Below are 57,671 nucleotides of genomic sequence, written 5' to 3'. Positions count from 1 at the left end.
CCCTTTTGGACGAGAAAAATAATAACTTCAAATCGATGCGGCAAAATCTGATTAGGGCCTTAGAGTTAGAGCCTGGTTTGACTTCCGCAAAAATAAAGCTAGGTAAGCTCGATATTATTTTCGGAGATTTGGACAAAGCTTTGGAGCAAGCTGAATTAGTCTTGGCGAGCGATTCAAGCAACATTGATGCAAAATTGATCAAGGCATCCGTTTATATTAAACAGTCAAAAAAAGATCAAGCAGCAGAAGTAGTTAATTTGGTTTTAAAAGATAGCCCAGATAATATAGAGGCTTTGTCATTACAGGCGGCTTTATTTGCTGAAAAAAGTGAAATAGATCAAGCATTGGTATTAGTGAACAGGGCGTTGGAAAAAGAGCCTAAAAACCTTCCCTTGCGTTTATTTAAAATCAAGCTCGATGCTGGATTAAACAATATAGATAACGTGGTAAAGGGATATGAGGAGCTTATTCAACTATATCCAGATGCCAACAACTTTAAATTAAGCTTGGCCTCTATTTATTCGATGACTGGTAAGCTTGAGGAAGCGGAGGGATTGTTAAGAGAAATGGTCCAAAAATCAAACGATAAAGTCGAGCCTGAAATCGTTTTGATTGAATTTCTAAATGCTCGTGCTAAAGATCGAGTCATCGCAGAATACGAGTCCATGCTTAATCGTCATCAGAAGCAGCCTAAGATGTTGTTGGAGTTATCAAAATGGATGGTTGCATCAGGTTATGCTGAGAGTGCTAAAAAGGGTTTGGAGCAAGTCGTTGAGCTAGAGAAAAATAACGAAACAGGCTTATCAGCTCAGGTTATTCTCGCGGAAATTGCGCTGATGGAAAAGCAATATAGTACTGTAGAGAGCTCTTTGAGAGATATTCTTAGTGTTAATTCAGAATTGATTCAGGCAAACTTGCTTAAAGGTCGCTTTTTGCTGGCTCAAAATAAAACAGATGAAGCTATTGAGTTTCTTAACAAGCTTGTATGGAGCAAAGTTAATGTAGATGATGTTTATTCCTTGTTAGGTGAGGCCTATTTAATAAAACAAGATCGGAAACAGGCTGAAAAAAGTTTTAAGCAGGCGTTAGAAGTTAATCCAGCCAATTTAGCGGCCTTTTCTCGTATATATGGTAATTACTTACAGTCCGGTCAAAAGGAGAATGCTAGGCAATATCTTGAAAAGGCGTTATCGATAAAACAAAACGACGTTTTACTTCTTACTAGTAAAGCTGAGTTGGATATTTTGGAGAAAAAATGGGATGGTGCCCAAGAGGCCATTCAGCGGCTGGCGCTTTTTTCTAAAGATAAAGCTATGCCTACATATCTTCAAGCCAACATTTTGCAGGGTAAAGGTAAGTTTGCTGAGGCAATTAGCTTGTATGACAAGTTGATACAACAGCATCCTAATCATCTCAATTCATTGATTAATTTGGTCAGATCTTACGAGGCTCTTGGGCAAAGAGATAAGGCTGTTGCTTATTTAGAGAAGCATCATGCCGAGTATCCGGATGAATTAAATGCTGTCGGTGCTTTGAGTGATCTTTACGCGGCAAATAATGATTTTGCCAAAACTAAAAAGCTATTAACGGATCAGATTAAATATACTCCAAAAGCAACATCTATTTACCTTGCTCTAGCGAGGGTTGAAGCGGTGATGAATAAAAACATCGAATCAGCTAAAAAGGTTTATTTGCAAGGATTAGAAATTAATCAGGATGATCCTCAGTTATCTATGGCATTGGCTGGTTTGTACGAGCAATTGAACGAAAAGCAAAGTGCGATAAAAGTATATAAAAATTTGCTCGATAAGAATCCTGGTACTAGTTTGGCTATTAACAATTTGGCGTCATTGTTGATAGAGTCTAACAATCCTGACGAGATTAATCAGGGGGTAGAATTAGCAAAAGTATTTAAAGATTCTGAAAATCCATATTTTCAAGACACGTATGCCTGGGCCTTGATTAAAACGGGTAGAAATTCGGAGGGGCTCAAACTATTACAGGCTTTAATTTTAAAAGAGCCTAAATTACCTGAGTTTAGATATCACTTAGGTGTCGCTCATCTTAACGCTGGCAATAAAGCCACTGCAATAAGCGAGCTTAAACAGTCGATTAGTCTGTCTGATAAACAAAAGCGCAATTTTGCAGGTAAAGATGATGCAAAAAAGATCTTAGAAGAGACAGAGAATTCAGCCGGTAATTGAGTAACTACGTAGATTATGATTATGCCGATATTTAGCAAAAAATTGTTGTGTTATATGAACGCATTTGTCCTTATGTTAAGCGTGACGGGCTGTTCGCAACCACTACTTGAGGATGTGCAGCAGGCGGCTGATTACACTTATCAGATTGGGCCGGGGGATAGTGTGAATATATTCGTTTGGGGTAATCCGGAGCTATCCACTTCAGCCCCAGTCCGGCCGGATGGCAAGATAACCGTTCCTTTGGTTGAGGAGTTATTGGCCAGCGGTAAAACACCGTTTGAATTAGCCCGTGACATTGAGAAGGTGCTTTCAACTTACATTAAGAGTCCGCAGGTAGTTGTTATGGTGAGCGGCTTTAAAGGGATTAGTACTCAGCAAATTAGGGTTATTGGCAGGATTGGTGGTGGCAGTGGTGGCAGTGGTGGCAGTGGTGGCAGTGGTGGCAGTGGTGGCAGTGGTGGGGTCGGACGTTACCAAGGCAAGTCCATTCCATACGAAAGGGGAATGACTTTATTGGATGTTATTTACAGATCGGTTTGAATCAATATGCTGATGGCAATAGAGCCAGCGTAATCAGGGATGTGAATGGAGAGTTGAAGCCGTTTGGTGTTAGGATTGACGACTTGATTGATGATACAGATTTGTCAGCGAATGTGTTGATGATGCCTGGAGACATTTTAATTATTCCTGATGCATATTTTTAGGGTTTTGTAAAAAGGGTGACTTATTCTGTGGGTAGTATATTCATTAATTTTAGATTAAAAACAATGGCTAGTTAATATGCAACAAGATCTTTCTGAAGTTTATTTTTATTTGAAAGGGACTTTAAAGTATAAGCGCCTGGCGATTGTTTTTGCTTTGGTTGTTTGTTCAGGCGCTTGGGCGTATATTTTCATGATGCCTGACAAATTTGAGTCAAAAGCTAAAGTTCATATTGATTCAGCTACAGTTATCAGGCCACTTATGAGGGGGATGGTGATAGAGCCTGATATATCTGCACTAATTAGAATAATTCAGCAACTCATGTTTACAAGGCCTAATCTAGAAAAAATTATTTCGCTATCCCAGCTAAGCAGATCTCAGGATAATTCTGGATCTACAACCGAGTTGATAGAAAAACTTAAAAAAGACATAACAATTGCTGGTGGCAGAGGAGATATTTTTGATATTGCCTATACGTCCCAAGACCCTGAAGTTGCCAAAAGCGTGGTTCAGGCTGTTCTAACTGTGTTTTCAGAGCAGACCGAGGGAAAAGCATTGGCTGATGCAAGTGATGCGCAGCGCTTCATTGAGCAGCAGATACGAGAGTATGAGATTAGATTGCAAGATGCTGAAAAAGCAAAGGAAGAATTCAAACGGGCAAATATAGATTTACTTAATGGTTCAGATCAATTTCAGAGTTTGCAGAAAATGAAGGAGCAGTATTTAGATGCCAATACTGCTCTAGATCAAGCTATTTCTCGAAGAAATGTTTTAGCGGAGCAGGTTGCTGAAATACAAGAGTCCGATGAGGACTGGGGACTACCTACATCTACTCAGGAAGTGTCTGCGGATAACGCAAGGATAGAATCGCTGAAAGATAAGCGGACCGAGTTGTTGCTGAAATACACCGAACGACATCCAGAAATAATTGAAATTGATAAGTTAATTGAAACGCTGAAAACTCAAGAAAACCAATCAAAGCCTAATCAGTCAGAATCAAATGAAGATTTGGGTGCAGGTGTTTCGGAGAGTATTGGAGCTGAGAAAATGGCTAACCCCTATGTTCAAGCGTTAAAGATGGGGTTTGATAATGCTCAGGCAGAAGTTGCATCGAGCCAAACTTTAGTTGAGTCAATTCGAAACAGGATAGCAAAGCTCGAAGAAGGATTGAATGAAAGATTGACCATTGAAACGGAAATGAAGAATCTTAACCGGGACTATGAAACGATAAGTGGAAAGTACTCAGAGTTGCTGGACCGGCGTGAACAGGCTCATATTACCGAGCGTGTGGACGACCAGACATCTCGCTTGAAATTCAAAATTGCTGATCCTCCTAGCAAGCCCAATAAGCCTAGTTCTCCTAATAGAAAGTTATTTTACTCGTTCGCGCTTTTAGTCGGGGTGGTTTTAGGGTTCGGTGTTGCGTTTTTAGTTTATTTTATACGGCCAGTATTTATGTCAACAAGACAAGTAAGAATTGTGACCGGGCTGCCATCCCTAGGTAGTGTGTCTCTTACTTCACAAGGTATAAGTCAGACCAATAATATCGACTGGTTACTTATTTCGACTTTTGCAATACTGCTAAGTGGCTATATTGGTATCATGATATTTGAGATACTCAAGTAAAGTCGTATTAAACAGGTAAACATATGAGCATTATAGAGAATGCGCTGAAAAAGGCAGGGAGCCAAGGGTTAGTTGTGGAAAATAATAGCCAAGACTCGGCTATCACAAGTAAACCTGATAGAGGTGCCAGCGAAAGCAATTTAGAGTCGGTTGAGTTACGAGAGTCTTTTCACGCGTTTTCGCCAGAGCAGCAGGTTGTTGTTGATTGGGTTGGCTTAGCGGAAAATGGTTTTATAGACAATAACAATGCAAAATCTCAGTTGGCTGAAGAGTTTAGGGTTATTAAGAGACCTTTAGTCAACAATATACAGGGTGCGGAAAATAATGGTATTAATCGTTCTAATTTAATTCTTATCTGCAGCAGTTTGCCTGGAGAAGGGAAGACGTTCGTTTCAATTAACTTGGCTTTGAGCATTGCTAACGAAAGAGATAAAAAGGTTTTACTTATAGATGCCGATGTTGAAAAGCCGAGTATATCAAAGCAATTAGGGATTAATAGTCCTCGCGGCTTAATAGAGTATTTAGAAGATGATAAAGTAACTTTTTCAGATATTTTGTTAAAAACAGATCTTCCAAATCTTAGCTTGATTACAGCAGGTAAAAGACATAAATACTCGACAGAGTTGTTATCGAGTCAAAGGATGTATTTATTTGCGGAAGAAGTGAGCCGGCGATATAAAGACCGTATTGTGATTTTTGATTCCCCCCCGTTACTTGTTGCTACTCAGGCCCAAATACTTGCAGAACTTGTAGGTCAGGTAGTGCTGGTAATTGCGGCGGAAGTTACTCCGCAGAGCGTGGTTAATGAGTCGGTTGCGAAGCTTAGTAATTGCGATGTTGTTATGACCCTTTTGAACAAAACAAGAAAAGAGATAGATATATACGGTCACAATTATAGTTATGGGAAATATGGACATTTGTGACAGTAATCGTCTTTCCGGTTTATCTTTAGCCACCTTGCTTTCTGGTTTAAGTATAGGTATGGTTTTACATTCTAGCTCTGCAAAAGCGCTTGATTGGCGATTAAGTCCAAGTTTGTCCGCAAGCGAGATATTTTCAGATAATTTGACTCTTTCTGAAAATAATAAGAAAAGCGGTTTTGTAACTGAGGTTAGTCCTGGAATTTCATTGTATGGAAACTCCCCGTGGAGCAGTTTCAATTTAAATTATCGTATGCAAGGTCTCTATAATGCGGGTGGTAGGGATGCTATAGATATAAATCATCAGCTTAATATGAATTCTTTGTATCAAGCCGTTCGTAACACTCTTTTTTTGGAAACTGCAAGTTCAATAAGTCAGCAAAATATTAGTAATTCGTTTGTTACGACTGATAATATTTCTGGGAATGGTGGGCGGACTGAAGTTCAGACTTTTAGTATTTCGCCTTATTGGACGCCTCGTTTTGGTCAGTTTGCAACGGGTTTAGCTAAAGTCGGTTATAGTAAATCCTCGTTCGAGAATTTAAATGGGTCATTAGTGACGCCGCAGTTGTCAAATTTGGTGTCCGATTCGGATACTATTACGCGCCAGGCTAGATTGTCCAGCGGCAGTTATTTTAATAGGGTCAACTGGGGATTAAACTATTCGTCCCAAGAGCAAAGCAGGGCTGTCGGACAAGATGTTCGATTTGAACAATACCAAGGTAATGCTCGATATTATATCAATAATAAATTCAATCTTTTCGGACAAGCAGGGTTTGAAAATAACGATTTTCAAACTTCGACGAATAGCATAAGTAATGGTTTTTTTTATACGGTTGGGGGGCAATGGACACCAAGCAAGTGGTATTCACTTGAGGTTGGTATCGGTAATAACAAGCATGCTACGTTGCAATTTAATCCTTCGGAAAATCTTAGTTCGACCATTACGTATCGTAATAAAGATGTAGGGTTAAACACTGGCGATTCTTGGGATGCAAACTTTAACTATCGCGCTAAGCAGGCGACCATTGCATTTAATTATTCCCAAGAGACAACGACGTTGCAACAATTGTTCGCTGAGCAGGGATTTTTTCTTCGGGATGCCTCGGGCAGCTTAACTCAGGTGGTAAACACTCAAGATTTAGTAGCGCAGGGGTTTCTCACCCCTGGCCCAACTGATCCTCTTACCGGAAGGTCGTCGCTGATTCCAGGCCCCAATTTTAACAATACCCAGTTAGTTTTGAATCCGTTTGATTTGGTCAATGACGTAATTATTAGAAAGCGTGGAAATCTTTCTTTTTCCTACCAAACCGGTAAGAGCACTTACAACGCTTCTGTGTTTAACGAACGTAGAACATATGAAACCCGTTCTGGAGAAGACATGTCATATGGTGTAACGGGTAGCTGGCAATGGCAATTTGCCTCGAGGATGGATCTCTATCTACGACCTTCTTGGCAACATACGGATGGAGAGTTATCCAGCAATTCTCGATATGATGTAGCTTTGGGTGTAAGCAGGGGGGTTCCTATTAATTTGGGGCGCCCTTTATTAATGGATACAAGACTCGAGTTTAGGCATATCAATCAAATATCCGATTCCACCCAATTTGGTGGTTATGTTGAGAACAGGGCTACAGCTAATTTTAACGTACGATTCTAAATAGAAAAAACATGTACGACGGATTTTATAATCTCACCCAAAAGCCTTTTCAACTAAGCGCGGATCCGGATTTCTTTTTTCAGAGCTCAGTGCATAAACGTGCTCTAGCTTATATGCATTACGGCTTGACGCAAGGTGAGGGCTTTGTTCTGGTTATCGGCTCGCCTGGTACGGGTAAAACTATGCTGGTAAAGAGTTTGATAAAAAATTTGAATAAAGAGAAATTGTTAATCGGTGTGATGATGACTTCTCAAGTGGGGCCTGAAGACACTTTGCGGATGGCTGCATCGACATTTGGTTTTTCATTTTCTCTGACCGATAAGGCCAGTTTATTATCGGGGTTCGAAAAGTTTATCGCTGAAAAAGCCAGAGAAGGTAGGCGATTACTGTTGATCGTCGATGAAGCGCAGAATTTGCCAAAACAATCCTTAGAAGAATTGCGTATGCTTACCAATTTGGATGTTAATGGTAATCCTGTTTTTCAGGTGTTTTTGATTGGGCAACCCGAATTGAAACGCACCATTTACTCTGCGGATATGGAGCAGCTAAAGCAGCGCATTGTATCTACATTTCAGCTTGATCCGTTGGATTTGGAAGAGACCAAAGAATATATACTTTTTAGGTTGCAAACTGCAGGTTGGTCTGGGACTCCTGAGTTTACGCCAAGTGTTTTTGAGGCTATTCACGAGTTTAGTGGAGGTATCCCTAGACGCATTAATTCCTTGTGCGATCGTCTACTATTATTCGGTTATCTGGAAGAGTTGAAGTTGTTGGACGAACAGGCAGTGACTAAAGTTATCGTCGAGGTTAAGGAAGAAATGTTGCTCGAGGTTGCTGACGAGGAGTATGAGAGTTCCATGCCGCCGTTACATCGTTTCAGTGGTGCTGATTCAGAATCTCTCGAACATAGGATTGCCAGACTCGAAGATGTTGTCACCAATCTTCGAAACAGTCTGAATAAAGAAAAAGCTCTGCTTAGAAAAGCTATTCTGCTGCAATTGGATATGGATGCCGTTTACAGCGAAACAACCTCCCTGGATTAACAAAAATGTCCCCTAAAGTCTTGGTTTGCGTGGTCGGCGCGCGACCTAATTTCATGAAAATGGCGCCAATTATCAGACAGTTACAAGCTGTTAGACATTTGGTCACACCTTATTTGGTGCATACCGGTCAGCATTACGACCAAGCCATGAAAGATACTTTTTTCCAACAGCTCGGTATTCCGGAGCCGGATAAGGATTTGGGTGTCGGATCGGGCAGTCATGCGGTGCAGACTGCAAATGTCATGTTGCGCTTTGAGCCGGTTTTGGATGAGGTTAAACCTTTTGCCGTGTTGGTAGTGGGGGATGTCAATTCAACAATCGCCTGCGGGTTGGTCGCAGTAAAAAAAAATATTCCATTGATCCATGTTGAAGCCGGTTTGAGAAGTTATGATCGGCAAATGCCGGAAGAGATTAACCGCATTTTGACTGACCAAATCTCAGACCTGTTATTCACCACGGAGCGTGCGGCGGCGGACAATTTGATTAAGGAAGGTATTTCCGAACAGCGGATATGCTTTACCGGGAATGTGATGATCGACACGCTTTTGGCTAACTGCCAACAAGCCTCTTCTTTGGCGGAAACATTGCAGCGATACGGTTCCAAACAGCTTGTTTCGGAAAAAGCTTATGCCTTGTTAACACTGCACAGACCTTCCAATGTTGACGAGCCCGAAACACTGGCGCGCTTGATTCGGGTGGTGGGGGATATCAGCGAAAAACTCCCTGTGATATTTCCGGTTCACCCGCGCACACAGCAAAAAATTGCAGAGGCGGGATTACTGAGCATGTTGCCGGAGAAAAGGGTGATTATGTTACCGCCGGTGGCATATTTGGAAATGCTCGGTTTGATGCAGTCCGCACAATTGGTTTTGACTGATTCCGGTGGCTTACAGGAAGAGACGACTGCATTGGGCGTACCTTGCGTGACCTTGCGGGAAAATACCGAAAGGCCTATCACCATCACCGAGGGTACCAATTCCATTGTGGGAACCGATCCCGCTAAAATTATGCAATGTGTAAATGATGTGTTGAGCACGGGCGGTAAGAGTGGTCGGGTTCCAGAGTATTGGGATGGTAACGCCGCTGGTCGTATCGTCGATGAAATCGTGCGTCGTTATCAGTTGGCGGGTTGAGACTGTATGAATGCCCCTGTATGCATTAATGCTATGACAGTTGATGTTGAGGATTATTTTCAGGTCTCGGCGTTTGAGGCTAATATCCAGCGTAGTCAGTGGGATGGTTTACCGCACCGGGTAGAACAGAACACCCAGCGGATTTTGGATTTGTTTGCTCAACATCAGGTAAAAGCCACTTTTTTTACCTTGGGCTGGGTGGCCGAACGTTATCCGCAGTTGGTTCGGCGGATTGTCGATGAAGGGCACGAACTCGCTTCGCATGGTTATCAACACACCCGGGTAACCGAACAAACACCGGAGCAATTCCGGGAAGATCTTAGAATTAGCCGGCAGATTCTCGAAGACATCGGCGGTCAGCCAATTGTGGGTTATCGCGCCGCTAGTTATTCGATAGGTGCGAAGAACCTCTGGGCGCTTGAGGTATTGGAGGACGAGGGCTTTCAGTACAGTTCTAGTATATATCCTGTAAAACACGATTTATACGGTATGCCGAGCGCTCCCCGCTTCGCCTACAGGCCGGATAACGCGCCTAAACTGTTGGAAATACCGATTACTACGTTGAAAATACTGGATCGTAATATCCCCTGCGGTGGCGGCGGGTTTTTTCGATTGTATCCGTATCAGTTTTCGAAATGGGCTTACCGCCACCTCAATAAATACGAAAATCAGTCTGGAATTTTTTATTTTCACCCTTGGGAAATAGATCCCGAACAGCCGCGGCAGCATGATTTGTCGTTTAAGACCCGTTTCAGACATTATTTGAATCTGGATAGAATGCAAAATCGCCTTAACAGCTTACTGGCCGATTTTGCTTGGGATACCATGCAGAACGTGTTTCTAACCAAGCAAACAGACAAATCACCATAGTTAGTCATGATCAAATTACTTGAGCCAGCCCAAACAGAGCGTTGGGATCACTATGTCATGGCTGCGGCCGATGGCAGCTTCTTTCATTTATCAGCTTGGCAGCAGGTAATCAAACAAGCCTTCGGCCACGATACTTACTATTTCTACGCAGAACAAAATGGCGAAATCACCGGTATTTTGCCCTTGACCCATGTCAATAGCTTGTTATTCGGCAATTCTCTGGTTTCAAACGCGTTTTGTGTATACGGCGGAATTGTCGCCACTAACGATGAGGCTTTTGCAGCGTTACAAACCAAAGCGCAACAACTGGCCAGAGAATTGGGCGTCGATAGTTTGGAGATGAGGAATCGGCAACAGCATCATCCCGATTGGCCGCACAAAGAACTCTATGTCACGTTTAGAAAAGAACTCGATCCAGATGTCGAAAAAAATCTAAATGCGATTCCTCGTAAGCAGCGGGCAATGGTGCGGGCTGGCATCAAAGCCGGTCTTACCAGTGTTATCGACGATAATGTCGAACGTTTATATGGCGCCTATTCTGAAAGTGTCAGGAACTTGGGCACCCCAGTATTTCCAAAAAAATATTTTCAACTTTTGCAGGATGTATTCGGCGATAGTTGCGAGGTGCTAACGATAGAGCACGAAGGTCAGCTAGTCGCCAGCGTGATGAGTTTTTATTTCAAGGATGAGGTTTTACCTTACTACGGTGGCGGTACCGATGCGGCCCGCGATTTGAAAGGTAACGATTTCATGTATTGGGAAGTGATGCGGCGTGCAGTCGAAAAGGGTTGCAAGATTTTCGATTACGGTCGGAGTAAAGTTGGCACAGGCTCGTATCGCTTTAAAAAGCACTGGGGTTTCGAACCGGAGCCGCTTTATTACGAGGTCGATCTGGTCAAAGCCAAACAAATACCCGAAATCAATCCACTCAATCCTAAATACCGTTTGTTTATTGCAGCTTGGAAGCGCTTGCCTCTGCCGGTTAGTCAGTTGGTCGGCCCTTGGCTTGCCAAGGACTTAGGCTAATGGCCAAGCCCAAATTACTGTATTTAGTTCATCGTATTCCTTATCCGCCTAACAAGGGCGACAAGATTCGTTCCTTTCATTTTTTGCAGGCTTTAGCTGCTGAATACCAGATATTTCTCGGTACCTTTATTGATGACCCGGATGATAAGCAGCATATCGATGTCTTAAAGTCTTTCTGTGCAGATACTTGCTGTATCGAATTAAATCCCAAGATCGGTAAAATTAAAAGTTTGACAGGCTTTCTGAGCGGAGAAGCCTTGAGTTTGCCGTATTACCGTAACCGCGAATTGCAGGAATGGGTGGATAAAACGATCAGCGAACAGGGTATTGAGAGGGTGATGATCTTTTCATCGCCGATGGCACAATATGTTGATAAATATACCAACTTGCATTGCGTGGCCGATTTTGTAGATGTCGATTCCGACAAGTGGCGGCAATATGCGCAAAGTAAAGACTGGCCCGCCAGTTGGATTTACCAGCGTGAAGCGGAAAAACTGCTGGCCTATGAGCAATGTATCGCTGCGCGGGCCGATGCCACAATATTTGTATCCGAACAAGAAGCAGGCTTGTTCAAAACTTTAGCACCGGTATCCGCGGTCAAGATTAGTTTTGTGAACAACGGAGTGGATACGGACAGGTTCTATCCAGACTTGTCGTATGAGACGCCATTCCCGGCCAAGCAAAGGACTGTTGTGTTCACCGGCGCGATGGATTATTGGGCCAATGTCGATGCAGTCAAGTGGTTTGCCGAGCAGGTATTTCCTGTTATCAAAAGCCGATTGCCGGGCGTACATTTTTATATAGTAGGTTCCAAACCCGCCAAAGAGGTGTTGCAATTGGCGGAAAACGAGCCTGCCGTAATTGTGACTGGGCGAGTTGACGATGTCAGGCCCTATGTTGCTCACGCGGACGTTGTTGTTGCGCCCTTGCGGATCGCCAGGGGCATTCAAAACAAAGTGTTGGAAGCCATGGCAATGGCCAAGCCGATAGTGGCCACCTCGGCGGCTATGGAGGGCATACCGGGAGGAACGGATTTGCAGGTGGCGATAGCCGACGCTCCGGAAGATTTTGCCAGCCAAGTTTTACAGTTTTTGGAGCAGCCGGTCGAATCGGCTAACGTCAATCGCCGCTATGTAGAAAGCGATTTCAGTTGGGAGCAAAACGGCCAACGCTTGTGCCGATTGTTAGCAGGCGAGACTGCATAAATGTCCAGACCGTTGCCGCCCTTAATCGTGCATATCATTTATAGGCTGGGCATTGGTGGGCTGGAGAACGGCCTGGTCAATATCATTAATAATTTACCGGAAGACAGCTATCGGCACGCCATTATCTGTTTGGCAGATAGCACTGAGTTCAGCCAGCGCATTAAACGGCAAGATGTGGTTATCCATCAGTTACATAAGCGGCCAGGACAGGATTGGGCGTCGTTTTATACAGTCTATCGCTTGTTGAAACAATGGCAGCCCGCTATCGTGCATACCCGTAATTTGGCGGCTATCGAATATCAGGTTTGCGCGTTGTTAGCCGGCGTGTCTTATCGGGTGCATGGCGAACATGGTTGGGATGTTTTCGATCCTGACGGCAGCAATGTCAAGTATCAATGGCTGCGACGGATTTTGGGTTCAATCATTCATCGCTTCATTCCGTTATCGCAGCATTTACAGGATTATTTGCTGAATCGAGTTGGCATTCCAGCTGCGAAAATCACGCGCATCTGTAACGGTGTCGATACCAAAACGTTTTATCCTCGTTCCGGAATTAGACAAATACCGGACGGTTGCTCGCTGAATTTGGATCAAAAGTTGGTGATTGGTACAGTTGGACGCATGCACGGCGTTAAAGATCAGTTGACGCTGGTTGGGGCTTTTATCAATGCTTGCGAAAACTCCCCCGAGTTTGCCCAAATTGCCCGTTTGTTTTTGATTGGTGATGGGCCTTTGCGAGCCGAAGCGATTGACTTGTTGAATGCCGCCAGCCTTACCGATAAAGCCTGGTTACCCGGCGAGCGTGACGACATACCCGAAATTTTGCGTAGCTTCGATATTTTCGTACTGCCGTCAAAGGCGGAAGGTATTTCCAATACTATATTAGAAGCGATGGCTAGCGGTTTGCCGGTTATCGCTACGCGAGTTGGCGGCAACCCCGAGCTGGTGCTGGACGGTACGACCGGGTGTCTGGTAGAGAAAGAGGATGTTACAGGTATGTCAGCGGCGATGCAGGAGTTGGTAATGGATGACGATAAACGGCGGCAATTGGGTAAAGCTGCGTTGCAGCGGATTCAGGCGGAATTTTCAATCGATAGCATGGTGAATCGCTATCGGCAGGTTTATGACAAACAGTAAATGATCCAGAGAGAACTCATATGTGCGGCATAGTCGGTATTTTCGATATTACGGGTGCTAGTGAAATAGACCGCAATTTGTTGTCGCGGATGAACGAGTCCCAATTTCACCGGGGGCCTGACGAAGGCGGTTTGCATACTGAGCCTGGTTTGGGCTTTGGACACCGCCGGTTGTCCATTATCGACTTGTCCAGCGGTCAGCAACCGATGCATAGTCAAGATGGCAATGTGGTACTGACCTACAATGGCGAGGTCTATAATTTTCCGGAATTGCGCGCAGAGCTGGAGGCATTGGGCTATAGCTTCAGGACTCATTGTGATACAGAAGTGATTCTTTATGCTTGGCAAGCTTGGGGTGAATCTTGCGTGGAGCGCTTACGTGGCATGTTTGCGTTTGGGATTTGGGATAGGCCACGGCAGACCTTATTTTTGGCCAGAGATCGTCTTGGTGTAAAGCCGCTGTTTTATGCCGAGTTAAGCAACGGCCAATTCATTTTCGGTTCTGAACTGAAAGCATTAAAACAGCATCCTCTACTACCTAAAAACGTTGATCCCACTGCGATAGAAGACTATTTCGGTTTTGGGTATATTCCCGACCCAAAGACTATTTATAAAGGTGTTTATAAGCTTGAACCCGGATATTCGCTAACGATTAAACGCGGGCAGAATGGTTTTCGACCTAAACAATATTGGGATGTTAAATTTCAGCCAGCTTCCGCGGGCAACGTAGCCGAAGCCGGCGAAGAGTTAATCGAGCGCTTGCGCGAGGCTGTGAAAATTCGAATGGTCGCTGATGTGCCGTTGGGGGCCTTTCTGTCTGGCGGTGTTGACTCCAGCGGTGTAGTGGCATTGATGGCGGGACTATCCAAAGAGCCGGTTAATACTTGTTCGATTTCGTTCGGCGATCCTAAATTCAACGAAGCGCAATTTGCCTCTCAGGTTGCCGAACGTTACCACACCGCACACCGCGTCGAACAAGTCGATCCTGACGACTTTAGCCTGATTGATCACTTGTCCGGTTTGTATGACGAGCCATATGCGGACAGTTCTGCGTTACCGACTTACCGGGTTTGCGAATTGGCCAAGAAGCAAGTAACCGTTGTGTTATCTGGCGATGGCGGTGATGAAAATCTGGCTGGCTACCGGCGCTATCGCTGGCATACCTATGAAGAACGGATGAGGGCTTTATTGCCTGATGCATTGCGGATGCCCTTGTTTTCGACCTTAGGTAGGGTATATCCGAAGTTGGATTGGGCACCCAAGGTATTGAGGGCGAAAACCACGCTGGAGTCTATAGGCCGGGATTCGATGGCGGGTTATTTTCACAGCGTATCGGTGCTTTCCAACGGTATGCGCAGCCAGTTATTTAGCGATAGTTTAAAAAGTGAGTTACAGGGCTATCAGGCTATTGAAGTATTCCGTCGGTATAGTCAGCAAGTCCCGGATAATCCATTATCGATGGTGCAATATCTGGATTTAAAAACTTATTTAGCGGGCGACATTCTGACTAAAGTCGATCGGGCCAGCATGGCCCATGCCTTGGAAGTGCGGGTGCCATTATTGGATCATAAGTTAGTGGAATGGATGGCAACCTTGCCGCCCGATTTGAAATTACACGGACGGGAAGGCAAATATTTGTTTAAGAAAGCGTTGGAGCCTTATCTGCCCAATGATATTCTTTACCGGCCCAAAATGGGGTTTGCAGTGCCATTGAGCAGTTGGTTTAGAGGGCCGCTAAAGCAGCGTGTGCAGCAGGCCTTGCTGGGAGAAACCCTGAAAAGTACCGGTTGGTTTGATGAGGCTTATTTGCATCATTTGGTTACTCAACATCAGTCCGGTCTGCGCGATTACAGCGCGTCGATTTGGTCGCTATTGATGTTTGAAGCGTTTCTTCGAAATAACTCTAAATGATCGCCTTTGAGACTCTGAATCTGTACGTGTGTGCAATAGACATATATAAAGCATTTTGCTAGAGTGCGAACCAATTCAAAGTTTAATTGCGAGGTTTCAGATGAATAGAATAGAAGAACAAAAAGGCACTAGGGGAGAAACTCAGCATGTTGGTGCCCCACTTGATAAATCCAGGAGGACTTTCGCGAAAACTGGCGTGATTGCTCCGGTTTTAATGACTCTAACCAGTAAGACGGCTTTAGGTAGTGTTTATCAGTGTACGATATCTGGTGTACAGTCTGGCAATGTGTCAAATCACTCAGAGGATATGTCGGTTTGTAAGACGGGAAAGTCCCCCACTGATTGGTTAGCCAATGTAGACACTACTACCGCCCCCAATTATGTCCAGTGGATTGCTGCGGGTGTATGTCCAGTTAGGGTGGAAAAAAAAACCAGCGGAACGCTTTATTATAAAAAAGGTGCTTCGGGTTCTTGTATAACGGCCTCAACAACCACTGCTACTGCAATGTGCAATGCCATTCTAGGTGTTAGTACTTTTACAGGAGGGTCTGGAAGCAACGGTCAATGTGCGGGCGGTAGCTATATTTACAAAAATGCATCCACTTTCGCGTCGATATTTGATCCCACCAACTTAGCGGATACTTCTACTTTTTGGGACGCCCTGTCTGGAAGTGGACTCAAACGGGACGCATGTGTAGCTTATCTAAATGCTAGTGCGGGGTTTATTCAGGATGTAAGTCCTGCGGAAGTTGTAAAACTTTATCGGTTATGTGCGTTTCATGAAGCTTTCTATGACGGAAGCATAGCTGTGACCAATGAGGCTGGTGCGGCTGAGTTATTGGCCAATCTTCATCAATAATTTTAATGATGTGAAATGGAATATTTGTCAACACTTCCGTGTTCAGCTTTTGGTTTTTGATGACCAAGTTGTTCTTTTTCATCATGGAAGTGGAGAAACCCATCTTTTAGATAGGAAGGCCAGTTTTATTCTATCTATAATTTTGGACTCCAAAGTCCCGATCACTGAGTCGGTGTTGAGCATCAGGGCTATTGATGAAGGTCTAGAAAATTTTGATCAGCAATCGCTAATGGGTATATTAGATGCGTTGCAGAATCTGCAGATTATTGAAAAAATATAGAGACTTTGAGCGGATCTTTTCCCACATCAGACCTAATAGCGTCTGGGCAATTTGTTATCAGGATTGGCCCTTTTTCAATTAGAATTCATTCTGCTATACCGTCAGTTCAGCAGGGTATCCTTGAGCTTTACTCTGCCTATTCGATATTACCCCCCGATACTTTTTGTGACTTTTATGTCCGCTTGATTCAGCCATCGGGCGTAAGACGTTTCTTTCGCAAACAGGTGCTGTTTGCCTATGATCAATTTATTCCTTTCAAGCCTTTGCCTTACGCGCAGGCGTTCCCATTTTTTGAATGGGGGTTGAACTGGTGCATTTCCGGCTATTCTCACCGGTTTCTAATTGTTCACGCCGCCGTGGTGGAACGAAACGGTAAAGCATTAATTTTACCTGGTGCGCCAGGGTCTGGTAAGAGTACCTTGTGCGCAGCTTTAATCAATAACGGTTGGCGCTTATTATCCGATGAACTAACATTGGTGGATCGCGCAACCGGGCATGTTGTTCCGGTCCCTCGCCCGGTTAGTTTGAAAAATGAATCAATAACGGTCATCGCTGATACTTTTCCATCTTGCCAATTCAGCCCTATCGTTCATGACACTTTGAAAGGGTCGGTTTGCTTGATGAAGCCTCCAGCCGATTCTGTAGTAAAAGCTGACCAAACCGCAATACCGTGCATGGTTGTGTTTCCGAAATATCAGGCAGAATCATCCTTGAGTCTAACCGCTGTGCCCAGGGCTGAGGCGTTTATGCGGCTGGCGGACCTTTCATTTAATTACAGTGTACTAGGCGCTCAGGGCTTTGAAACCATGGCGGGTCTGATAAAAAGCTGTGAGGCGTATGATTTTATTTACGATGGCGATTTTAACCAAGCATCTGATTTATTTGTGCAATTTTTGGATGATGTACAGTCGTGAGTCGCATGATGCCTGATTTGTTAAATGAATACTTGACGATCAAGATCAAGGAGAGTGTTCACTCAAATTCGGATTGGGAACTGTTGTTAAGACAAGCAAGGGGTGTTGGCGTACTGGCTAGGCTGACATTCTTTTGGAAAGAATTCCGATTATTCAACCCGCCACAGCATTTCGCATATCATCTCGATTCAGCCGAGACCTATTGGTTGTCTCAAAAACGTATTGTCAACTGGGAGCTATATAACCTGTCACAAGTGTTCAAGCATCTGAATATTCGGTTGATTTTGTTGAAAGGCACCGCTTATTCGGCATCTGGATTGAACGCCGGATTGGGACGTGTCTTCAGCGACATAGATATACTGGTACCGAAGCACCAGTTGAAAGAAGTCAAAGATGCGTTGAAATGGCATGGATGGTTTCCTGAACCCATGGATGATTACGATCAGCGTTATTATGAGCGTTGGATGCATGAATTGCCGCCGTTAAGGCATATTAAGCGCGGGACTTCGCTGGATGTTCACCACAATATACTTCCGCAAACCTGCAAGTTATACCCTGATGCCGAGTTGTTGCTAAAAGCCGCTGTTAGCGTAGCCAATACAGATTTTTGGGTGTTGTCTCCTGAAGATATGGTTCTGCACAGCGCTAGTCATTTGTTTTTGGGGGGGGAATTTGAAAATGGTTTGCGCGATTTGAGCGACATAGATCTGCTTCTACGCGAGTTTAGTTGTAATGATCGAAGTTTTTGGCAAAACCTGCATAATCGCGCAGAAATATTGGGATTGGGTAAGCCCTTGTTTTACGCCTTGCGCTACGCCACTAAAATACTGGGAACGCCGGTTCCTGATAGTGCCATTAAGGCTTCTACAGTCTCTGCGGGATGCGGTAAAAACAGAGTTATGGACTATCTTTTCTTACAGGCCCTAAAACCATACCATTCTAGCTGTACAGACACGCTGACCGGCTTTGCTCGATGGCTGTTGTTTCTTCGTTCGCATTGGTTAAAAATGCCCTTGAATATACTAGTGCCGCATTTGGTTAGAAAGGCTTGGCTGAGATTGGCTGACAATACTAAAAAAACATAAATTATGGCAATCATGTCGAACCCGGCAAGTTGTCAATAGGAACATTCCTTAATCCGTTGTCGACATGAAGATATTACACATATTGGATCACTCCATTCCTTTGCATAGCGGTTACACCTTCCGTACTCGTGCGATTCTCGAGCAACAACGCAAACTAGGCTGGGAGACGTTTCACGTCACGTCGGCTAAGCATCAAGTCGCGGAAGCTCCCGTCGAAACCATCGACGGGCTAACCTTTTATCGATCTACCATCCCTAGTGGTTTGGCGGCAAAATTACCTGTTTTAAATCAGTGGGCCATCGTGCAGTCTTTGGCGGAACGGTTGGATGAAATCATTCCGCAGATCAAACCGGACATTCTACATGCCCATTCGCCGGCGTTGAATGGATTTGCGGCATTAAAAATGGCCAAAAAATATGGGTTGCCCTTGGTCTACGAATGCCGGGCATTTTGGGAGGATGCGGCCGTCGATCACGGCACCACTCAAGAAGGCAGTTTACGTTACCGATTGACCAAGGCTTTGGAAACACATGTTTTTAAGCATGCCGATGCGGTTACGACTATTTGCGAAGGTTTGCGCCGAGATATTATCGGGCGGGGAGTCGCCGCAGAAAAAATTACCGAGATACCCAATGCCGTCGATATCGATAAGTTTACCTATGGCGAGGCCGCAGAGCCTGGTTTGCAAGCAGAATTAGGTTTGAGTGGCAAAATCGTGCTCGGCTTTATCGGGTCTTTTTATGCGTACGAGGGTTTATTGCTATTGCTGGATGCGTTGCCGGCGATTATCGAACAACAGCCAAATGTCCGCTTGTTGTTAGTGGGCGGTGGGCCGCAACAGCAGCAAATCTTGCAGAAAATTGAGGCGCTGGGCTTGCAGGATTGGGTCATCCTTCCCGGACGCGTCGCTCACGATCAAGTGCAGCGCTATTACAATCTAGTCGATATCTTTATTTATCCGCGCTTGGCGATGCGCTTAACTGATTTGGTGACGCCTTTAAAACCGCTGGAAGCGATGGCCCAAGGCCGCTTATTGGTGGCGTCGGATGTCGGCGGACATCACGAATTGATTCGCGACCGGGAAACCGGCTATCTGTTCAAGGCCGGAGATAAAGCAGCTTTGGCGCAAACTGTGTTGGCGGCCCTCAATCAGCAAGATGAATGGGAGCAAGTTCGGCGAGCCGGCAGGCGCTATGTCGAGGAAGAGCGCAATTGGCGACGAAGCGTTAGTCATTATCAAGCTGTTTACGGCCGGATAATGGCGGGTAAAGATGGCAGATAACTCGCCGAGACTGATTGTATTCAGTTCTTTGTATCCTAGTCGGCTCAGGCCTAACGCCGGCGTTTTTATTCGCGAGCGTATGTCCAAAGTGGCTAGGCATTGCCCTTTGGTGGTCATTTCACCGATTCCATGGTTTCCTCTGCAAAGCCTGATTCAATGGTTTAAACCTAATTACCGGCCGCAACCTGATAAGTACGAAGATCAAGACGGTATCTCGGTCTATTTCCCACGCTTTTTATCCATGCCTGGAATAGGACGTTCATTGGACGGTCTTTTTATGGCACTGGGTAGCTTGGTCATTTTTTTTCGATTGAAAAAGCGCTTTGCATTTAATTTGATCGATGCCCACTTTGCTTACCCGGACGGCTATGCGGCCACCTTACTCGGCAAATGGTTTAAGGTGCCGGTCACCATCACTTTGCGCGGTACGGAAGTGCCGTTGTCTAAAATACCCAGTCGTCGCCAACGACTATTGAAAGCCCTCAACGATGCTGCCCGAGTATTTTCGGTATCGGATTCCATAAAACGGCATGTGGTTAATTTGGGGGCCGACGCCGAGAAAATTCGGGTGGTGGGCAATGGCATCGATATCGCAAAATTTTTTCCTGTCGATAAGAAACAAGCCCGGCAGCATTGGCAAATTCCAGAAGAAGCTCAAGTCTTGATTTCGGTCGGCGGATTGGTCGATAGAAAAGGCTTTCATCGGGTGATCGAGATTCTGCCGGCATTAATCGAAAAATATCCGCGATTGCTATACTTGATCGTCGGCGGCGCTAGTCCGGAAGGCAATATTCGTAGTCGCCTGGAGCAGCAGGTTGAAACGCTTAATCTCGGCCAGCATGTTCGTTTTCTTGGGGCGATGCCAGCCGAACAATTGCATGGTCCCTTATCGGCGGCCGACATATTCGTACTCGCAACCGCCAACGAAGGTTGGGCTAACGTGTTTCTGGAGGCCATGGCTTGCGGTTTGCCGGTGATTAGCACCGACGTTGGTGGCAATCGTGAGGTGGTTGCTGATGAAACATTGGGCACTATCGTGCCGTTTGGGGATGCTGACGCATTATTGCTAGCGCTTGAGAATGCTCTGCAACGGCAGTGGGATCGGCAGGCTATTATCAATTATGCGGCTGATAACTCTTGGGATAAGCGGGTGGATATTTTGTTGGCTGAATTCAAAAAACTGGTGGAGTCATGAGCTTTTATACGTCTTTTTGTTCAACGGTGATTTTTCCGCTTCACGAGGCGTTAAAAAAACACACAACCGTCGAGGTGCGTCGGGGCATGGAGCGCAGTCAATGGCTAAAACCCGACGAAATCAGACAATTGCAATTGCAAAATTTACGCGCGTTTCTACAAGATGTACAAGTTCATGTGCCTTACTACAGGCAGCTGTTCGCTAAATTGGGGTTTGAGCCGGCGAACATTGATAGTGTGCAAAAATTAGCTGAGCTACCGTTGTTGAGTAAGCCGGAAATCAGGCAGCATCTTGATGAAATGAAAGCGGATGACGCCGCGAGGCTAGCGCGTTTCAATACAGGCGGTTCAAGCGGTGAGCCACTGATTTTTTACATTGGTAGCCGCCGGGTTAGTCACGATGTCGCGGCAAAATGGCGGGCCACCCGTTGGTGGGGTGTCGATATAGGCGATCCGGAAGCAGTAATCTGGGGGTCTCCAATTGAACTGGGCGCGCAGGATAAAATTCGCTTATTACGCGATAAATTGTTGCGTACGCATCTGATTCCGGCGTTCGAAATGTCGTCAGAAAAGTTGGACGGCTTTATCCGGCAAATTCAGCAGATTCGCCCGAAAATGTTATTTGGTTATCCTTCCGCGTTGGCTCACATTGCCAGTCATGCCGAGAAGAGGGGCGTGGCATTGAATAATTTGGGGATTAAAGTCGCTTTCGTGACCTCGGAACGGCTTTATGAATACCAGCGGGCTAAAATAGAAAGCGCGTTTGCTTGTCCGGTTGCGAATGGCTATGGTGGGCGTGATGCGGGGTTTATCGCGCATCAGTGTCCGGAAGGTAGTATGCATATTACTGCTGAAGATATTATCGTCGAGATTGTCGATAAACAAGGCCAGCCTTTACCTAACGGAGAACTCGGCGAAATTGTGGTTACGCATATGGCGACCAGAGATTTTCCATTTATTCGCTATCGTACCGGCGACATGGGAATATTGTCGGATAAAGTCTGTGTTTGCGGACGCGGATTGCCATTGCTGGAGGAGATTCAAGGTCGGACCACCGATTTTGTAGTTGCTCAGGATGGAACGGTATTGCATGGGTTGGCATTGATTTATGTGCTACGCGATTTAGAAGGTGTTGATTCATTTAAAATCACCCAGGATAGTTTGGATAAAACCACCGTGCAAATTGTTAAAACCCTTAAATATCAAGTTGCTTACGAACAAAAAATTATCGACGAATTTAAAAAACGTTTGGGGCAAGCAGTTACTATCAAGATCGAATACACTGATTTCATTCCCAAGGAACGCTCAGGAAAGTTCCGTTATGTGATCAGTCACGTCAAGGCTTAATTACACCTACCACTATGACAAAATTTGCGGGATGGATGGGGAGCAGTCTCCAAAAAGATGAATCTATTGCCTTGCTGAGGCAAATGACGGCGGCAGATTCGACATTTAGTGTTCGGCATGGTCAGAGCTATGCCTTTTCAACCACCGCGACCGATATCACGGACCGAAATGGGGCTGTGTTGCTTACCCCGCACTCCAGGTCGAGAACGGGGCGCTCGCAGAGTTTGTTGGAGGCCTATTTAAGTCGCGGCGTCGGTTTTTTAGTCGGTTTGCCGGAAGCTGACACCTTGCTCCTCATAGATACCGATCAGCAACGGCTGATGTTGGCTACTGATCCGATCGGTCTTACTAACATCTATTATGCAGAAATTGCCGGCGGCCTAATATTTGGCTCAAGTGCTGATTTTGTAGTACGTCATCCCCAGGTCAGTAACGCCATTGCGCCGCAAGCAGTGTTCGATTACATCTATCTCAACCATTGTCCCAGTCCCAGTACGATTTATCGGCAAGTTAAAAAGCTGGAAGGCGGGCAATGTCTGGTGTATCAAAACGGACGAGTCAGCTTAAAGCGCTACTGGTTGCCGATATTTCATGAGCAATCGTGCGATTTGCAACAAGCAGGCCGAGAATTGCAGCAGGAGTTGATCGATGCGGTCAGAAGCATGGCCGATACCGAAGACAATACCGGTGCGTTTCTGAGTGGTGGGCTGGATAGTTCCAGTGTTGCGGGTGCGTTAGCCAAGGTATTTCCGGGCAAGGCGAAAACTTTTTCGATGGGTTTCGACGCCGATGGCTATGATGAAATCGAGTATGCCAACATTGCAGCTCAGCGTTTCAACACGCGGCAACACCAGTATTACGTGACTCCCGAAGATACCGTTAATGCCGTGCCGGCAATAGCGGCTTACTATGATGAACCGTTTGGGAATGCTTCGGCATTGGCAGCGTATTATTGCGCAAAATTAGCCAAGGATCATGGCGTTAATCGTTTGCTTGCCGGTGACGGTGGGGACGAGATTTTTGCCGGTAACGAGCGTTACGCTAAGCAAATGTTGTTTGAAAATTATCACCGCTTACCAAAATTTATCAGCGCCGGCCTCGAAGCGACATTAAATGCCTTGCCGGATGTAATAGCCAAACAGAAGTTGCCGTTTAAGGCAAAGCGCTATATCGAACAAGCGAACGCAGCGATGCCAGACCGCTTACAGGACTACAATTTTTTGCACCGGCATGCTGCGGCAGATATTTTTCAAGCTGATTTTTTAGCGGAAATTGATGTCGCCGCGCCTTTACGCCAGTTTAGGGAAAATTATTGGCGGCCGGAATCCGCTAGTACCCTGAATCGCATGTTGTATTTGGATTGGAAAAATACGCTGCACGACAACGACTTGGTTAAGGTCAACCGAATGTGCGAAATGGCGGGCGTTGAAGTCTGCTACCCCTTGTTGAATCGACGTATTCTCGACTTATCTTGCCGGATTCCCTCGAATGACAAGTTGCGTGGACAAAAACTGCGCTGGTTTTACAAACAGGCCATGACGGATTTCCTCCCGGAACGGATTATCAATAAACCCAAACATGGTTTTGGACTGCCTTTCGGGGTTTGGTTAAAAGATCATAAGCCACTTAAGCAACTGGCTTATGGCGCCATAAATGATTTGAAGCGGCGCGAGTTTTTTAAATCGGACTTCTTGGATCACGCTATCGAGATGCATCAAAGCGTGCATGCAGCCTATTACGGTGATTTAGTATGGATGTTGATGATGCTGGAGTTTTGGTTTGCCGGGAAGGGTTTGTAGTAAACCATTCGTATTATTTAACGATTTATAGGGGTGACAAAAAACGTCAGTTATGAACAAAAACTATTTGCTTTATAGGGTTGTGGCTACAGGCGAGCTTCCCTGTTGTCATGGTTTTTGATAGAAAACATTTTAGTCAAGATATTGAAAATCATAGGAAATATGCTTTATTCTGTCGTTTAATCTTGTTGCGTACGTAATTGGCATACTAATTGTTTATAACTTTAAGAGTTTTAAATCCCGTTCATCATAAAAAAGAAGGTAGTTATGAATAAGCAAATGCAAAAAGTACAACAAGGTTTTACCTTAATCGAATTAATGATCGTGGTCGCCATCATTGGTATTCTGGCTGCTATCGCGATTCCGGCTTATCAAGATTACACAGTCAAATCCAAAGTATCGGAAGGTCCAAGTTTGGCTTCGCCAGCATTCACTGCTGCTGGTGTTGCTTGTAGTGAACAAGATTTGGGTACTTCAACTAATACTAAAACAAATGTCACTTACGGTTTAGCCGGGTCTACTGATATCAAAGGTAAATATGTCCGTTCTGTTTATCTTACCTCCAGTTCGGCAAGTACTGCCTCCGTATTGATCACCTATACAGTTATTGGTACTTCACTCACATCAACCACTAATCAGATTGAATACAGGGGAGTATGTAGCCAAGGCGCTGGAATGCAATGGAATATTACCACTGGTACTAATACAACCGTTCAGACTAAATTCCATCCTAAACTGTAAGTAAAAATTATATTTAGGAGAAAAGGGGCTGAAAGGCCCCTTTTTTTTGAAGAAATTTCCTTGTGTTGGCAAGTTATGATCCTAACAAATCAAGTCGCTAGGCCTTGGTGGCAAGCCAGCTGGCTAATGTTGATGCTACTTTGTATTTTAGTGCTAAGCATCTATATGCCTGGTCGTGCCGGCCCGTTTCTCGCGGATGATTATCCTAACATCCTCGATAATAACGGGGTTGCACTCAAACATTTAGATGGCCAGTCGTTGGCCTCTGCCTGGACTGCGAATACCAGTGGTGCGTTAAAACGTCCCTTCGCCAGCGTGAGCTTTGCCCTGAATTACTATTTTGCCGGCCAGCATTTTGATCGCGTCGCTTTTAAACTAACAAATATCACTATTCATATCCTAAATAGTTTTTTGGTATTTTTTCTAAGTCGATTACTAATAACCGTAGTCGTACCGCGCTATCCAGCACAAAAGTTAGCTTTTCTAATAGCTCTAATTTGGGCTGTGCATCCTTTACAACTAACTGGAGTTTTGTACGTAGTGCAAAGGATGACCAGTATGGCCTGCTTTTTTATGTTGAGCGGGTTTTTGGTTTTTCTGAAAGGTCGTCTAAACATAGATAAACCCAGTGGGATTGTGTATATGGCGATCGGATGCTTTTTGGGTGTTACGCTGGGGGCGTTAGCCAAGGAAAATGCAATCCTCTTGCCGCTGTTGATTGCCGTCTGTGAATTGACTCTAATGCCAGCGGTTTCGGAAAAAGCACTCCGAAACAAGATTTACAGTTTTTACGCTATTACCGTAATTATTCCAATATTGTTCTGCGTGGGATATTTACTGAAGCATCCTGAACATGTTTTGAGTGGCTACCAGTTCCGTGATTTTACGTTAGTAGAACGGGGCATGACTGAGAGCAGGATTTTGTTTTATTATCTTGGTTTGTTGTTCTATCCAGACAATACCCAGTTAGGCTTGTTTCATGATGACTTTTCGTTAAGCAAAGGTTTTTTGGAGCCTGCGAACACATTGCTATCAATGATTGGCATCATCTCTCTGATAGTTGTTGCGCTTAACAACAGTCTCCGCAGAAAAATGCCCTTTCTAAGTTTTGGTATCCTTTGGTTTTTTGTTGGCCATAGCATCGAATCCACTATTTACCCGCTAGAGTTGATATACGAACACCGTAATTATTTACCTAGCATTGGCATTGTCATAGGTAGTGTGGTTTTCGTTTACGAGATATTTGTTAAAAGAGTAAGCGAGTGGATGCTTAACGCGCTTTATGCTTGCATTATAGTTAGCTTGGCGCTTGCTACTTACGCTCGCGCATCAATTTGGTCCAGCCTGGACAGTTTTAGTTACTTTGAGGTGCGCAATCATCCGCAATCTGCAAGGACCAACAGCGTTTACGCAAACAGTCTTGAGTTGAAGCATGGGCCCAATGTGGAAACCTATAACCACTATCTCATTGCCGCGCAACTAAATACCTTTGAAGTTTCAACATTATTGGAGGTCTTTATGGAGCTCAACAGGTTGATCTATTATCACGATGTTAGTAAAGATCAGCAAAATATCGCGTTACCCCAATCTTATGACGCTCCACTTGTTTTTGATAGTAAGTATATGGAAGCTTTGAAAGTGCGTATTCATGAAGAGATACTGCGGCGTATAGCTGCAAAAACATATCCACTTCGTACTATGCTCAGTCTACGCAGTGCCGCCAACTGCCTGATTAATGGTGACTATGAGTGTAAAAATATCGCTGCAAATTTAACGGAATGGGTTGATGCGGCATTAGCCCAACCCAGTTTTTTTGATGTGCCGATGATTTATCTGATCAAGGCAAAAATTTATTTCAATCAAGGGGATGTGACGCGCGCACTTGAATTTGTAGGTAAGGCAATTGCCCTATCTCCTGACAGAATGTATTTTTACGCCGAAAAGGCCTATTTATTCGTAACGATCAACCAATTCGATAATGCTGAGCGTGTTATTCGACATGCCGAAAGCCTTGGCATTGCTAACGGGTTTGATGCTCAGGAGTTCCAAACGCTTAGAGATGCAATGCGTCGCAAGAACTTAGTTGCGGAGCCGATGGTGCCGCAATGACACCAACAGATATTATCCAGCAGTCCCAATTCAAATTCACTAAAATACCCGCATAGATTTTCAATCTGTTTTGCTGGGATTAGCTTGACGCTATTCGAGGTCGAGCAAATTGCCACCAACAGCCCTCAAAGTCTGGGATTATGCGGATACTCAATATAGTCTTTAAAAATATCAATTCACTGGAAGGCGAAGGGCGGGTCGATTTCGATCAGGGGCCGATTGCAGATAGCGGTGTGTTCGCTATCACTGGTCCCAACGGCTCCGGCAAGACCAGCATTCTCGATGTCATCACGCTGGGTTTATACGGTGAAACGTTTCGTTTTGACAAGCCTGCCGAGCACGTAATCACCAAGCAGGCTAACGATAGCTTCGCGCAGGTTGAATTTGCTTTGGATGGCGAGAAATTTCGTTCTTCTTGGCATGTGAAACGGCCCGCTGACGCAAATCAAGATCAGGTTTTACAGCCGGAAATGAGCTTGACTCGTCTAAATGACGATGAAGAGTTGCTGGCTAGGACACCGAATACCGTGCGGACCAGAATCGCCGAACTGACGGGCATGGACTTCCATAAATTCAGCAAATCCATGGTTTTGCCGCAAGGCGACTTCGCGGCTTTTCTGAATGCGCTAGATAGCGAGCGCATGGATATTCTGGAAAAGATCAGTGGTACTCATATCTACGCCAAATACCGGCAACAAACCGAGGATAATTTTCAACAATCGCTAACTCGTTTGACGCAACTGCAACAGGATATCGAAGCGATTCCTTTACTTGGTCCGGAAGCCTTGCAAGCCGGTGAGCATGACTTACAGGATTTCAAAGATCAAGTTGCCGAATTTAAAAATCAACAGAATCAGTTGCAACAGCAATTACTAACGATTGAAAACATTCATGCGCTAGAAGGGCGCCAAAGACAGCTTCTCGAACAGTCAAAAAAAGTTGAAGCGCAAATTAAGCTCTTACAAGACGATCTACAGAAAATTGCCGATACTCAGCAAGCGACACAATTTCGCGAAGAAGTGATTTTATTGGATGGTAAGCAGGGACAAATTGTCCAAAGTCAGGCTACCCTGGGTGCTTATCGTCAGGAGCTGAACGCGCTACAGCGCGAACTTGGTGAAGATGTCAGTAACGCAATCGCCCCAAGTTTGGATGGTAAGACTATAGAGGAACAAAAACAGGCTATTGACGCGCTGAAGTTGAAAGTGAGTGATCTGAAGCTGGAATTACCGCGTGAAACCGAACTACTACAATCGCTGCAATTGCAATTGGATGAAAGAAAGGCCAGCCTTGCGGAAATAGAAGGCTGGCTGCAACTTAATCAAGCCGATGCTAGCTTGCTGTCCGACTTTCCAGACGTTGTGCAGTTGCGCATTTTAAGGACCGAGTTGGGGGAGTTGGCTGGCAAGCAGAAGGCGCAGACTAATTGGACGAAGAACACGTCTGCTGCGCTGAAAAAAAACCAGACAGCATTGCGAGATGTTAAGGCAACGGTCGTGGACTTGAGTGAGCGCATTGAAGCGGCACGGAAAACTATGCTCGAGTTGGCGCAAGGCAAAAGCTTCGACGAGCTGAAGGAGTTACTAGCCGAGCAGCAATCACGGGTCAATGATTTTCGAGAGTTGCACTCATTAGCCGAGGTCAACGCCAAATTCACAAAAAAGAGTTTTTTTAGTTGGTTCTCTCGAAATAAAACGCCGGACCTGCCCGATGAAACCCGCTTGCAAGCCAGATTGGATGCGCTGCGAGAAGAGATGGACCGTGAAGAGAATATCGGTAAAGCATTGGAGCAAGCTGTCCTGAATGAAGCATTGCTGAAAAAGTTTAGCGGTGATCGCGGCAAATTGGTTGATGGTAAACCTTGTTTTTTATGCGGCTCGTTAGATCATCCTTATGTCTCTAAACCGCCAATACAAACTAACTCCAAAAAGGCCTTAGTCGATCAACGTGGCAAGATGCAGGCTTTAAAAGCTGCGATTGATAGTGTCTCCGGCCAGTTGGCAGTAGCAAAAAAGCAAGGCACACAATTGTCGGCGCGGCAGCAAAGATTGCAGCAAATGCGCTCGCAATGGTTGGTTTTGAGTAATCGTTTAAACGTCGTCAGCGCTGAATTGAACATAGACAATTTGTCTTTGCAAAAACGCTTGTTGGACGCAGAAAGCCAGGAACTGGAGAAAATCAAAAACCTGGTTAATGATCATGCGCAGTTGCAACGTAATGTGGCTAAATGGACGGCCGAGGTAGAAGCTAAACAGGTCTTGGTGGAAAAATTAACGGCGTCGGTGGAGCAGCTTGATACGACTTGGCGTAATCGTCCTCAGGAATATATCGAATCCGAGCAGCTGTTCGCTAGTCGTACGGCGGAACAAAAAGCGCTTGTTGATAAGCTTGAAAAGCAGTTAGCTTTGTTGGGTGAGAAGCTACCTGGAAAAGGCAAAGAAAATATACTCTTCGATAAGCTCAATACGCGGCGGCAGGATTATCAAATTAGAGAATTACGTCAGAAAGGCTTGCTGGTGGAAATTGTTAGCTTGCAAGATAGGCTGCACGCTAGCCAAGCAAAAATAGCCAGTTATCATGAGCAGTTGGCAGGCGGTTTGAGCCGCTTGCAAAGCGAAGAGTCGCTGGGTTTGCATCTGCTTATCTTGGAAAAGCAAAAACTAATCGTCGAACTGGAGCGGCAATTAGCTACCCAGCAACTCGAACTGGATGCGATGCGGCGAGTATTGACGAATAAAATTGCGGGCGGCGTTTTTGCTGATGTCGATAGCTTGCGGTCGGCTTTAGATTTGATTGATAGACGGTCGGAAATTGAGCAAATGCTGGAGCAGCAAAGTCGGCAATTGATGGCAATTGGCGAAGAAGTGGCTAAAGTGTCGGCGGATTTACAAAATGAGTTGGCAGTTACGCCGGCCAAGTTAAACGAAGCCGATCTTTTAGCAATGCAACGCCAGCTATCGCAAAAAATTGATATTGCCGAGCAAGAAGTGGCCACGTTGGATACTAAGCTGGATAAACAGTCGGCTTATCGAGAAAAATATCAAAACCTTCAGGGGCTATTGGCTGAGCAATTGGTGTTACATGCGCAAGCCGAAGCGGAAATGAAGTTGATTAATGACGAGCAGGGTGGTTTTCGGCGACGTATTCAACAGTTGTTGGTGGATAATTTGTTGTCGCAAGCCAATCGGATTTTGGAAAAACTGAGCGGGCGTTACTATATTCGCAGTTTAGCCAGTGATAACGGTTTGGCGCTAGAGATTGAAGATACCAAGCAAAAAAATCTGCGGCGCTTGCCGAAAACCTTGTCTGGCGGCGAGAGCTTTGTGGTGAGTTTGGCCTTGGCCTTGGCTTTATCTGAGATTGCCAACAACGGTAAGGCTATCGATTCGCTATTTCTGGATGAGGGCTTTGGTAATTTAGATGCGGAAGCCTTATATTTGGCAATGAGCGCCTTAGAGGGCTTAAAGATTCAAGGAAAAACGGTCGGTGTCATTTCTCATGTCGAAGCGGTAAAAAAGCGCATTAAAACGCAGATAGAATTGGTAAAAAAAGCCAACGGTATGAGCGAATTGAAAATGGTTGCTTGATGAAATGGTGGAGTCGGCGAACGCTCCACCACAAAATTATGTGACTAATTACTGGGTCGGAAGGCTTTGCCGTAGGTGGTTTCGGCGTTGAAATTGTCCCAAACGTATAAAGGATGGACGATAGGCTGCGTGGGAATTGGAGCCGAAACCAAATCCAACACGCCGACGCCGATCCTCCCGCCCATGTTCAATAATCCTTTAAACGTACCGCCGATAAAGCCATAAATAACGTTGCTTTGGTTGTTGATTAAAATAATGTTCTTCGGTATTTCGAGAGAAGATGTGGTTATGTTCGCCAAGCCGGTGGTCAATTTTCGCCCGAAGGTTTCTCCATAACTTTCTGCTTCGTCTGCCCGGGTCGGCAAGCTGGTAAATAAGAAAGCTGCCAATAAAACAGTGACCAGGGTGCGGGTATTTCGTTTCATGACTTATCCTGTATATGAGAACGGATGTAAGATCTGTTGGCCGAGCCGGATTAACCGGTCCGGCCAACATTCGCTCAAAAGTATAGCAGAGGCCTGAACTGTTTACTTTTTCAATGCCTTGGCAAATGCATTACTCATACTGTTCTGTAGTGCGGGTTGCGGTTTGGGTTTATGGACGGATTTTTGCGGTTTTTCTTTTGGAACAATATCGCCTGTGTCGACATTTTTCCGCATGCTCAGAGAAATACGCTGGCGTGCCACATCGACTTCCAATACGCGTACTTTTACCATATCGCCGGTTTTTACCACGCTGCGCGGATCCTTGACAAAGTCGTCAGCCAAATGCGAGATATGCACTAAGCCGTCTTGATGTACGCCAATATCGACAAAAGCACCGAAATTGGCGACGTTGGTCACGACGCCATCTAGTGTCATGCCGGGTTCTAGATCTGTAATTTTCTCTACGCCGTCCTTGAATTGTACGCTTTTAAACTCCGGGCGCGGATCGCGGCCCGGCTTTTCCAGCTCTTGTAGAATGTCGGAAATGGTCGGTACCCCGAAATTGGCATTGGCATAGTTTGCTGGATTCAGACTGCGTAAAAACTGGCTTTGACCGATCAAGTCGCGGATTGACTTGCCGGTATCGTCGAGGATTGCGTTGACCACGGGGTAGGCTTCCGGATGCACGGACGAAGCGTCCAGAGGGTTGTCACCGGTCATGATTCTGAGAAAGCCGGCAGCTTGCTCGAACGCTTTTTCGCCAAGGCGTGGTACTTTTTTCAGTTGATTGCGGTTCGCAAACGGGCCATTGGCATCGCGAAACGCAACAATGTTTTCGCTGATGCTGCTGCTTAGTCCGGATACCTGTTTCAGCAAGGCAACTGAAGCGGTGTTCACGTCCACCCCGACCGCGTTCACGCAGTCTTCCACTACGGTATCCAGCATACGGGCCAACTGCACTTGGTTGACATCATGTTGATATTGGCCAACCCCTATTGATTTTGGATCGATTTTTACCAGCTCCGCTAAGGGGTCTTGTAGTCTGCGGGCTATCGATACCGCGCCGCGTAACGACACATCAAGGTCCGGAAACTCCTTGGAGGCCAGTTCCGAGGCAGAATAGACCGATGCGCCGGCTTCGGAAACGGTGATTTTCTGAAAATACAGGTCTTTATGTTGTTTCATCAAGTCCGCTACCAGTTGGTCAGTCTCCCGAGACGCTGTGCCGTTACCGATACTAACCAGCTGTACCTGGTGCTGCTGAATCAATTTAGCCAGAACCGCGATCGATTGATCCCACTGGTTTTTCGGTTGATGTGGATAAATGGTTTCAGTGGCTAACAACTTGCCGGTAGGGTCAACAACCGCTACTTTGACGCCAGTGCGAATGCCGGGATCCAGGCCCATGGTTGCTTTCGGGCCGGCGGGCGCCGCCAACATCAAGTCGCGCAAATTGCTGGCAAACACACGAATGGCTTCCTGTTCGGCCGCTTCGCGCAGTCGTAACTTTAGATCCATGTCGATACGGGTGAACAGCTTGATCTTCCAGGCAAAGCGGGCGGTTTCGGCTAGCCAGGCGTCGGCGGGTTTGGCAGTGTCTTTCACTTGCAGGCGTTGGCTGACGAACTGGGCGCATAATTGATGTTCTTCCTGATCCAATTCTGCCGGTTTCAGGGTTAAAGACAGTAAATCTTCGTTGCGGCCGCGGAATAGGGCCAAGGCTCGATGTGATGGGATCTTGTTGATCGCTTCGCTGTAGTCGAAATAGTCTTTGAATTTTGCGGCCTCTGCTTCTTTGCCGGTCACGACGCTAGCGTGCAGGATACCTTTATTCCAAACACGTTCACGTAACTCTGTTAGTAGTTCGGCATCCTCGGAAATGCGCTCCATGATGATCTGTCGGGCGCCGTCCAGGGCGGCTGCGACATCCGCGACGCCTTTTTCAGCATCGATGTAGTTAACTGCGATTTGTTCTGGTATTGCGCCGCGATTATTAAGAATGGCGTCGGCTAATGGTTCCAGACCGGCTTCGCGAGCAATTTGTGCTTTGGTGCGGCGCTTAGGCTTATAGGGAAGATATAGATCTTCCAGTAGCGTTTTAGTATCGGCGTCGAGTATCGCTCTTTCCAGTTCCGGCGTGAGCTTTCCTTGCGAGCGAATAGTATCGAGAATTGAGGCGCGGCGGTCGTTAAGCTCCCGCAGATAAATCAACCTTTCCTCGAGGTTTCGCAATTGCGTGTCGTCTAAACCGCCAGTTGCTTCTTTGCGATAACGAGCAATAAACGGTACCGTGGCCCCATCGTCCAGCAGGGCGGCGGCGGCGGCGACTTGTTGAGGCTTAACTGAGAGTTCTTCGGCAATGCGTTGGATAACGTCCATCTGTAGGTGAAATAGAATTGGTAAAAAGCTCAATTCTACAGTAGGGTGAGGTGTTGAAAAAGCGAACTATCAGAAATGGAATGAGAAACTTACGGGCATAAAAAAGGCGCCAACCGAGTTATCAGCTGGCGCCCAAATTGCTAAGCAAAAATTATTTTGCTTGGCTTAACACATCGTTATTAAAATCTTTGTGTTTTGCCAAAACTTGAGCTTCGGCAGCGGCAGAAGTTTCGCCGCCGTATTGAAGATGTTTGGTTTCGTCTGCTTTCAGCATAACGACGCCGGCAATAGCAATTGCAGTAACGACAGCAACTACAGTAAAGGTATTGTCTTTTTCTTGTTCAGCCATTTTTATAATCCTCATCTTGTTGTTGTAATAATTAGCCCTAAAAGGGGCAACTCGAGTTGTATGTCGAAGTTAGTATTATTGTTGGTCGACGGTGCATTTTTTACACTCAAAACTGTTTTGTGTCAAAACAATATTTTTGCGATTAATCTTTCAGTTTTATGATTATTTTTTATTGTTAATAAAATCAATTAAATACGTTATTTTTCTGAACGAAAGTCATCCTGTCTTTATGCGATATAGTTGTTGATTATCTGATTCGGCGCGGCTTGTGCCGCATAATGTCAGTAAGCCCTAGGTCGATAATGCGGGGCATAAGTCGAGGAATGTCGTGGGGAATCCGTGTAGCTTTCGGGGTGTTCGGCAAGGCGATGAAGAGGGGGTATTGTTAACTTGGGCCATTGTGCAGGTTGCATGATAGGATTGAACCTTAAATCTGGCAGCCCGTTTGTTCTCGCGGAGTGTGCTGTTCAAGCGGGTGGAACGAGGAAAACAATCGTTAATTAACTTAGGGGTATTCATGCTTAAACATATGCATCTTCTTTTCGTGGCAGTTTTGGTGATTAGCTTTATCGGTCGAGTGGCGATCGCCGAGTTAAAGCCAGTCTTGTTGGAGCAGAAATGGCTAAAAATTAGTCCGCATATTATTGCGAGCTTGGTCTTGTTGACCGGATTTGCCTTGGTTTTCCAAGGGGGCTGGTTATCAAACGAATTTGCTTGGATCGTAGCCAAATTATTGATGTTGTTGGTTTACATAGGCTTGGGGATTTTGGCGATTCGCCAGTCGGGGCGTACGCGATGGTTGGCTTTCGGTGGTGCATTATTTTGTCTGTATTACATCTCCAAGGTTGCCGTGACTAAGCAAGTTTTTTTCTTTTTTTAAGTGGTCGTCTATAAGTTGAGATTTATGCTGGAGGCCCTGTTTTTAGCAGTTTTAAGACAGTTTTGGCTGGCGTAAAAATAGTTATTGACAGTTTGCGAAACTTATAGACTAACGAAAAAAGCTTGTCAAAGCGTTTTTATTCGGATAACCTCAAACCTCCTGTCAATACTCAACGTAAGGAGGGTAGGATGCGAAAAACGAAATTGACGGCAATTTTATTGCTTTCAGCGAGTCTAGCGTCTTTTAGCTCTGTAGGTTTAGCGAAAACAGAAAGGAACGGTTTTCTTTCCCTTGAACAAAGCGGCGTCGCATCGTATTACAGCGACAAAATGCATGGTCAGCGGACAGCAAACGGTGAATTTTATGATAAAAACGCATTAACTGCGGCTCATGCGAGCCTGCCGTTTGGCTCTTTGGTGCGTGTCGTTAATCTTAGTAATAATCGTAGTGTCGAGTTGCGGATAAATAGCCGCGCTCACAAAGCCAATAAACGGCTGCTTGATGTGTCCAAAAGGGCAGCCAGCGAACTTGGTTTCATCCAAGCGGGCTTGGCGAAAGTCAAGCTTGAAGTTCTGCGTGTAGGCGACGCCTAAGTTGTCTGTTACGATGTAATCCGGTCTATCGGCCGGATTACATCTTCCCTGCCTTATTCTGAGCCTTGTTAAACGGTTTCTGATCTAATCGCTTTAAAACCAATGTCCGTTCGAAAATACACATCCTGCCAGTCGATTTGTCGGCATAGCTCGTAGGCTTTTTTTTGGGCTTGAGCGATGCTGTCGCCCAATGCGCATGCGCATAGTACGCGCCCACCTGCCGTGACTACTTGGTCGCCGACTTTTTTGGTGCCTGCATGAAACACTTTGTAATCGCTACTTATATCACTTGGTAAACCGCTAATCGGATTGCCTTTGGCATAATCGTCCGGGTAGCCGCCCGCTGCCAGCACCACACCCAATGAGGGACGTTCGTCCCACTCTGTAGCCGTCTGATCAAGATTTTTGTCTATGGCCGCCAGACAAAGCTCAACTAAATCGCTTTTTAAACGCATCATAATCGGTTGTGTTTCCGGGTCACCAAAGCGGCAGTTATATTCCAATACTTTGATACTACTGTCTTTGCCTATCATCAGACCGGCATAGAGAAAGCCGGTATATTCGTTACCATCTTCCCGCATACCTTGTAGGGTGGGCAGGATCACCTCATTCATAACGCTTTGGTGGATCTCCGGCGTCACGACAGGAGCTGGCGAATAAGCCCCCATGCCTCCGGTGTTGGGACCTTGATCGCCGTTGTCGCGAGCCTTGTGGTCCTGAGAGGTGGCCATGGCCAAAGCATGCAAGCCATCGGCGATGACGATAAAGCTGGCTTCCTCGCCGTCTAAAAATTCTTCAATCACCACCCGATGACCGGCCGTGCCAAAGCTGTTTCCGGCTAGCATGTCTTGAACTGCTGCAATTGCCTCTTGTTCGGATTGGGCGACAACTACACCTTTGCCGGCAGCTAAACCGTCGGCTTTAACAACAATCGGGGCGCCATTCTCGCGGATATAAGCTATGGCCGGATCCGCTTCGGTGAAGCTTTTGTACGCGGCGGTAGGGATGCCGTGGCGGATCATAAAATCCTTACAGAACGATTTGGAGCCTTCCAACTGCGCCGCTTGAGCCGTCGGTCCGAAGCACTTCAAGCCGGCCGCTGAAAAACGGTCAACTATACCTTTAACTAAAGGTACCTCCGGTCCGATAATCGTTAGCTCTATGTCTCGGGCTTGGGCGAAACTCAGTAAGCCTTCGATGTCGTCGGCTTGAATATCCACATTGCTTATGCCCTGCTCCAGGGCAGTACCTGCGTTGCCCGGCGCAACGTAGACGTTGCCGGCTTTTGCGGATTGCCTGACTTTCCAGGCCAAGGCATGTTCTCGGCCGCCACTACCCACGATCAATATATTCATTTTCGGTAATCCTGTATCAGTGTCTGAAATGCCGCATGCCGGTCAATACCATCGCTATATTATGTTCGTCGGCGGCGGCAATCACTTCTGCGTCGCGCATGGAGCCACCGGGATGAATTACTGCGGTTATGCCGGCCGCCGCCGCCGCGTCGATGCCGTCGCGGAACGGGAAGAAGGCGTCGGAGGCCATTACTGAGCCCGGTACTGTTAAGCCTTCATCGGCGGCCTTGATGCCGGCGATTTTTGCCGAATAAACGCGGCTCATTTGTCCGGCGCCAATGCCGACGGTCTGGCCGTTTTTACCGTAAACGATGGCATTGGATTTAACGAATTTAGCGACTTTCCACACGAATAACAGGTCCGCCAGTTCTTGTTCGGTAGGCGCGCGCTTGCTGACTACTTTCAGATCGCTGGCCGATATACTGCCCGTGTCTTTATCCTGTACCAATAAGCCGCCGGCGACGCGTTTAAAATCCAGGGAGGATGTGTTGTTATCGGACCAGTAGCCGGTCTCCAGCACCCGGACGTTCTGTTTTTTTGCCAACGCCGCTTGCGCTCCGCTTGATATTGCCGGCGCGATGATGACTTCGACGAACTGGCGTCCCGCGATTTCCGCCGCAGTCATTTCGTCCAATTCGCGGTTGAAAGCGATGATGCCGCCAAATGCGGAGGTCGGGTCGGTCGCATACGCCAGATTGTAGGCGCCGAATATGTCGCCGCTTACCGCGACACCGCAGGGATTGGCGTGTTTGACGATCACGCAGGCAGGTTGGTCATTAAATGCTTTGACGCATTCCAACGCAGCGTCCGCATCGGCAATGTTGTTATAAGACAGTTCCTTACCTTGCAATTGCTTGGCGCTAGCGATGCTGCCGGCTGGCGGATTTTTCTCGCCGTAAAATGCCGCGTTTTGATGCGGATTTTCGCCGTAACGCATGCTCTGTAGGCGGTGGAATTGCAGGTTTAGGGTTTCCGGGAAATTGCCGGTATCAACGACTTTACTGAGGTAAGCAGCAATCATAGTGTCGTAACGGGCGGTGTGCTCGAAGCTTTTCAGCGCCAATTTAAAACGGGTGTCGTGGCTTAGAGCACTTGCATTACCTTGTAACTCGGCCAAGATTCTTGGGTAATCGATAGGATCGACAACTATAGCCACGTCGGCATGGTTTTTCGCTGCGCCCCGGATCATGCTTGGGCCGCCAATGTCGATATTTTCTATCGCGGTTTCCAGGTCGCAATTGGGTTTTGCCACAGTTTGCTCGAACGGATACAAGTTAACCACCACCATATCGATAGCTTTGATGCCGTTCTCGGCCATCACTGCATCGTCGATGCCGCGTCGACCGAGAATACCGCCGTGAACTTTGGGATGCAGGGTTTTAACGCGGCCGTCCATCATTTCCGGGAAGCCGGTGTAGTTAGAGACTTCTGTAACGGAAATATTGTTTTCGGCTAGCAATTTAGCCGTGCCGCCGGTGGATAGTAGTTCGACGCCTAAGCGGTCCAGTCCGCGGCAAAACTCCAGAATACCGGTTTTGTCGGAGACGCTGACCAGCGCGCGGGTCACTTTTTTATTTATGCCCAAAGGGGGATTCATGCAAACCTCAAGAAAGGGTAAAGAGAAGGGTTGGAAATTTAACCTATGCCGTAATGTTCCAGCTTTTTGCGTAAGGTGCTGCGGCTGAGACCAAGGATAATCGCGGCTTTGCTTTGATTGTAATCGCAGTGTTTCAGGGTGGTTTCCAATAAGGGTCTTTCCACTTCCGCTAACACCAAATGATATAAACCGCTGGAATCGTGCCCGTTTAGGTGGGCGAAATAGTCTTCGACGCAATGACGGACATGGTCAGACAGCGTTTGCTCGCTGTCGGTGACTTTATGTGTAAGGTGTGTTCCCATCTAGGCGGCTCGTGGTGTCATCAAATTGAAAGAGGCATTGACTAGCGCGAGTTGCCGCGCAGCGTGTTGGGCTTGGTTAATTGCAGTCTTTTGGTCAGCAGGCAGTATGCCGAGATGATCGAAATACCAGCCGATGTGCTTGCGGGCGATTCTAACACCACTGTCGTTGCCATAAAAACTGTATAAATTTTCCAGATGTTGGTTGATGACGGCTTTGATATCGGTCAAGCAAAGTGGTGGATATGTCGTGTTGTTAAGACGGGCGACTAGCTCTTTAAATATCCAGGGTTTGCCTTGCGCAGCTCGCCCTATCATCACAGCGTCCGCCCCAGTGTATGCGAGGACTTGTCTCGCTTTTTCCGCACTATCGATATCGCCGTTTGCGATAATCGGAATGCTGACACTCTGTTTGACTTGCTTGATGGTGTCGTACTCGGCATTTCCGGTAAATTTACAGGCTCGGCTGCGACCGTGGATGGTGAGCGCTTGAATGCCGCAGCTCTCGGCGATCTTGGCGATGGTCGGCGCGTTTCTATTGGCCAAGTCCCAGCCCGTACGAATCTTCAGGGTTACCGGAATTTCCACGGCACTGATTACCGCATCTAAAATTTTAGCCACTAATGACTCGTCTTTCAGTAACGCTGACCCCGCCGCCACCGAACAAACTTTTTTTGCAGGGCAGCCCATGTTGATATCGATAATCTGTGCGCCTCGATCTTGATTTAGTTTAGCGGCTTCAGCCATTTGCCGAGGGTCCGTGCCCAAAATCTGTACCGAGCGTAGGCTATTATCGCCACTGTAATCCAGTTTTTTCAGGGTGCGTGGGTGATGCTGCAAGCTGGGATTAGAAATCACCATTTCCGACACGGTAAGACCCGCTCCAAATCCGCTACAGATTTGCCGAAATGGCGCGTCTGTGATGCCTGCCATCGGCGCCAATAATACTTGGTTGGGAAGTTCGTAAGGGCCAATTCGCATGAAAAGCCGGGCTAGTCGAAAAAGGCGGCAAATGATACCCGAAAACGCGCTGATTAACGATGGGTGGGAGAAAGTTATTGAAAATCGTTGATGGCGTTGATTTGGGAGTAAGCCCTAATTATTGACTTGGCTTTTAAACCCCTTGTGGTCATCTTTGCCGCGAAATCCGGGGGTAAAGGAAGAGGCGTAAAAATCTATCGACACGGTGTTCGCAGTCGTTAAAGAGGATTGCATCGTTTGCCCGCGATGAAGTAGTCTTGGTTGAACAATTATGGAGTTTAATTAAATGGAAAATGGAAGCACAAATATTGTTTGGCATCATGCCACGGTAACTCGTAGTCGCCGAGAGGCATTCAACGGGCACAAATCCGCCATTTTGTGGTTTACCGGCTTGTCTGGGGCGGGCAAGTCAACGTTGGCTCATGCGGTAGAAGAGCGTCTGTATCAATTAAAGTGTCGAACGTTTGTGTTGGATGGCGATAACGTTCGCCAAGGTCTATGCGGCGACCTGGGGTTTAGTCATCAAGATCGGCAGGAGAATATCCGTAGAATTGCCGAAGTCGCTAAATTGATGCTGGAAGCCGGCACAATAACGTTAACCGCCTTTATTTCGCCCTTTCGCGCCGAACGGCAATATGCGCGAAATTTAGTGCCGCACGGTGATTTTATCGAAATTTACTGCAACTGCGACTTGTCGGTATGCGAGCGGCGGGATGTAAAAGGTCTATACAAAAAAGCGCGGCAAGGCGATATCAAATTATTTACCGGTATATCCTCGCCGTATGAAGCGCCGGAAAAACCCGATTTGATAGTAGATACTGGGATTTATGAGTTGGAAATGTGTGTCGATCAAGTGATGAGCATGCTTGAGCAGCGTGGTGTTATCGTCCCTACTAAAAGAGAAATATAAAGTGAATATCGACGTGTTTAATGGCGATGCCGATGGTATTTGTGCGTTGTTGCAGTTGCGCTTGGCTTATCCTTTGAAGTCTACACTTATTACCGGTGTCAAGCGCGACATCGACTTGTTAAATCGAGTTTCTGCTGAGGCAGGTGATCAGGTAGTTGTACTTGACGTGTCGCTCGATAAGAATCGCTTACCCCTCGCGGAACTCCTGGACAAAAGTGTCAGTATTTTTTACATGGATCACCATTACGCCGGTGAAATCCCAATTCATCCGGGTTTGACCTCTTTAATAAACACCGATGCGAATATTTGCACAAGTTTATTGATGGACGTTTATTTAAAGCAACGCTTTACCGAATGGGCTGTGACAGGGGCATTTGGCGATAATTTGGACACCGCTGCAAGCGAAGCTGCCAAATCACTCAATTTGACGGCCCAAGAATTGCTTCAATTAAAGCAACTAGGAATCTGTATCAATTATAACGCTTACGGCACGTGTGTCGATGATCTGTATTTCGCGCCCGACGAACTGTATAGGCTCCTGGAAGGCTATATATCGCCGTTTGACTTTATCAGGGATAAGACTGAAGTTTGCCAGCAATTAATTAACGGTTATAACGAGGATATGGATTTAGCTGGAAAAATTAAGGCTGAATATAAGACAGACAGCACTGCGGTATATATTTTGCCTGATGAAAAGTGGGCAAGGCGGGTAGCGGGAGTGTGGGGAAACCAACTGGCTAATCAATATCCGGATAGGGCACACGCGATCGTTAGCAACAATCTGCAGGGGGGGTATCAAATTAGTGTAAGAGCCCCGTTGGATAATAAAGTCGGCGCGGATGAATTATGTGCTTTATTTTCCGGTGGCGGCCGTAAGGCTGCGGCAGGTATTAATCATATTCCATGCCGGCAGTTAACCAATTTTGTGGCAGCTTTTCAAATCCAATATAAATGAGCCAAGTTTTTTGTGAAAAATAGCTTATTAATTGCTTGTATTGTTTATACGTTTTTTGTCGTTTACGGCAGTTTGGTGCCATGGCAGTTTAATAGTTTGCCGTTAAGCGAGGCTTGGTTTCGTTTTCGGAATATTGAATATTTGACTTTGGGTATTGCCTCAAGAGCAGATTGGGTTGCTAATATCCTGCTATTTATACCGCTTGCCTTTCTTTGGCTGGGTGTGATTTCCCTAAATCAACAAATTATTGACAGGTGTGTATCATCAGTTGTTGTATTGATGGTCAGTTTTTTACTTTGCTCGACTATCGAGTTTACTCAGTTGTTTTTCCCTCCCAGAACGGTGTCGTTAAACGATATAATCGCTGAAAGCTTGGGGGCTGCAATTGGTGTTTTAGCTTGGTGGATTTTCGGGAAAAAATTTGTCGCATGGTTAGAAAGTTGGCAAATAAATAAAACTAATTCAGTTCCGTATCTGCAAATCTACTTAGGATGTATGTTTTTTTACAGTGTCATGCCGCTGGATTTAACCTTAAGTCCCGTTGAGTTTTATCATAAATGGCATGAAGGGCGCGTTATTTTACTACCCTTTTATGGCTTGAAGGGTGAGGTTTTTCGAGATATATATGACTGCTTGTCTGAGGTTGTATTATGGCTTCCAATTCCTTGGTTATGGTGCAAGCTTAAACCTTTGAGTAAAGCCGAGTTATTAAAAAGAGTTTTATTTTCTGCAGCGATAATTGAGTTTTTTCAGCTATTTGTATACAGCCGGGTTACTGATGTTACGGACATACTGCTTGCGCTAGTGGGTGGTTTTATTGGTGTGCGGTTGGTAGCTTTAGGTTCGAGTGGATTAGCTTTGATCGGAAGCGATAGTGGTTTGAAAAGTTATCAAAGTTATACTGTTTTATGCGCGTATTTAGCGTATTTTTTGTGGATATTAGTTATCGGTTTTGTTTTTTTATACCCTTATGATTTTGAATGGACTTATTTAAGGCTTTCGACTTGGGCCGATAAGTTTCTTAGAGTACCGTTTTACGCGTATTATTATGGTACGGAGTACAGGGCTATTACAGAAGTTTTTCATAAGCTTTTATTTTTTATGCCTTTTGGGATTATAGGTGGTTATGCTTTTCGGTCTACTAATAGCCGTAATCGAGTAGGCATCATTATCTTTTCTACAATAGTCATGACAGCTTTGATTATTGAGTTTGCGCAATTGTTTTTGCCAAATAAAAATGCTGATATTACCGATGTTATTTTAGAGGTCTTCGGAGGCTATCTCGGTTATGTGGTGGTTAAACAGTTACAACTTACTAGGCCTTCTTTACCGGGGCTTAAAAATAATCTGGAAGACGACGTTTTGTTTGTGGATCCAAGATTTAACACTAATTTTTCTGAAGATTCAGATCTGGAGAGGCGTCTAAAAAATAAAAAAAGCTACACTAATGGAAGTTTCCCATTTTTGCTTGCAGTTGGATCAGTATTTGTGATTATTGCCACACTGATATTTGTCAGCGGCTCTGAGTCTATGCCTTACAATGTAAGGGAGTTATTTGCGAAAGAATACCCAATCATTAGTGTTTTAGGCCTCACAATATTGATTTATTGGTGTTTTGCATATCCGCTATTCTCTTTGATGAACATAGTAAAAGCAGATAGGTTAGAAGTCTTTTTTCATGTTCGTTTTTTGGCGATACATGTGCTGATAGCCTGGATATTAGTAAGAGCTATTGTACCGCTAGAAAGTATACATGATGTATTGGGTTCTCCAATTTTGAGTATCCCCGTAGAGTTGGAGTTAGCGTTTCGGTTTTTAGGGTTGTTTGGGGTTTATTCTTTAATAATATTGGCGGCTACTCATACCGCACTTTTTTGGATGGTTTCAACTCGGGAGTTGATACGGATTTTTGTTTTAGGTTTTTTTTGGATATTACTATTATTGCCGTTCGGATATTGGATCGTGGTCATTAAAGCTGCTACGGACAATCTAACAGAGCTAATGGCTAATAGCGGCTATTCGTTCTCGGTCGTCTGTATCGGTATTTATTGTTTTCTGGTCGGTTGGCTGGGTTCGTCTGTTTTATTTTTAACAGTTTTTAATGATTTTCGTCGCGTTGTTATTTTCGGCTTTATATTTATAATTTCTTTCCCCTTAGGCTATCAATTGTTAAGTTGGGGAACTGAACAGTTTGTTCTCAAATATGATACTGTGTTTTCGGCTATGCAATTTTTGTTAAGTACTGACAGAAGTCATTTAATTTCAGGTGGTGTGTTAAGAGCGCGTTTTTTTGTAGCGCATTTTTGGTTAGTGTCATTGGTCTTTACGGCTCAAGCTCCGCTGCTTATGATTTTTCGCAACTTAATTGGGTCAAAATATTCATAGAAAGTAAATTGTCAGGGAGTTTAAGTAATGAAGTATTTAACCAGATTTTAGTTTGCCAAGCGTCTATTTTTTAATTTTTATTCTATTGGCCCAAGTCATATGAGACATTTTGTGATCTGTTTGTTTTCAAATCTATATGTATTTTTGCGGCTGGGTAGCCTTGCATGATATTTAGGGGTTTTCCATTCGCATTTATATTGATGGCGTTTTTGAGCGCATTCTTTACTGACTCGGTTGCGATGGGTGTCCTGGCTGAGTCTGTTTTATATAATAGTAAAGAAAAAGATGACAAAGAGAAGATTCAGGCGGCTCCTGAGGGTATTAAAGATGTTATAGGGTCCGTTGATATCAAAAATGATATTGCTAAAATCCATGAGCACGAGATAGGTGCTGAAAATATTAGAACCAATGTATCCCCGAGCGAATCCGCTGTTGATATTTATTCGGTTTCACGTCCTATATTTCGTCAGCAGGAGAATATTAATAAACCTACTAATTTTTCTTTTGGTGCTCGATATTTTTCTCATGCTAATACTGCAGAAGCTATAGAAATCTATAGTTATTCTGATGATGTGTTTTCGTATAAAAATTTGCTGGACGAAGTGCGAACTGGTCTTGGGGAAGGAATATATAGCAAATTAGTTTGGACGTATTATGATCTTAAAGACTTGGACGACAGGATATACGCCAGCATGGTCGGATATGATTTGAGCAGCAGTAATTTATTGGGAAAATTTCAACAATTTATTGGGGTTGATGAGCATGTCAACGCTATGATCGTTTTCAAGAGTAGTGTTGGGATATCTGGGAGGCCTATCGGTGTTGGGAATGGCGAAAATCAAGATGGCAACAAGAGTTCTAGTTCTAAGGTTGTTCTTGACTTCTCTCAACATAGTTTCGCCAGAATAGAAGAGGTTGACACTGGGCGACTTCAATATATTTTAAAGCACCTAACTATAAAAAACATTGTATACAGTTTGTTGAGTCTAATGGGCGTCGGCATGGTTTGGCGGTTGTTTAGGTTTTTTGTGAAGCAAAACTTAAGTTAATTGCTCGTTTAGAACTGGCGGATTCGAAACCGAAGTGCAACACCTTGATATTAATAAAATATGAGAAATCCCCCTACTCTGCCGGGGAGACTGCGGACGTTTGAATTTAGATGAGTCCATCAAGAAACTCGAAAGTGTGAGCCGCCAAGCAAGCGCAAGAGGTGAGCCTGATGGACTAGAACGTGAGCTTAAGCCACTCCAAAGTGGGGGTGCAAAAATCACGTAGTGTTTACTCCGAAGTCCCGTCGGCGGACCTAATATATGGAATTGCGTCGGCATTTGGGTGAGATTTTTCGAAGGTCGGCCAGCCAAAAGGTAAGCCGGATATTGGAAGGACATTTGATGCCTGATCATGTGCATATGCTGATATCGGATGCTGGGGAAATATGCGGTGTCAGAGGGCATTGGCTACATCAAAGGTAAGAGCACCATTCATTTGACTCGGATTTATGGTGAAAAGAAACGGAGTTTTGTTGGTTAGCACTTCAGGGTATGAGGCTATTTTGTGTCGACCGTGGGTTGTGTTGAAACAATGATTGAGGAGTATATCCGGCATCAAGAGCAGGATGACCAACGGTATAGAACAAATGAACTTTTGGCAATGAGTTGCCGTCTATTGGCGGTTAATGTTGTAGGGCCACGTTCGCGACCCTATTTTCACTGAATGAAATTTGACTGTTGCGAGCTATTCAGTAGTGATTTGTCGTCCCTGAAAAAGCCGAAATTTTTGGTAGAGATCGGCTCTCATGCAATCAATAAGAATTGATCGGTTGATAAAGTTTTCCAAAGCCGAGACAGCGGTAGTAAAAAATAAGGCAAAAAAATCCTCAACCGCCTGAGGATAATACGAATGTTGTGGCCGGCACCGCATAAGATGGCGGGCACCCGAGTTCGACACTTCAGCGCGTAACGAATTGATTCAAAATAAGTGTATTTTAAAACACTCCACCACAAATTGAATTTTAGTCTTATGTCGGCTAGGTTGAAGTCGGTTTCTTTACATGAAGCGCCTTGAATAAATCGGCTTGTTTGGGTGAGATGAACGAAAGTCCGGTGATGGGTGTGGACGCATTCAACCGTATTTGATGGTGTTGGATACGCCGTAATGCTTCCAGAGTCCGATCCGGGGATATTTTTGCGTCGGCGGCTTTCAGTGACTCATGCGCAAGACGCGGTAAAGAATCAGCGCCATGAAACACAGGGTAGCATTAGCGCGAATCCGGTCCGGCAGCCGATGATAAACCGGCCCGATTTCCAGTTCCGATTTGAACACCCTAAAACCGCGTTCAATATCCGCCAGTGACTTATAGCACTGTATAACCTCTTCGGGGCTTAAATCCGGAGTGTTGGTGATCAATACCGTATCCCAAGGCGGTAGCTGTGTTAGAAAAAGACCGTGAATTACTCTTGGCCTTTTACGACTTTCCTGCCGAGCACTGGATACACATCCGGACGACTAACCCGATCGAATCCAGCTTTGCGACGATTCGCCATCGGACGACCCGCACCAAGAACTGCGTGTCCCGCAATACCTTGTTGGGGTTGGTGTTCCAATTGGCGTTAACCGCCGAGAAGAGTTGGCGCAAAATACGGGGGTTTAAACGATTGCCGGATGTGATTGAGGGCATCCGTTTTCAGGACGGCATTGCAATCAAAACGGAACCGGAGAAAACAGAAGAAACACAGCAGATGGCCGCCTGATTCAAATCAGCCATACACCAGATTTGACTATTTCTCGATCGCGCTCATGTTGCCCAGTGTTTCATGGCGCTGAATCTTTACCGCGTCATGCACATGAGACTGAAAGCCGCCAACGCGAAAAAATCCCCGGACCGGGCTCTGGAGGCTTTTCGGCGAATCCAGCATCATCAAATACGGCTGAATGCGTCCACACTCATCACCGGGCTTTCGTTCATATCACCCGAACAAGCCGATTTGTTCAAGGAAGTATGAGTCGTAAGGGCAACTGCTAGGACAATGCGGTGATGGAGCGCTCCTTTCTCAACCTGAAAATGGAGAACGTCTGGCAGCACCATTATGCCAACCATAGCGAGGGCTATCCGCGACATTAACGACTATATCGTCAATTTCTACAACAGTCGGCACTTCCATTGGGCTTTAGGTTACCTACAGCCCAATGGCTTGAGATGAAAATGGCAGATCAACAACCTAGTTGGGTGTCCGAAAAAAGTTGGCCACTATAGCCTGTTAAAATTTAGCCTGTTGATTAGCAAGATGCTTCAACTAATTAGAAGGTGGGTCCCGCAAGTCGCCAATTCGGGTAGTTCGAAGCTTGCTATCCTTGGCGCCGGATGCCACATCCCAGCGAGCACGACGGACTTTTTGGTTTAGCTGAGGCCGCTTGCTAATCAGGAGATTAAATGCGCTAATTTACTTGAGTCGGCGGTTCAAAACTTAGGGTGCGTGCGAGCAGTGAATTTTCTCACTAACCTGCCATGCCCTTAAGCTGTCGAAATTTTTTACAAGGGAGCTTATTTGGCGATTTGATTCTTAAATAAATATCATGAAAAACAATGGCTTGATATTTTGGCATGGTGTGTGCTTTGTTAAAGACAGGAGTCAAGTGTTGGCATCCTTGTAATCAATTATTAGGAGTTATAGTCATGATGGTAAAAAACAAAATTAGTTCTGCGGTAGCAGGAATAGTGCTTGCCGGTAGTATGTTCTCTACAAATGCTTCAGCTGCCCAATTACTTAATTGGCAGTTAGATACCTCGGGAATAGGTGGCTCGAATCAAACTGGCATTAATAATTTGTCATTTAACGGCGCCAGCTATATTGATACCAATGCGAATGCGGGTGATCCGATTGGAACGGCATTCACGTTCACTGATAAAGGGGTTTTCAATGTAGGTCAATACAATAACGGCTCATTCTTCAGCTGGGTAGGTACGAATGAACTGACGGCAAATTTTAGTGCTACCGGCACTGGTACCCTGGGTGGAGCATTTTCGTTTAATGCGGGTGGTACACTAGATCTTTATTTCGCGTCTGGTGCGGATAAAGATTATGGTGCAAATTCAAATACTTATGGTACAACTAACGGTGCTCTTATTGCTAGTTTCACACAATTGGCTGGCGGCGGTGGTTTAGTTAACCCTGATGGTACGCCTACTGCTAATGGTCAAATTACATTGCTGTATCAATCAACTTTCCTAGATCAAAATGTATGGAAAAATAGTTTGGGTACTAGTTTACCTATTCTTTTGACTCTTGGGTTCGTTACTTCTAACGCAGCTAATTTGCCAAATCCAGATGCAAATTTGCAAGCTGCGCTGGGGGGTAATGCAGGAAGCCTGCCGCCTGACTATTTTTATGTAACCAACGGTGGTCAGTTTAAACTTGAAACAGTGCCTGAGCCTGCTACTTTGGCTTTAATAGGTGTAGGCTTGTTAGGTGCAAGCTTTAGAAGACGTGTAGCTTAAATTAGTCTTAGATACCTGTTAGATGAGGCTCATACGTCTTGGCGTATGAGCCTTTCCATTTGATAGAATTAAACCATGGTGGCTGGTGAAGATCCGGCAGCCAGAAGTAGAAAAACCATAGCATAAATACATATTCAGTCTTGTGAATACGGGCAATTTAGCCAAAACACCAAAGGTTCTGTTTGATGAGCTCTTTATTTCAGGACAAGATAATTGGCCTTCTGTGAGTTTTTTTCAGAACTTCTCTACCTTTGCCAATCCGAAACCCGACAATCAATATTTCAGTTTGATCTATTCCGAATAAGTTGTTGATTAATTTTGCATACTGTTCAATCATCCGGCTATGCTTCTCCGAAAATGAATCCAAAGCGTTATGCCTTAATCGATAGTGAAGCAGTGGCAATCCTATGATGGGTTGAAACGCCAAATCTTGATTGGTCGCTTCCAGCCACACGCGTTGCATGGCTGCACCTGCGTGAATAAAACTGTATCTGTCAGCCTTTTTTACAGTAATTTGACCGATTAGGGAGGCGTTACGGCAGTTATTCCAACATTTCATGCCAATGATCCTAGACAAGCCCAAATAGTTGGCGTTGTTCACGAACCACCAGAAGCGCATAAGGGGGAAAAATAGCTTTTCCATAGCATTTAGTCCCAATGTTTCGACGGGCATACCGTCATTTGTGTTGTCGATTTGAGTTTTATTCCACCGAACTTTATCGAAAAGAAAGCGATGAATATCCTGATGTTCAAAAACTATCTGGTCATTAATCATTAGTACCTTGGCTAATTTTTTGACAGTTTCTGGGTTATGGGCAAAATAGGCTTTGACGTCCCCAATAGGCTTTACGGAACTAGAAAATTTTTCGATATCCCCTGATGACAATTCATGTTTGTCATAAGGAAATCGGTTGGTGTAACGAGTAAAAATAGCTTCGTAAAGAGGATCTAATTTAGCAGTTGTTTGGCTAAAGTTAATCCGTGCAACGTGATTTATATCTGTGAGATTAGGAAACAATTCTACCTTAGCGTTAAATCCCAAAACCCCAGCGGCAATTTTTATGTTTTCTACAACAGCACCATGTGCTATGTAAGATGCGACTTGTTGGTAGTTATAATAGGAATCGTCTTTTTCTGCCAGGTTAAACAAGTCTAATTGGGCGAGCTCATGTTTTACTTCAAAGCGCCATGGCTGAACATTATCACCGGATGGGGCTCTAATGCCGGCTTCTATTAATTTTTGTAAAGTTTGCTTGTCCATCATTCTCTCGCTATTTTGTATTAATTAAGTTCGCACATCAGTTTTTATCAAACTTATAAATTGGCGTTTCGCCACGGCGATTGCCAATCTTTGTATTAGGTTTTTATTTCCACCCGGTCTCCAGGTTTTAACCGATTTGTTCCGATAGGCATCGAAATGCAGCCCCCACGGCGCAGCCAACACTTTGCCTCGCTTGAGTAAAATCTTTAACGCTTGCGTTGCCGCAACGCCTGCACACAATTCGCAGGCCATAGGCGTGGATGGGCCTTTATGGTTGATCAAATCGACGGCAGTCTGATCGACCAAATAACCGCGTTGTAACATAGCTGGTGATAGACCCAATAAAAAATTAAGAATTTTGTCGGTTTCAGATTTGCCGTCGAGTTGAAAATATTGTTCAAAAGTCATTTTTCGGGGTAAAAAATTTAGTAAAGCCACCCCCATGCCCAAAGGTGCTGCGGTAATTGCGGGAATGTCGTGCTCTGCGCAATGAGCAAATACGTTTTCCCTGGCAGTAAAGGCAAAAAAATCTAGCGCATCGACATACAAATCAACTCCTGTAAAAAACTCAGTCAGGTTGTCAGTTGTCACGCCTTGATTAAATGAGGTAATGTTTAACTCTGGATTTATATCCATGGCCATCTCGACCATTACATCGGCTTTCGGGATATTCAGATGGGAAACCGTGGCGCCTACCTGACGGTTGAAGTTAGGTAATTCGAATTTGTCGAAATCGGCTATATGAAAAGCGCCGACGCCCAGACGCGCCAAAGTTAATAAATGACTACCACCCACGCCGCCTAAGCCGGCAATGGCTATTTTTTTGCCGCGTAAGACGGCTTGTTCTTCAGTCGTTACCCAGCCGATATTTCGGGAGAACGCTTGTTGATAATTAAATGATGTTGTCACGACAGGCTCCTGTTTCTCTTGTTGGTCGGTTGTACTTTGTTCGATGCTATACTGTCAACCGCGATTTCTCGGGTGTATAAATTTGTGCGGATTTTTGGTTTTGCGAACCCATACAGCGCGAGTGAATAATTTACAGAACAAATTGCTTGCAATTCTTTTTGATCAAGTGCGGGCGTTTTAGTTTTATTTGAATCTAGCTATTAAAAATGGAATCTGTCGTCATTCCGGTGTCAACCAAAATGCTTTTCCACAACCGCCTACGCTTCGCTATGACTGTGGTAGGTATTGCCATTGCGTTTTTTCTGGCCGCGGCGCAAATCGGTTTGTTGGTGGGTTGGGTCAATACCAATAGTGCAATCATCAAACATGCCAATGTGGATCTCTGGGTGATGGCAAAAGAAACGCGGACACTTGACTATGGTACGGCCATTCCCAGGCATCGCATTCAACAGGTCAGCAGTGTAGAAGGCGTTAAGTGGGCAGAAGGCATGTTAGTCGGTTGGGTGAATTGGCAGCATCCTGAAGGCAAGCGCATTACTGTTGAAGTCATAGGCCTTGATGAGAGTAACGCCGGTGGCCCTTGGGCAATGGGATCGGGAAGCGTAGAGTCGGTTCATTTGCCTGAAACGGTAGTGGTCGATGAGCTTTCAAAAGAGGCACTGGGCACGCTGGTTGTTGGGGATGAAGCCGAAATGGAGGGCAAACGCGTTATTGTCGGTGGCTTTTCGCAGGGTGTTCGAACCTTTACTGCTGCACCATTTGTTTTTACATCCCTGGAAAATGCAATTGAATACATCCCCTATTATCGTGACGATGAAATATCCTATGTTTTGGCGCGTATCGAATCCAATACCGACTTGATTGCGGTTCGGGATCGTATTGCTGCGGAGGTGTTGGATGTGGAAGTGTTGACCACCGATAAATTTGCCGAGCGCTCTGTGAAATACTGGATGCTGGAGACCGGAGTGGGGATTACTGTGATCATTACCGCAGTATTGGGTTTGTTGGTTGGTGCGGTCATCATGAGTCAAACCCTTTTTGCGATTACGCAAGACCACATCGCTAATTACGCTACTTTGTTAGCGTTGGGGTTTCATCATAAAACCTTGAGACAGATTGTTTTGGCTCAGAGCTTAAGTTTGGGGGGGTTAGGCATTATTGTTGGTTTGGTTTTGTTCGTGCTCGCCTGTAAGGCTTCTGAGCGTAGTCCGATTCCTTTAGAAACTACACCTTTGATATCTCTTGGGTTGATCGTTTTTTCTTTGCTGTGTTGTATTGGCGCATCTTGGTTTTCAATTCGCGCGATATTCAAGCTTGACCCAGTGATGGTATTTCACGGATGAGAAGAGTTTTATTCTGCCAGGAAATTAGTAAAGATTATGGTAGTGGCAATATTGTCGAACGCGTATTAAAACGAGTCGACCTGGAGTTTTTTGAAGGTCAGGCTTCTGTGCTGATTGGCCCGTCCGGTTCGGGTAAGACTACTCTGCTTTCCATTTTGGGCTGTTTGCTGGCACCCAGTGATGGACAATTACTGATTGAAAATTCAGTTGTAAATTTTTCCGACAAGAGCAGTTTGACTGAAGTTCGTCGACAAAAGTTAGGTTTCATTTTCCAACATGCACAGTTATTGCCGTTTTTATCTATTGAAGGGAATTTGGCGCTTATTGGGCGAAATGCGGGAATGTCATCCGAGGATATAGCCCAGCGTCTGGATAGTTTGCTTAACCGGCTAGAAGTATTCCAAATGCGCAAAAAGTTTCCGAACCAATTGAGCGGTGGGCAACGACAACGTGTGGCTATTGCAAGGGCGTTGCTACACCGTCCGTCAATCGTTCTGGCTGATGAACCGACAGCGGCACTGGATTGGAACACCGGTAGGGCTGTAGTAGAGCTTTTGCTGGAACAGGCTCGTATTGAAAAAGCCGTATTGGTGGTGGTGACCCATGATACCCGCATGCTGCCGTTATTTGATCGAGTTTTATCGATCGCGGACGGTATTCTGACGGAACAGTATCAAACAGCCGCGATTGCTACTACTCTAATTACTCAATCCTGATTTTAACTGGCTTATAAAAAATAGTATGCAACATATCGGTTACCTGTTGGTTGTTTTTACACTAGTATGGCCCTGCCAATGGGTTTATGCCGAACAGGCCAGCATGGAGCAACGGTCAATACAGGGTATAGGTTATGTCGAGCCAACCAGTGAGGTACGCCGATTGGCGTTCAAGCACCCTGGGATTTTGGGTGAATATAAAGTGCAGATTGGGCAGCACGTCAAAACTGGCGACATACTCGCGGTCCAAAATAACACCGAAGAGCAAGCGAATGTCGCTGTGGCGGAAAGTCGTGTGTTGGCAGCTAAAGCTCAATTGGATAAAGTCTTAGCTGGTGTCAACCAGTTTGAAATCAATGCGAAAAAAAGCGCGCAACGCTTTGCTGTGCTAGACGCGGAGTATGCTCGACGAAAGCAGGAGCGTATCGAGCGTTTACAGAAAGGTAGGTTTGCGTCGGAAGATGAACTTGATCTTGCCGGAACGCAGGCCAAACTTAAGCAGGCAGATAGTCAACGATTAGCGGCGGAAACTCAATATCTGACCAATTTTGTGCGTGAAGTCGATAAACAGTTAGCAACGACTGGTGTGGCGCTAGCTGAAGCGGAACTGCATGCGGCGAAACAACGTTTGGCTGAAACGTTTTTGGTTTCTCCTATTGATGGCACGGTATTGGAAAATATTTTGCGCGTAGGTGAATCTACTTATGCGGCAGGTAGTCCTGAAACAGCGCTGTTGATGGGAAATTTGGTCAATTTGCGGGTGAGAGCCGAAATAGATGAAAACTATGCTTTCGCATTGCGTGAAGGGCAGACGGCGTTGATATTTGGTAGAGGCTTGGGGGGGAAGGAGATTCCGGGGCATGTAGGGTTGGTTAAACAGGTCATGGGTAAAAAAACCGTTTTTGCCAAAACCGCTACCGAACGCAAAGATATTGATGTGATCCAGATATTCATAGAACCAGACAAGGCTTTTCAAGCCCCGGTGGGTTTAGAAGTCAATGTTAAAATACAAATTGATCCAAAGATTTGAGGAGGACTTCTGAATGGTTAGATTTTCTGTAGATATTTCTTGATTGCCACATCAAGTTGATTGTTACTAAAGTCTGGGGAGCGACTTAAGTATTGTTGGGTGAGAGAATTATCGAATATCTGTTTGTCTGATAAATAATCTAGAAAGAAAGGAAATGTTTTCGCTATTCGAGACATTTTCTCGCTCAGTAACGGGACGATCAAATCTATCAAGCGGTTAAACGCGGCTATCGGCAGATGGATAATCATTGGTGTTTTGATGCCTCCTTCCTTGAAAGTCTGTCGAACTAGCTTTTGTAATTCTGTCAACTTAATTGCATCTGGTCCCGCGCATAAATGGAAAATTTTTCCGGCACTATCTTGCCGTTCCGAGCTGTATTTTATGGCTGCCGCAACATAGTCGACGGCCACGGTATCTAGCTTTACCTCACCGAGATTGGGTAAGAAGCCAAACGTCCGCCGTCCCGCCAAAAACTCGCAAATATGGTAAAAAATCTGGTAATGGATAATTTTGCCGGTTTTTGAGTCGCCCACTACCATGCTTGGCCTGTGTACTGTAACAGGCAGTTGGTGTAGTTCGATTTGTTCGCGTAAATAATCCTCGGCTTCGGCCTTGGACTGTTCATAAGTGTTGTGAAATTCCCTGGGTTGGGTAATCCAGGTTTCCGGTACCAATCCCGACATTTTTCCTCCAACGCCGACAGTACTGACAAATTCGATTTTCCGTAGTACCCCGGACGTTTGGCAGGCTCGTGCCATCTCGACGATATTTTCGGCGGCGCCTAGTGCGTGTCGCCGCGCCGTTTCCAGTGGCAGATTCATTTTTACTACGCCGGCGCAATGAATAATATGCGTACATTGTCGGGTGATTTCGGAATATACGTCGTCCGGCAAAGCAAACCGGGTTTGATCGGTATCGCCTCGCAAGGCCATGATCCTAGTCCGGGCGTCTTGTGCTTGGGCCGGACCCAGTTCCCAAAAAGCAATGAGTTCTTCCAGGCGTTTTGTCAAATGCTCCTTGCTGTCTGCGCGCATTAGGGCCCAAACTCGGCTATCCGGTTCCTCTAATAGCAGCGGGAGCAACGCGCTACCGATAGCACCGGTTGCGCCGGTGACGAAGTATCTGTATGCCATTAAACTACCTTTTCCAATTTTGATGAATAGTTAAATATGCCCGAATCTGCGCGAGATTGCCTCTGAATGCTGTCGGTTAAAGTTTTAACAATACTATTTCCCGCTTGACGACTATGGGGTGTTTATGAATCGCTGAGCGGGGGTCGTCCAGCGCCTGATAGAGTGTATCTATCCACGCGCTATATTCCCGATAAACGTTTTTCCGTCGAACCTTAAGTGTTCCGGTCAATTCTTGGCGTTCGAATGACAGGCGGGTAAAGCTTAAAACGATTCCGGCAGGACGCTTGTAATTTGGTAATTCGGCGATACACTCGGCCAAGTTCATGGCTAATTCTTGTGCTTTGACTATCGCGGAAGTGTCGTCGAGCGGGCTAGGCATTGCCGTGGTGATCAAACTGACCAAAAACTTTCTACTCTCGCCGAATACGACCGCATGCTCGACCGACGGGGTGTGCTTGAGTAGCGTTTCAATCGCAACCGGCGCGATTTTTCGGCCGGTCGAAGTTTTGAATAGTTCCGATTTTCTGCCTAGCAGTCGAATGTAGCCTAGCGAATCGATTTGTGCGTAATCGCCGCTGGCTAGGTAGCCATCGGCAGTCAAGTGGCGGTCGGGCTCTTGGTTTGCGAGATAGCCGGTGAAAACTCCTTGGCCTTTGACCAGCAATTCGCCGTCATTCCCCAGTGCCACGGTGTTGCCTTTCAAGGGCTTGCCGACCGAGCCGAAGCGAAAGTCCGTAAATCGGTTTGCCGCGATCGGAACGACGTTTTCGCTAAGGCCGTAGGCTTCCAAAGCGATGATGCCCATAGAGTAAAAGCGCCGTAACAAACGTATCGGCATAGGGGCGGAGCCGCTAACCACGAAGCGGAGGTTATTGCCAAATAGGCCGATGAACGCACGGAACAGCCTGCGATTGATTGCTCTGAACAATCGGCCTGGCTTGGAGTCGGTTTCACCGGCGTTTAGGCAAAGCCTGAGCAGTTTGGCGACTAACCTGGGTTGCTTATCGAGTTTCGCTTCCAGCCCTTGGTACAACTTTTCGTAAAAGCGCGGGACGGCAATGAAAATATGAGGGTTGATTTGCGGCAGATAATCGACGACCCGCTGCGGCTTGTTGACGAAATACACTTCGGCGCCGCTGGCGATCGCGCAGAGATTAATAATCCGTTGGAATAAATTCGATAAGGGTAACCAGCACACTAAATGGCAGGGCAGTTGGCTTAGTTCAGGATAGGTATCCAATATCGCTGTTATCGCGGCGATAATCTGTTCGTGGCGGTAAGCTATGCCTTTAGGGGTGCCGGTGGTGCCGGAGGTGAAGACGATGGTGGCAATGTCGTGGGGGCTTATGACGTTCGGTAGGGGCATGGGCTCCGGTCCGTTGGGTGGCATACCGGGAACGGCTAAGAAGGTTAAATTCTCGATAGGCTTAGCGGTTGACCGGTCACCGAAGTGGATCACCGATTGCAAGCGTTCGGTTGTCTCCGTCTTGAACCTATTGAGATGTTCCGCATGATCGATAATCAACACTTTAATGCCGGCAATGTTGACGATAAGCTCAAGCTGCTCCGTTGCTTCGTCAGGGTCTATGCCAACAACAATGCCGCCTAGGGCCAGCACGGCGTGGTGGAGCAATTCCCATTCCAGTCCGGTTGCCGCCATGATGGCGACAACGTTGCCTTTGTCGATGCCGAACGATTTAAGTGTCCATGCCAGGTTAACGACTTGGTGATAAAAGTCTTGAAAACTGGCCGGGGACCATTGGCCGTTATCATCGAGATACCACTGAGTAATGTCGTTAGGTCTTTCGTTAGCTCTGATTATTAGTAATTCAGGCAGTGTTGTCGCTTGTCGAGTCATGCAGTCTCCTTTATGCCGGCATGGGTGGATCGTAAGCACCTTGGGATTGGTTAATGGTTAATTCATGTTCCGATAGATTCAGCCACTCCAGGCTGTTTTTTACCTCGGCCCCTAAAAAAAGCTTATTTCTTATCATGAAATCGACGATAGGAATTAGTAATTTCCATTGTCGACGATTAGCTTTACCTTCGCGGATCAGCGCCGCAAATTCGGGCAGATAAGGGTTGAAGCCAAAATGTTTTAAGTCGGAATACATCAACAACCAATTGATCGGGTAATTGCTGAAAATTGGGCTGGCGTGTTTTCCTGACTTTACTAATCCTAACTCAACCACTTTACGCATAACGTCTTCTTGACTGTACTGCCAAGCATGATAGGGGGCTAAGTAGCGCGGAAACTGGGTGTCTTTGGGGTAGTTTTTGGGGTTGAAAAAACGCGCCAATTCTTGACTGTTAAAGTTGCCGCAGGTTTTGAGGGCTGGAGGAGTCCAATCGACCTCGCAAATAAGTTTTCTGGAAAATTCATAAAACATTCGTTCGGGTTCGGGTTGCCCGGGAGAATATCCGGCAAGTATTAGAGGAATCTTCTTTTCAATAGCCAGTTTTATAGCGTCACCTTCGAAAAGCGGTGCGTAGACATATGAAACCGTATAAACAGCACCTCTTCGTTCTTGATTCGTTAACAAGTGCCGAAACAGTTTTTTGTAAAATATTTTGGATGGTCGGTATATCGCGTGATCGATCTCTAGCTTGTCTAGTGTTCGTACAATATTATCCCAAGCGATCGGTGGGATATTGATGTCTGTGGTAAAAGCCAATACTTTCAGTCCGTATTCGACCTTTAACTTGTATAGTAAGTAAATGCTATCCTTGCCGCCACTAACCGGAACTAAACAGTCGTATTCGCCTTGGTTCTTGCAGGATTGGAGGGCTTGCTCTAGATCTTTTTCTCTGTCAATTCGGTTTTTCTCATCAAGGATATTGTTTTGCGGGTTGAATGCTTCACAAAGATTGCAAACGCCCTTTGCATTTAAAGTGACATCAGGTACATCATCCGATATCAGACATCTGTTACAGTTGGCCACAAAACCTCCTACGCTAGTTGTTTAAAAAGACAGCTCCTTGTGGTTTCAATTTTAGCTTGATTGAGGTTTTTTGATATAAATACTAGGGGCTGTTGCCGTTT

Annotated in this window: 47 protein-coding genes and 4 pseudogenes (1 of these 51 running past the window's edge); 38 read left to right on the top strand and 13 right to left on the bottom strand. The window is 45.5% G+C overall.

The annotated features are described in order from the left end of the window. The 24 genes from A1332_RS20345 to A1332_RS20235 form a co-directional block, all read left to right on the top strand. Positions 1 to 2,204, top strand: partial view of a tetratricopeptide repeat protein gene (locus A1332_RS20345; RefSeq protein ID WP_064010255.1) — the 3' portion only. The gene continues 208 nt to the left of window position 1, outside the view; the window shows 2,204 of its 2,412 coding nt (coding positions 209-2,412); its start codon lies beyond the left edge, outside the window; the stop codon is at positions 2,202 to 2,204. Positions 2,205 to 2,225: 21 nt separating this feature from the next. After that, on the top strand, positions 2,226 to 2,744 hold the full coding sequence (locus A1332_RS20340; protein WP_231890372.1) for a polysaccharide biosynthesis/export family protein: 519 nt from the start codon (positions 2,226 to 2,228) through the stop codon (positions 2,742 to 2,744). After that, a complete protein-coding gene (locus A1332_RS26160; RefSeq protein ID WP_231890371.1) occupies positions 2,741 to 2,908 on the top strand; it encodes a hypothetical protein in 168 nt (55 codons plus the stop codon). The genes A1332_RS20340 and A1332_RS26160 overlap by 4 nt, the downstream gene beginning before the upstream one ends. Positions 2,909 to 2,984: 76 nt before the next feature. Then, a complete protein-coding gene (locus tag A1332_RS20335; RefSeq protein WP_064010254.1) occupies positions 2,985 to 4,532 on the top strand; it encodes an XrtA system polysaccharide chain length determinant in 1,548 nt (515 codons plus the stop codon). Positions 4,533 to 4,555: 23 nt separating this feature from the next. Beyond that, positions 4,556 to 5,455: an XrtA-associated tyrosine autokinase gene (locus A1332_RS20330; RefSeq protein ID WP_064010253.1), complete on the top strand. Its 900-nt coding sequence runs from the start codon at positions 4,556 to 4,558 to the stop codon at positions 5,453 to 5,455. Next, entirely contained in the window at positions 5,442 to 7,112 is a 1,671-nt protein-coding gene (locus tag A1332_RS20325) for a TIGR03016 family PEP-CTERM system-associated outer membrane protein (protein ID WP_231890370.1), read from the top strand. Before A1332_RS20330 ends, A1332_RS20325 begins: the two co-directional genes overlap by 14 nt. Before the next feature lie 11 nt (positions 7,113 to 7,123). Continuing rightward, on the top strand, positions 7,124 to 8,155 hold the full coding sequence (locus A1332_RS20320) for an XrtA/PEP-CTERM system-associated ATPase (protein ID WP_064010251.1): 1,032 nt from the start codon (positions 7,124 to 7,126) through the stop codon (positions 8,153 to 8,155). Positions 8,156 to 8,160: 5 nt separating this feature from the next. Then, positions 8,161 to 9,288 (top strand): non-hydrolyzing UDP-N-acetylglucosamine 2-epimerase, encoded by a 1,128-nt coding sequence (gene wecB / locus A1332_RS20315; RefSeq protein WP_064010250.1) that lies wholly within the window; start codon positions 8,161 to 8,163, stop codon positions 9,286 to 9,288. Between the two features lie 33 nt (positions 9,289 to 9,321). Beyond that, positions 9,322 to 10,158 (top strand): XrtA system polysaccharide deacetylase, encoded by an 837-nt coding sequence (locus A1332_RS20310; RefSeq protein ID WP_231890369.1) that lies wholly within the window; start codon positions 9,322 to 9,324, stop codon positions 10,156 to 10,158. Positions 10,159 to 10,164: 6 nt separating this feature from the next. Next, complete coding sequence (locus tag A1332_RS20305; protein ID WP_064010248.1) at positions 10,165 to 11,184, top strand: FemAB family XrtA/PEP-CTERM system-associated protein; 1,020 nt, start codon at positions 10,165 to 10,167, stop codon at positions 11,182 to 11,184. Beyond that, positions 11,184 to 12,389: a TIGR03087 family PEP-CTERM/XrtA system glycosyltransferase gene (locus tag A1332_RS20300; RefSeq protein WP_064010247.1), complete on the top strand. Its 1,206-nt coding sequence runs from the start codon at positions 11,184 to 11,186 to the stop codon at positions 12,387 to 12,389. Before A1332_RS20305 ends, A1332_RS20300 begins: the two co-directional genes overlap by 1 nt. Then, entirely contained in the window at positions 12,390 to 13,526 is a 1,137-nt protein-coding gene (locus A1332_RS20295) for a TIGR03088 family PEP-CTERM/XrtA system glycosyltransferase (RefSeq protein ID WP_064010246.1), read from the top strand. A gap of 20 nt (positions 13,527 to 13,546) precedes the next feature. After that, positions 13,547 to 15,436, top strand: coding sequence for an XrtA/PEP-CTERM system amidotransferase (locus tag A1332_RS20290; protein WP_064010245.1), 1,890 nt, complete (start codon positions 13,547 to 13,549; stop codon positions 15,434 to 15,436). 100 nt (positions 15,437 to 15,536) lie between these two features. Next, on the top strand, positions 15,537 to 16,295 hold the full coding sequence (locus A1332_RS20285; protein WP_064010244.1) for a hypothetical protein: 759 nt from the start codon (positions 15,537 to 15,539) through the stop codon (positions 16,293 to 16,295). After that, positions 16,252 to 16,575, top strand: a complete 324-nt coding sequence (locus A1332_RS26585; protein ID WP_157204067.1) for an HPr-rel-A system PqqD family peptide chaperone — start codon at positions 16,252 to 16,254, stop codon at positions 16,573 to 16,575. The genes A1332_RS20285 and A1332_RS26585 overlap by 44 nt, the downstream gene beginning before the upstream one ends. Before the next feature lie 5 nt (positions 16,576 to 16,580). Then, positions 16,581 to 17,489, top strand: a complete 909-nt coding sequence (locus tag A1332_RS20275; protein WP_231890368.1) for an HprK-related kinase A — start codon at positions 16,581 to 16,583, stop codon at positions 17,487 to 17,489. A gap of 5 nt (positions 17,490 to 17,494) precedes the next feature. Then, a complete protein-coding gene (locus tag A1332_RS20270; RefSeq protein ID WP_064010242.1) occupies positions 17,495 to 18,574 on the top strand; it encodes a nucleotidyltransferase family protein in 1,080 nt (359 codons plus the stop codon). 64 nt (positions 18,575 to 18,638) lie between these two features. Next, a complete protein-coding gene (locus tag A1332_RS20265) occupies positions 18,639 to 19,856 on the top strand; it encodes a TIGR04063 family PEP-CTERM/XrtA system glycosyltransferase (RefSeq protein WP_064010241.1) in 1,218 nt (405 codons plus the stop codon). Then, positions 19,846 to 21,051, top strand: coding sequence for a glycosyltransferase (locus tag A1332_RS20260; RefSeq protein WP_064010240.1), 1,206 nt, complete (start codon positions 19,846 to 19,848; stop codon positions 21,049 to 21,051). Before A1332_RS20265 ends, A1332_RS20260 begins: the two co-directional genes overlap by 11 nt. Then, positions 21,048 to 22,397, top strand: a complete 1,350-nt coding sequence (locus A1332_RS20255; RefSeq protein WP_064010239.1) for a phenylacetate--CoA ligase family protein — start codon at positions 21,048 to 21,050, stop codon at positions 22,395 to 22,397. The genes A1332_RS20260 and A1332_RS20255 overlap by 4 nt, the downstream gene beginning before the upstream one ends. Before the next feature lie 227 nt (positions 22,398 to 22,624). Next, entirely contained in the window at positions 22,625 to 24,196 is a 1,572-nt protein-coding gene (locus tag A1332_RS20250; protein ID WP_231890367.1) for an asparagine synthetase B family protein, read from the top strand. A 267-nt stretch (positions 24,197 to 24,463) separates the two neighbouring features. Next, positions 24,464 to 24,937, top strand: a complete 474-nt coding sequence (locus tag A1332_RS20245) for a pilin (protein ID WP_064010237.1) — start codon at positions 24,464 to 24,466, stop codon at positions 24,935 to 24,937. 126 nt (positions 24,938 to 25,063) lie between these two features. Then, positions 25,064 to 27,046: a tetratricopeptide repeat protein gene (locus A1332_RS20240; protein ID WP_064010279.1), complete on the top strand. Its 1,983-nt coding sequence runs from the start codon at positions 25,064 to 25,066 to the stop codon at positions 27,044 to 27,046. A gap of 140 nt (positions 27,047 to 27,186) precedes the next feature. Beyond that, on the top strand, positions 27,187 to 30,633 hold the full coding sequence (locus A1332_RS20235; RefSeq protein ID WP_064010236.1) for an AAA family ATPase: 3,447 nt from the start codon (positions 27,187 to 27,189) through the stop codon (positions 30,631 to 30,633). 44 nt (positions 30,634 to 30,677) lie between these two features. Here A1332_RS20235 and A1332_RS20230 read toward each other — a convergent pair whose 3' ends face one another. From A1332_RS20230 to A1332_RS20220, 3 genes are all read right to left on the bottom strand, one after another. After that, positions 30,678 to 31,058 (bottom strand): exosortase system-associated protein, TIGR04073 family, encoded by a 381-nt coding sequence (locus A1332_RS20230; RefSeq protein ID WP_064010235.1) that lies wholly within the window; start codon positions 31,056 to 31,058, stop codon positions 30,678 to 30,680. Between the two features lie 102 nt (positions 31,059 to 31,160). After that, on the bottom strand, positions 31,161 to 33,437 hold the full coding sequence (locus tag A1332_RS20225) for a Tex family protein (protein ID WP_064010234.1): 2,277 nt from the start codon (positions 33,435 to 33,437) through the stop codon (positions 31,161 to 31,163). Positions 33,438 to 33,588: 151 nt separating this feature from the next. Next, positions 33,589 to 33,786, bottom strand: a complete 198-nt coding sequence (locus A1332_RS20220; protein WP_064010233.1) for a hypothetical protein — start codon at positions 33,784 to 33,786, stop codon at positions 33,589 to 33,591. Positions 33,787 to 34,303: 517 nt separating this feature from the next. On the opposite strand from A1332_RS20220, the gene A1332_RS20215 reads away from it, so the two are divergent. Beyond that, the gene (locus A1332_RS20215) at positions 34,304 to 34,666 is read left to right on the top strand and encodes a SirB2 family protein (RefSeq protein ID WP_064010232.1); all 363 of its coding nucleotides are present in this window, start codon (positions 34,304 to 34,306) and stop codon (positions 34,664 to 34,666) included. A gap of 188 nt (positions 34,667 to 34,854) precedes the next feature. Further along, positions 34,855 to 35,259: a septal ring lytic transglycosylase RlpA family protein gene (locus tag A1332_RS20210; protein WP_064010231.1), complete on the top strand. Its 405-nt coding sequence runs from the start codon at positions 34,855 to 34,857 to the stop codon at positions 35,257 to 35,259. A 68-nt stretch (positions 35,260 to 35,327) separates the two neighbouring features. Here the strand turns inward: A1332_RS20210 and purD are convergent, their stop codons facing one another. Genes purD through dusB form a run of 4 tightly spaced genes read right to left on the bottom strand, consistent with a single transcriptional unit; the run spans position 35,328 to position 39,491 of the window. Continuing rightward, positions 35,328 to 36,614 (bottom strand): phosphoribosylamine--glycine ligase, encoded by a 1,287-nt coding sequence (gene purD / locus A1332_RS20205; RefSeq protein ID WP_064010230.1) that lies wholly within the window; start codon positions 36,612 to 36,614, stop codon positions 35,328 to 35,330. A 16-nt stretch (positions 36,615 to 36,630) separates the two neighbouring features. Then, positions 36,631 to 38,211, bottom strand: a complete 1,581-nt coding sequence (purH, locus tag A1332_RS20200) for a bifunctional phosphoribosylaminoimidazolecarboxamide formyltransferase/IMP cyclohydrolase (RefSeq protein WP_064010229.1) — start codon at positions 38,209 to 38,211, stop codon at positions 36,631 to 36,633. A gap of 38 nt (positions 38,212 to 38,249) precedes the next feature. Beyond that, positions 38,250 to 38,513 carry a helix-turn-helix domain-containing protein gene (locus A1332_RS20195; protein ID WP_064010228.1) on the bottom strand — a complete coding sequence of 88 codons (264 nt, stop codon included), beginning with the start codon at positions 38,511 to 38,513 and terminating at the stop codon, positions 38,250 to 38,252. Continuing rightward, complete coding sequence (dusB, locus tag A1332_RS20190) at positions 38,514 to 39,491, bottom strand: tRNA dihydrouridine synthase DusB (RefSeq protein WP_064010227.1); 978 nt, start codon at positions 39,489 to 39,491, stop codon at positions 38,514 to 38,516. Between the two features lie 286 nt (positions 39,492 to 39,777). Between dusB and cysC the strand changes: the two genes are divergently transcribed. The 5 genes and pseudogenes from cysC to tnpA all read left to right on the top strand — a co-directional run bounded on the left by cysC (position 39,778) and on the right by tnpA (position 45,395). Next, positions 39,778 to 40,401 (top strand): adenylyl-sulfate kinase, encoded by a 624-nt coding sequence (cysC, locus tag A1332_RS20185; RefSeq protein ID WP_064010226.1) that lies wholly within the window; start codon positions 39,778 to 39,780, stop codon positions 40,399 to 40,401. A gap of 1 nt (position 40,402) precedes the next feature. Then, positions 40,403 to 41,356: a hypothetical protein gene (locus A1332_RS20180; RefSeq protein WP_064010225.1), complete on the top strand. Its 954-nt coding sequence runs from the start codon at positions 40,403 to 40,405 to the stop codon at positions 41,354 to 41,356. 12 nt (positions 41,357 to 41,368) lie between these two features. After that, positions 41,369 to 43,741, top strand: coding sequence for a VanZ family protein (locus A1332_RS20175; protein WP_064010224.1), 2,373 nt, complete (start codon positions 41,369 to 41,371; stop codon positions 43,739 to 43,741). A gap of 200 nt (positions 43,742 to 43,941) precedes the next feature. Then, positions 43,942 to 44,790 (top strand): hypothetical protein, encoded by an 849-nt coding sequence (locus A1332_RS20170; RefSeq protein ID WP_157204066.1) that lies wholly within the window; start codon positions 43,942 to 43,944, stop codon positions 44,788 to 44,790. Between the two features lie 182 nt (positions 44,791 to 44,972). Next, positions 44,973 to 45,395: pseudogene (gene tnpA, locus A1332_RS25085) on the top strand (IS200/IS605 family transposase). A gap of 372 nt (positions 45,396 to 45,767) precedes the next feature. Here tnpA and A1332_RS26150 read toward each other — a convergent pair. Further along, positions 45,768 to 46,150: pseudogene (locus A1332_RS26150) on the bottom strand (IS1634 family transposase); the annotation flags it as partial. Between the two features lie 2 nt (positions 46,151 to 46,152). Here A1332_RS26150 and A1332_RS25430 point away from each other — a divergent pair. From A1332_RS25430 to pepA, 4 genes and pseudogenes are all read left to right on the top strand, one after another. Then, positions 46,153 to 46,491, top strand: a pseudogene (locus tag A1332_RS25430) (transposase); the annotation flags it as partial. 63 nt (positions 46,492 to 46,554) lie between these two features. Then, the gene (locus tag A1332_RS25770) at positions 46,555 to 46,743 is read left to right on the top strand and encodes a hypothetical protein (RefSeq protein ID WP_197491522.1); all 189 of its coding nucleotides are present in this window, start codon (positions 46,555 to 46,557) and stop codon (positions 46,741 to 46,743) included. Next, positions 46,737 to 46,941 (top strand): annotated as a pseudogene (locus tag A1332_RS25075) (integrase core domain-containing protein); the annotation flags it as partial. The gene A1332_RS25770 and the pseudogene A1332_RS25075, both read left to right, overlap by 7 nt. Positions 46,942 to 47,414: 473 nt before the next feature. Continuing rightward, positions 47,415 to 48,236, top strand: coding sequence for a flocculation-associated PEP-CTERM protein PepA (gene pepA / locus A1332_RS20150; protein WP_064010219.1), 822 nt, complete (start codon positions 47,415 to 47,417; stop codon positions 48,234 to 48,236). A gap of 199 nt (positions 48,237 to 48,435) precedes the next feature. On the opposite strand, the gene A1332_RS20145 is transcribed toward pepA, so the two are convergent. Together A1332_RS20145 and A1332_RS20140 are read right to left on the bottom strand one after the other, a co-directional pair. Then, positions 48,436 to 49,500, bottom strand: a complete 1,065-nt coding sequence (locus A1332_RS20145) for a nitroreductase family protein (RefSeq protein WP_064010218.1) — start codon at positions 49,498 to 49,500, stop codon at positions 48,436 to 48,438. A 21-nt stretch (positions 49,501 to 49,521) separates the two neighbouring features. Further along, entirely contained in the window at positions 49,522 to 50,406 is an 885-nt protein-coding gene (locus A1332_RS20140) for a ThiF family adenylyltransferase (protein WP_064010217.1), read from the bottom strand. A gap of 206 nt (positions 50,407 to 50,612) precedes the next feature. Between A1332_RS20140 and A1332_RS20135 the strand changes: the two genes are divergently transcribed. The 3 genes from A1332_RS20135 to A1332_RS20125 are packed head-to-tail and all read left to right on the top strand — an operon-like array spanning position 50,613 to position 53,495. Continuing rightward, a complete protein-coding gene (locus tag A1332_RS20135) occupies positions 50,613 to 51,749 on the top strand; it encodes an ABC transporter permease (RefSeq protein WP_064010216.1) in 1,137 nt (378 codons plus the stop codon). Continuing rightward, positions 51,746 to 52,465, top strand: a complete 720-nt coding sequence (locus A1332_RS20130; protein ID WP_064010215.1) for an ABC transporter ATP-binding protein — start codon at positions 51,746 to 51,748, stop codon at positions 52,463 to 52,465. The genes A1332_RS20135 and A1332_RS20130 overlap by 4 nt, the downstream gene beginning before the upstream one ends. A gap of 25 nt (positions 52,466 to 52,490) precedes the next feature. Further along, entirely contained in the window at positions 52,491 to 53,495 is a 1,005-nt protein-coding gene (locus A1332_RS20125; protein ID WP_064010214.1) for an HlyD family secretion protein, read from the top strand. A gap of 17 nt (positions 53,496 to 53,512) precedes the next feature. Here A1332_RS20125 and A1332_RS20120 read toward each other — a convergent pair whose 3' ends face one another. The 3 genes from A1332_RS20120 to A1332_RS20110 all read right to left on the bottom strand — a co-directional run bounded on the left by A1332_RS20120 (position 53,513) and on the right by A1332_RS20110 (position 57,570). After that, entirely contained in the window at positions 53,513 to 54,628 is a 1,116-nt protein-coding gene (locus tag A1332_RS20120) for an SDR family oxidoreductase (RefSeq protein WP_064010213.1), read from the bottom strand. 76 nt (positions 54,629 to 54,704) lie between these two features. Further along, positions 54,705 to 56,486 (bottom strand): AMP-dependent synthetase/ligase, encoded by a 1,782-nt coding sequence (locus A1332_RS20115; protein ID WP_064010212.1) that lies wholly within the window; start codon positions 56,484 to 56,486, stop codon positions 54,705 to 54,707. 10 nt (positions 56,487 to 56,496) lie between these two features. After that, positions 56,497 to 57,570: a hypothetical protein gene (locus A1332_RS20110; RefSeq protein ID WP_064010211.1), complete on the bottom strand. Its 1,074-nt coding sequence runs from the start codon at positions 57,568 to 57,570 to the stop codon at positions 56,497 to 56,499. Positions 57,571 to 57,671 lie beyond the last annotated feature (101 nt).

This window comes from Methylomonas methanica (assembly GCF_001644035.1).
GTDB lineage: Bacteria > Pseudomonadota > Gammaproteobacteria > Methylococcales > Methylomonadaceae > Methylomonas > Methylomonas methanica_A.
The sequence above is the reverse complement of the archived record's forward strand: the minus strand, read 5'-3'. Positions and strand labels throughout refer to the sequence as shown.

What these genes read in the sequence shown, in the direction of transcription:
- A1332_RS20340 (WP_231890372.1), top strand. Translation starts at nt 2,226, where the DNA reads ATGCCGATATTTAGCAAAAAATTGTTGTGTTATATGAACGCATTTGTC.
- A1332_RS20335 (WP_064010254.1), top strand. Translation starts at nt 2,985, where the DNA reads ATGCAACAAGATCTTTCTGAAGTTTATTTTTATTTGAAAGGGACTTTA.
- A1332_RS20330 (WP_064010253.1), top strand. Translation starts at nt 4,556, where the DNA reads ATGAGCATTATAGAGAATGCGCTGAAAAAGGCAGGGAGCCAAGGGTTA.
- A1332_RS20325 (WP_231890370.1), top strand. Translation starts at nt 5,442, where the DNA reads ATGGACATTTGTGACAGTAATCGTCTTTCCGGTTTATCTTTAGCCACC.
- A1332_RS20320 (WP_064010251.1), top strand. Translation starts at nt 7,124, where the DNA reads ATGTACGACGGATTTTATAATCTCACCCAAAAGCCTTTTCAACTAAGC.
- wecB (WP_064010250.1), top strand. Translation starts at nt 8,161, where the DNA reads ATGTCCCCTAAAGTCTTGGTTTGCGTGGTCGGCGCGCGACCTAATTTC.
- A1332_RS20310 (WP_231890369.1), top strand. Translation starts at nt 9,322, where the DNA reads ATGACAGTTGATGTTGAGGATTATTTTCAGGTCTCGGCGTTTGAGGCT.
- A1332_RS20305 (WP_064010248.1), top strand. Translation starts at nt 10,165, where the DNA reads ATGATCAAATTACTTGAGCCAGCCCAAACAGAGCGTTGGGATCACTAT.
- A1332_RS20300 (WP_064010247.1), top strand. Translation starts at nt 11,184, where the DNA reads ATGGCCAAGCCCAAATTACTGTATTTAGTTCATCGTATTCCTTATCCG.
- A1332_RS20295 (WP_064010246.1), top strand. Translation starts at nt 12,390, where the DNA reads ATGTCCAGACCGTTGCCGCCCTTAATCGTGCATATCATTTATAGGCTG.
- A1332_RS20290 (WP_064010245.1), top strand. Translation starts at nt 13,547, where the DNA reads ATGTGCGGCATAGTCGGTATTTTCGATATTACGGGTGCTAGTGAAATA.
- A1332_RS20285 (WP_064010244.1), top strand. Translation starts at nt 15,537, where the DNA reads ATGAATAGAATAGAAGAACAAAAAGGCACTAGGGGAGAAACTCAGCAT.
- A1332_RS26585 (WP_157204067.1), top strand. Translation starts at nt 16,252, where the DNA reads ATGAGGCTGGTGCGGCTGAGTTATTGGCCAATCTTCATCAATAATTTT.
- A1332_RS20270 (WP_064010242.1), top strand. Translation starts at nt 17,495, where the DNA reads ATGATGCCTGATTTGTTAAATGAATACTTGACGATCAAGATCAAGGAG.
- A1332_RS20265 (WP_064010241.1), top strand. Translation starts at nt 18,639, where the DNA reads ATGAAGATATTACACATATTGGATCACTCCATTCCTTTGCATAGCGGT.
- A1332_RS20260 (WP_064010240.1), top strand. Translation starts at nt 19,846, where the DNA reads ATGGCAGATAACTCGCCGAGACTGATTGTATTCAGTTCTTTGTATCCT.
- A1332_RS20255 (WP_064010239.1), top strand. Translation starts at nt 21,048, where the DNA reads ATGAGCTTTTATACGTCTTTTTGTTCAACGGTGATTTTTCCGCTTCAC.
- A1332_RS20245 (WP_064010237.1), top strand. Translation starts at nt 24,464, where the DNA reads ATGAATAAGCAAATGCAAAAAGTACAACAAGGTTTTACCTTAATCGAA.
- A1332_RS20240 (WP_064010279.1), top strand. Translation starts at nt 25,064, where the DNA reads ATGTTGATGCTACTTTGTATTTTAGTGCTAAGCATCTATATGCCTGGT.
- A1332_RS20235 (WP_064010236.1), top strand. Translation starts at nt 27,187, where the DNA reads ATGCGGATACTCAATATAGTCTTTAAAAATATCAATTCACTGGAAGGC.
- A1332_RS20230 (WP_064010235.1), bottom strand. Translation starts at nt 31,058, where the DNA reads ATGAAACGAAATACCCGCACCCTGGTCACTGTTTTATTGGCAGCTTTC.
- A1332_RS20225 (WP_064010234.1), bottom strand. Translation starts at nt 33,437, where the DNA reads ATGGACGTTATCCAACGCATTGCCGAAGAACTCTCAGTTAAGCCTCAA.
- A1332_RS20220 (WP_064010233.1), bottom strand. Translation starts at nt 33,786, where the DNA reads ATGGCTGAACAAGAAAAAGACAATACCTTTACTGTAGTTGCTGTCGTT.
- A1332_RS20215 (WP_064010232.1), top strand. Translation starts at nt 34,304, where the DNA reads ATGCTTAAACATATGCATCTTCTTTTCGTGGCAGTTTTGGTGATTAGC.
- A1332_RS20210 (WP_064010231.1), top strand. Translation starts at nt 34,855, where the DNA reads ATGCGAAAAACGAAATTGACGGCAATTTTATTGCTTTCAGCGAGTCTA.
- purD (WP_064010230.1), bottom strand. Translation starts at nt 36,614, where the DNA reads ATGAATATATTGATCGTGGGTAGTGGCGGCCGAGAACATGCCTTGGCC.
- purH (WP_064010229.1), bottom strand. Translation starts at nt 38,211, where the DNA reads ATGAATCCCCCTTTGGGCATAAATAAAAAAGTGACCCGCGCGCTGGTC.
- A1332_RS20195 (WP_064010228.1), bottom strand. Translation starts at nt 38,513, where the DNA reads ATGGGAACACACCTTACACATAAAGTCACCGACAGCGAGCAAACGCTG.
- dusB (WP_064010227.1), bottom strand. Translation starts at nt 39,491, where the DNA reads ATGCGAATTGGCCCTTACGAACTTCCCAACCAAGTATTATTGGCGCCG.
- cysC (WP_064010226.1), top strand. Translation starts at nt 39,778, where the DNA reads ATGGAAAATGGAAGCACAAATATTGTTTGGCATCATGCCACGGTAACT.
- A1332_RS20170 (WP_157204066.1), top strand. Translation starts at nt 43,942, where the DNA reads ATGGCGTTTTTGAGCGCATTCTTTACTGACTCGGTTGCGATGGGTGTC.
- A1332_RS25770 (WP_197491522.1), top strand. Translation starts at nt 46,555, where the DNA reads ATGGCGCTGAATCTTTACCGCGTCATGCACATGAGACTGAAAGCCGCC.
- pepA (WP_064010219.1), top strand. Translation starts at nt 47,415, where the DNA reads ATGATGGTAAAAAACAAAATTAGTTCTGCGGTAGCAGGAATAGTGCTT.
- A1332_RS20145 (WP_064010218.1), bottom strand. Translation starts at nt 49,500, where the DNA reads ATGATGGACAAGCAAACTTTACAAAAATTAATAGAAGCCGGCATTAGA.
- A1332_RS20135 (WP_064010216.1), top strand. Translation starts at nt 50,613, where the DNA reads ATGGAATCTGTCGTCATTCCGGTGTCAACCAAAATGCTTTTCCACAAC.
- A1332_RS20130 (WP_064010215.1), top strand. Translation starts at nt 51,746, where the DNA reads ATGAGAAGAGTTTTATTCTGCCAGGAAATTAGTAAAGATTATGGTAGT.
- A1332_RS20125 (WP_064010214.1), top strand. Translation starts at nt 52,491, where the DNA reads ATGCAACATATCGGTTACCTGTTGGTTGTTTTTACACTAGTATGGCCC.
- A1332_RS20120 (WP_064010213.1), bottom strand. Translation starts at nt 54,628, where the DNA reads ATGGCATACAGATACTTCGTCACCGGCGCAACCGGTGCTATCGGTAGC.
- A1332_RS20115 (WP_064010212.1), bottom strand. Translation starts at nt 56,486, where the DNA reads ATGACTCGACAAGCGACAACACTGCCTGAATTACTAATAATCAGAGCT.